Origin of the sequence: Arthrobacter sp. LAR12-1-1.1, assembly GCF_040676555.1 — a bacterium.
Taxonomy (GTDB): domain Bacteria; phylum Actinomycetota; class Actinomycetes; order Actinomycetales; family Micrococcaceae; genus Arthrobacter.
Map to the genome: position 1 here is coordinate 171,530 of NZ_JBEGIG010000056.1, position 55,982 is coordinate 227,511.

At 67.5% G+C, this 55,982-nt stretch carries 56 protein-coding genes (2 of these 56 running past the window's edge); 9 read left to right on the forward strand and 47 right to left on the reverse strand.

Features of this window, described 5'->3' with window-relative positions; translation table 11 throughout:
- The 5 genes from MRBLAR12_RS20710 to MRBLAR12_RS20730 form a co-directional block, all read right to left on the reverse strand.
- Positions 1–1,152, reverse strand: partial view of an SMC family ATPase gene (locus MRBLAR12_RS20710; RefSeq protein WP_364748080.1) — the beginning only. It extends 1,920 nt beyond the left edge of the window; the window shows 1,152 of its 3,072 coding nt (coding positions 1–1,152); it begins with the start codon at positions 1,150–1,152; the stop codon falls past the left edge of the window.
- Positions 1,149–2,330, reverse strand: a complete 1,182-nt coding sequence (locus MRBLAR12_RS20715) for an exonuclease SbcCD subunit D (RefSeq protein WP_229993850.1) — start codon at positions 2,328–2,330, stop codon at positions 1,149–1,151. The genes MRBLAR12_RS20710 and MRBLAR12_RS20715 overlap by 4 nt, the downstream gene beginning before the upstream one ends.
- Before the next feature lie 92 nt (positions 2,331–2,422).
- Positions 2,423–3,448, reverse strand: a complete 1,026-nt coding sequence (locus tag MRBLAR12_RS20720; protein ID WP_229993849.1) for an MIP/aquaporin family protein — start codon at positions 3,446–3,448, stop codon at positions 2,423–2,425.
- 156 nt (positions 3,449–3,604) lie between these two features.
- Complete coding sequence (locus MRBLAR12_RS20725) at positions 3,605–3,946, reverse strand: DUF202 domain-containing protein (RefSeq protein ID WP_229993848.1); 342 nt, start codon at positions 3,944–3,946, stop codon at positions 3,605–3,607.
- Complete coding sequence (locus MRBLAR12_RS20730) at positions 3,943–4,299, reverse strand: YidH family protein (protein ID WP_229993847.1); 357 nt, start codon at positions 4,297–4,299, stop codon at positions 3,943–3,945. Before MRBLAR12_RS20730 ends, MRBLAR12_RS20725 begins: the two co-directional genes overlap by 4 nt.
- Positions 4,300–4,500: 201 nt before the next feature.
- Between MRBLAR12_RS20730 and MRBLAR12_RS20735 the strand changes: the two genes are divergently transcribed.
- Complete coding sequence (locus MRBLAR12_RS20735) at positions 4,501–5,694, forward strand: ADP-ribosylglycohydrolase family protein (RefSeq protein ID WP_229993846.1); 1,194 nt, start codon at positions 4,501–4,503, stop codon at positions 5,692–5,694.
- Positions 5,695–5,705: 11 nt separating this feature from the next.
- On the opposite strand, the gene MRBLAR12_RS20740 is transcribed toward MRBLAR12_RS20735, so the two are convergent.
- Together MRBLAR12_RS20740 and MRBLAR12_RS20745 are read right to left on the reverse strand one after the other, a co-directional pair.
- Positions 5,706–6,257: a DUF4395 domain-containing protein gene (locus MRBLAR12_RS20740; RefSeq protein ID WP_229993845.1), complete on the reverse strand. Its 552-nt coding sequence runs from the start codon at positions 6,255–6,257 to the stop codon at positions 5,706–5,708.
- Positions 6,258–6,380: 123 nt separating this feature from the next.
- On the reverse strand, positions 6,381–7,397 hold the full coding sequence (locus tag MRBLAR12_RS20745; RefSeq protein WP_364748084.1) for an exonuclease domain-containing protein: 1,017 nt from the start codon (positions 7,395–7,397) through the stop codon (positions 6,381–6,383).
- Between the two features lie 102 nt (positions 7,398–7,499).
- Between MRBLAR12_RS20745 and MRBLAR12_RS20750 the strand changes: the two genes are divergently transcribed.
- On the forward strand, positions 7,500–8,267 hold the full coding sequence (locus tag MRBLAR12_RS20750; RefSeq protein WP_229993871.1) for a VTT domain-containing protein: 768 nt from the start codon (positions 7,500–7,502) through the stop codon (positions 8,265–8,267).
- Positions 8,268–8,386: 119 nt separating this feature from the next.
- On the opposite strand, the gene rdgB is transcribed toward MRBLAR12_RS20750, so the two are convergent.
- The 6 genes from rdgB to clpS form a co-directional block, all read right to left on the reverse strand.
- Positions 8,387–9,064 (reverse strand): RdgB/HAM1 family non-canonical purine NTP pyrophosphatase, encoded by a 678-nt coding sequence (rdgB, locus tag MRBLAR12_RS20755; protein ID WP_229993843.1) that lies wholly within the window; start codon positions 9,062–9,064, stop codon positions 8,387–8,389.
- On the reverse strand, positions 9,061–9,819 hold the full coding sequence (gene rph, locus MRBLAR12_RS20760) for a ribonuclease PH (RefSeq protein WP_090581458.1): 759 nt from the start codon (positions 9,817–9,819) through the stop codon (positions 9,061–9,063). The genes rdgB and rph overlap by 4 nt, the downstream gene beginning before the upstream one ends.
- Before the next feature lie 78 nt (positions 9,820–9,897).
- The gene (locus MRBLAR12_RS20765) at positions 9,898–10,695 is read right to left on the reverse strand and encodes an MBL fold metallo-hydrolase (RefSeq protein ID WP_229993842.1); all 798 of its coding nucleotides are present in this window, start codon (positions 10,693–10,695) and stop codon (positions 9,898–9,900) included.
- Positions 10,692–11,729: a glutamate racemase gene (murI, locus tag MRBLAR12_RS20770; protein WP_414645553.1), complete on the reverse strand. Its 1,038-nt coding sequence runs from the start codon at positions 11,727–11,729 to the stop codon at positions 10,692–10,694. The genes MRBLAR12_RS20765 and murI overlap by 4 nt, the downstream gene beginning before the upstream one ends.
- 85 nt (positions 11,730–11,814) lie before the next feature.
- Positions 11,815–12,381 (reverse strand): DUF2017 domain-containing protein, encoded by a 567-nt coding sequence (locus MRBLAR12_RS20775; protein WP_229993841.1) that lies wholly within the window; start codon positions 12,379–12,381, stop codon positions 11,815–11,817.
- On the reverse strand, positions 12,374–12,739 hold the full coding sequence (gene clpS, locus MRBLAR12_RS20780; protein ID WP_091559570.1) for an ATP-dependent Clp protease adapter ClpS: 366 nt from the start codon (positions 12,737–12,739) through the stop codon (positions 12,374–12,376). The genes MRBLAR12_RS20775 and clpS overlap by 8 nt, the downstream gene beginning before the upstream one ends.
- A gap of 37 nt (positions 12,740–12,776) precedes the next feature.
- Here clpS and MRBLAR12_RS20785 point away from each other — a divergent pair, with 37 nt between their 5' ends.
- The 3 genes from MRBLAR12_RS20785 to MRBLAR12_RS20795 all read left to right on the forward strand — a co-directional run bounded on the left by MRBLAR12_RS20785 (position 12,777) and on the right by MRBLAR12_RS20795 (position 15,197).
- On the forward strand, positions 12,777–14,105 hold the full coding sequence (locus MRBLAR12_RS20785; RefSeq protein WP_229993840.1) for a nicotinate phosphoribosyltransferase: 1,329 nt from the start codon (positions 12,777–12,779) through the stop codon (positions 14,103–14,105).
- Entirely contained in the window at positions 14,106–14,765 is a 660-nt protein-coding gene (locus MRBLAR12_RS20790) for an isochorismatase family protein (protein WP_229993839.1), read from the forward strand.
- A gap of 84 nt (positions 14,766–14,849) precedes the next feature.
- Positions 14,850–15,197 (forward strand): hypothetical protein, encoded by a 348-nt coding sequence (locus MRBLAR12_RS20795; protein WP_229993838.1) that lies wholly within the window; start codon positions 14,850–14,852, stop codon positions 15,195–15,197.
- 133 nt (positions 15,198–15,330) lie between these two features.
- Here the strand turns inward: MRBLAR12_RS20795 and MRBLAR12_RS20800 are convergent, their stop codons facing one another.
- The 8 genes from MRBLAR12_RS20800 to MRBLAR12_RS20835 all read right to left on the reverse strand — a co-directional run bounded on the left by MRBLAR12_RS20800 (position 15,331) and on the right by MRBLAR12_RS20835 (position 25,071).
- The gene (locus tag MRBLAR12_RS20800; protein WP_229993837.1) at positions 15,331–17,118 is read right to left on the reverse strand and encodes a DEAD/DEAH box helicase; all 1,788 of its coding nucleotides are present in this window, start codon (positions 17,116–17,118) and stop codon (positions 15,331–15,333) included.
- Positions 17,119–17,367: 249 nt separating this feature from the next.
- On the reverse strand, positions 17,368–17,685 hold the full coding sequence (locus tag MRBLAR12_RS20805) for a DUF3039 domain-containing protein (protein ID WP_377985578.1): 318 nt from the start codon (positions 17,683–17,685) through the stop codon (positions 17,368–17,370).
- A gap of 60 nt (positions 17,686–17,745) precedes the next feature.
- Positions 17,746–18,528, reverse strand: coding sequence for a glucosamine-6-phosphate deaminase (nagB, locus tag MRBLAR12_RS20810; RefSeq protein ID WP_364748091.1), 783 nt, complete (start codon positions 18,526–18,528; stop codon positions 17,746–17,748).
- Between the two features lie 59 nt (positions 18,529–18,587).
- Positions 18,588–20,159 carry a transporter gene (locus MRBLAR12_RS20815; protein ID WP_364748093.1) on the reverse strand — a complete coding sequence of 524 codons (1,572 nt, stop codon included), beginning with the start codon at positions 20,157–20,159 and terminating at the stop codon, positions 18,588–18,590.
- Positions 20,141–20,938, reverse strand: a complete 798-nt coding sequence (locus MRBLAR12_RS20820; RefSeq protein WP_229993833.1) for an ABC transporter ATP-binding protein — start codon at positions 20,936–20,938, stop codon at positions 20,141–20,143. The genes MRBLAR12_RS20815 and MRBLAR12_RS20820 overlap by 19 nt, the downstream gene beginning before the upstream one ends.
- A gap of 88 nt (positions 20,939–21,026) precedes the next feature.
- Entirely contained in the window at positions 21,027–22,127 is a 1,101-nt protein-coding gene (locus tag MRBLAR12_RS20825; RefSeq protein WP_229993832.1) for an NADH:flavin oxidoreductase/NADH oxidase, read from the reverse strand.
- Positions 22,127–23,152: a tetratricopeptide repeat protein gene (locus MRBLAR12_RS20830; protein WP_364748096.1), complete on the reverse strand. Its 1,026-nt coding sequence runs from the start codon at positions 23,150–23,152 to the stop codon at positions 22,127–22,129. The genes MRBLAR12_RS20825 and MRBLAR12_RS20830 overlap by 1 nt, the downstream gene beginning before the upstream one ends.
- Before the next feature lie 56 nt (positions 23,153–23,208).
- Complete coding sequence (locus tag MRBLAR12_RS20835; RefSeq protein ID WP_364748098.1) at positions 23,209–25,071, reverse strand: hypothetical protein; 1,863 nt, start codon at positions 25,069–25,071, stop codon at positions 23,209–23,211.
- Between the two features lie 193 nt (positions 25,072–25,264).
- Here MRBLAR12_RS20835 and MRBLAR12_RS20840 point away from each other — a divergent pair, with 193 nt between their 5' ends.
- Positions 25,265–26,569 carry an AI-2E family transporter gene (locus tag MRBLAR12_RS20840; protein WP_364748100.1) on the forward strand — a complete coding sequence of 435 codons (1,305 nt, stop codon included), beginning with the start codon at positions 25,265–25,267 and terminating at the stop codon, positions 26,567–26,569.
- Positions 26,570–26,702: 133 nt separating this feature from the next.
- On the opposite strand, the gene MRBLAR12_RS20845 is transcribed toward MRBLAR12_RS20840, so the two are convergent.
- Both MRBLAR12_RS20845 and MRBLAR12_RS20850 read right to left on the reverse strand, forming a co-directional pair.
- A complete protein-coding gene (locus MRBLAR12_RS20845; RefSeq protein ID WP_229995287.1) occupies positions 26,703–27,500 on the reverse strand; it encodes an alpha/beta hydrolase in 798 nt (265 codons plus the stop codon).
- Positions 27,501–27,510: 10 nt separating this feature from the next.
- Positions 27,511–27,882 (reverse strand): ATP/GTP-binding protein, encoded by a 372-nt coding sequence (locus MRBLAR12_RS20850; protein ID WP_229995286.1) that lies wholly within the window; start codon positions 27,880–27,882, stop codon positions 27,511–27,513.
- Positions 27,883–28,007: 125 nt separating this feature from the next.
- On the opposite strand from MRBLAR12_RS20850, the gene nucS reads away from it, so the two are divergent.
- Together nucS and MRBLAR12_RS20860 are read left to right on the forward strand one after the other, a co-directional pair.
- A complete protein-coding gene (nucS, locus tag MRBLAR12_RS20855) occupies positions 28,008–28,703 on the forward strand; it encodes an endonuclease NucS (protein WP_026266819.1) in 696 nt (231 codons plus the stop codon).
- A gap of 286 nt (positions 28,704–28,989) precedes the next feature.
- Positions 28,990–29,193, forward strand: coding sequence for a cold-shock protein (locus MRBLAR12_RS20860; protein ID WP_011692441.1), 204 nt, complete (start codon positions 28,990–28,992; stop codon positions 29,191–29,193).
- Positions 29,194–29,432: 239 nt separating this feature from the next.
- On the opposite strand, the gene MRBLAR12_RS20865 is transcribed toward MRBLAR12_RS20860, so the two are convergent.
- From MRBLAR12_RS20865 to MRBLAR12_RS20930, 14 genes are all read right to left on the reverse strand, one after another.
- Entirely contained in the window at positions 29,433–32,093 is a 2,661-nt protein-coding gene (locus MRBLAR12_RS20865) for a bifunctional lysylphosphatidylglycerol flippase/synthetase MprF (RefSeq protein WP_414645554.1), read from the reverse strand.
- Positions 32,090–33,466: an alpha/beta hydrolase gene (locus MRBLAR12_RS20870; RefSeq protein WP_229995285.1), complete on the reverse strand. Its 1,377-nt coding sequence runs from the start codon at positions 33,464–33,466 to the stop codon at positions 32,090–32,092. The genes MRBLAR12_RS20865 and MRBLAR12_RS20870 overlap by 4 nt, the downstream gene beginning before the upstream one ends.
- 5 nt (positions 33,467–33,471) lie before the next feature.
- Positions 33,472–33,903, reverse strand: coding sequence for a DUF2550 domain-containing protein (locus tag MRBLAR12_RS20875; protein WP_229995284.1), 432 nt, complete (start codon positions 33,901–33,903; stop codon positions 33,472–33,474).
- 10 nt (positions 33,904–33,913) lie between these two features.
- On the reverse strand, positions 33,914–34,198 hold the full coding sequence (locus tag MRBLAR12_RS20880) for a F0F1 ATP synthase subunit epsilon (protein WP_090581408.1): 285 nt from the start codon (positions 34,196–34,198) through the stop codon (positions 33,914–33,916).
- A gap of 1 nt (position 34,199) precedes the next feature.
- Positions 34,200–35,654, reverse strand: coding sequence for a F0F1 ATP synthase subunit beta (gene atpD / locus MRBLAR12_RS20885; RefSeq protein ID WP_090581405.1), 1,455 nt, complete (start codon positions 35,652–35,654; stop codon positions 34,200–34,202).
- An 81-nt stretch (positions 35,655–35,735) separates the two neighbouring features.
- Complete coding sequence (locus tag MRBLAR12_RS20890) at positions 35,736–36,629, reverse strand: F0F1 ATP synthase subunit gamma (RefSeq protein ID WP_229995283.1); 894 nt, start codon at positions 36,627–36,629, stop codon at positions 35,736–35,738.
- Positions 36,630–36,705: 76 nt separating this feature from the next.
- Entirely contained in the window at positions 36,706–38,343 is a 1,638-nt protein-coding gene (gene atpA / locus MRBLAR12_RS20895) for a F0F1 ATP synthase subunit alpha (protein WP_229995288.1), read from the reverse strand.
- Positions 38,344–38,432: 89 nt separating this feature from the next.
- On the reverse strand, positions 38,433–39,257 hold the full coding sequence (locus MRBLAR12_RS20900) for a F0F1 ATP synthase subunit delta (RefSeq protein ID WP_229995282.1): 825 nt from the start codon (positions 39,255–39,257) through the stop codon (positions 38,433–38,435).
- Complete coding sequence (locus tag MRBLAR12_RS20905; RefSeq protein WP_028276066.1) at positions 39,257–39,808, reverse strand: F0F1 ATP synthase subunit B; 552 nt, start codon at positions 39,806–39,808, stop codon at positions 39,257–39,259. Before MRBLAR12_RS20905 ends, MRBLAR12_RS20900 begins: the two co-directional genes overlap by 1 nt.
- A gap of 48 nt (positions 39,809–39,856) precedes the next feature.
- On the reverse strand, positions 39,857–40,075 hold the full coding sequence (atpE, locus tag MRBLAR12_RS20910; RefSeq protein WP_028276067.1) for an ATP synthase F0 subunit C: 219 nt from the start codon (positions 40,073–40,075) through the stop codon (positions 39,857–39,859).
- Positions 40,076–40,199: 124 nt separating this feature from the next.
- A complete protein-coding gene (gene atpB / locus MRBLAR12_RS20915; RefSeq protein WP_229995281.1) occupies positions 40,200–41,000 on the reverse strand; it encodes a F0F1 ATP synthase subunit A in 801 nt (266 codons plus the stop codon).
- A 91-nt stretch (positions 41,001–41,091) separates the two neighbouring features.
- A complete protein-coding gene (locus MRBLAR12_RS20920; protein WP_229995280.1) occupies positions 41,092–41,430 on the reverse strand; it encodes a hypothetical protein in 339 nt (112 codons plus the stop codon).
- Complete coding sequence (locus tag MRBLAR12_RS20925) at positions 41,423–41,908, reverse strand: hypothetical protein (protein WP_229995279.1); 486 nt, start codon at positions 41,906–41,908, stop codon at positions 41,423–41,425. Before MRBLAR12_RS20925 ends, MRBLAR12_RS20920 begins: the two co-directional genes overlap by 8 nt.
- Before the next feature lie 125 nt (positions 41,909–42,033).
- Positions 42,034–43,158 carry an MraY family glycosyltransferase gene (locus MRBLAR12_RS20930; RefSeq protein ID WP_229995278.1) on the reverse strand — a complete coding sequence of 375 codons (1,125 nt, stop codon included), beginning with the start codon at positions 43,156–43,158 and terminating at the stop codon, positions 42,034–42,036.
- Between the two features lie 305 nt (positions 43,159–43,463).
- On the opposite strand from MRBLAR12_RS20930, the gene MRBLAR12_RS20935 reads away from it, so the two are divergent.
- On the forward strand, positions 43,464–44,360 hold the full coding sequence (locus tag MRBLAR12_RS20935) for a glycosyltransferase (RefSeq protein WP_229995277.1): 897 nt from the start codon (positions 43,464–43,466) through the stop codon (positions 44,358–44,360).
- 33 nt (positions 44,361–44,393) lie between these two features.
- Here MRBLAR12_RS20935 and MRBLAR12_RS20940 read toward each other — a convergent pair whose 3' ends face one another.
- The 10 genes from MRBLAR12_RS20940 to argS all read right to left on the reverse strand — a co-directional run.
- Positions 44,394–45,161, reverse strand: a complete 768-nt coding sequence (locus MRBLAR12_RS20940; protein WP_229995276.1) for a WecB/TagA/CpsF family glycosyltransferase — start codon at positions 45,159–45,161, stop codon at positions 44,394–44,396.
- The gene (locus MRBLAR12_RS20945) at positions 45,158–45,958 is read right to left on the reverse strand and encodes an L-threonylcarbamoyladenylate synthase (protein ID WP_229995275.1); all 801 of its coding nucleotides are present in this window, start codon (positions 45,956–45,958) and stop codon (positions 45,158–45,160) included. Before MRBLAR12_RS20945 ends, MRBLAR12_RS20940 begins: the two co-directional genes overlap by 4 nt.
- Positions 45,959–46,040: 82 nt before the next feature.
- The gene (gene prmC / locus MRBLAR12_RS20950) at positions 46,041–46,919 is read right to left on the reverse strand and encodes a peptide chain release factor N(5)-glutamine methyltransferase (RefSeq protein WP_229995274.1); all 879 of its coding nucleotides are present in this window, start codon (positions 46,917–46,919) and stop codon (positions 46,041–46,043) included.
- Positions 46,920–46,935: 16 nt separating this feature from the next.
- Entirely contained in the window at positions 46,936–48,009 is a 1,074-nt protein-coding gene (prfA, locus tag MRBLAR12_RS20955) for a peptide chain release factor 1 (RefSeq protein ID WP_229995273.1), read from the reverse strand.
- 329 nt (positions 48,010–48,338) lie between these two features.
- Entirely contained in the window at positions 48,339–50,465 is a 2,127-nt protein-coding gene (gene rho, locus MRBLAR12_RS20960) for a transcription termination factor Rho (RefSeq protein WP_364748113.1), read from the reverse strand.
- A 319-nt stretch (positions 50,466–50,784) separates the two neighbouring features.
- Positions 50,785–51,771, reverse strand: a complete 987-nt coding sequence (gene thrB, locus MRBLAR12_RS20965; RefSeq protein WP_229995588.1) for a homoserine kinase — start codon at positions 51,769–51,771, stop codon at positions 50,785–50,787.
- Positions 51,772–51,773: 2 nt separating this feature from the next.
- A complete protein-coding gene (gene thrC / locus MRBLAR12_RS20970; protein WP_229995589.1) occupies positions 51,774–52,880 on the reverse strand; it encodes a threonine synthase in 1,107 nt (368 codons plus the stop codon).
- Positions 52,881–54,197 (reverse strand): homoserine dehydrogenase, encoded by a 1,317-nt coding sequence (locus MRBLAR12_RS20975; protein WP_229995590.1) that lies wholly within the window; start codon positions 54,195–54,197, stop codon positions 52,881–52,883. It abuts the gene before it with no gap.
- Positions 54,194–55,735: a diaminopimelate decarboxylase gene (gene lysA, locus MRBLAR12_RS20980; RefSeq protein WP_229995591.1), complete on the reverse strand. Its 1,542-nt coding sequence runs from the start codon at positions 55,733–55,735 to the stop codon at positions 54,194–54,196. The genes MRBLAR12_RS20975 and lysA overlap by 4 nt, the downstream gene beginning before the upstream one ends.
- A gap of 5 nt (positions 55,736–55,740) precedes the next feature.
- On the reverse strand, positions 55,741–55,982 hold the 3' end of the coding sequence (gene argS, locus MRBLAR12_RS20985; RefSeq protein WP_229995592.1) for an arginine--tRNA ligase. 1,423 nt of this gene lie beyond the right edge of the window; only the last 242 of its 1,665 coding nucleotides appear in the window; the start codon falls outside the window, past its right edge — the gene reads right to left on this strand; it ends in the stop codon at positions 55,741–55,743.

Below are 55,982 nucleotides of genomic sequence, written 5' to 3' on the forward strand. Positions count from 1 at the left end.
TCGGACGGCCGCGCTGTCCAACGGGGCATGCGGGCCGGCAGCGTCCCCCTCCCCTGCGTCGATGAGATCCTGCCCGGCGAGCTCCGTGTCCGTCAGCGCCGCGGACCGCAGCCGCCGCGCGGCCTCCGCCAGGGCCGTTCCTGCCAGGTCCTCGGCTGCCGCGGCACTTTCGACGGCCCGCAGCTGGCCGCCAAGCACTTCGGCCTGGCGGTGCAGGCCGAGCGTGCCGGCTTGATCCGCCAGGACGGGGGCGGCGGCGTCGGCGTCAATCCGTCGCAGTTCCGCGGCGGCAAGTTTGGCATGGCGGTTTGCCCGCGCGTTGGCGGCCTCCAACAGTGAGGCATGGTCAGCGGCCTGTTTCTCGGCCGTTGCGGCGGCGGTCCGTCGGCCGTCCGCGGCAGTTGCCGCAGCCTCGTCAAGCCAGGCCAAAAGGGCATCGGGCTGGTCCCTGCCGGGGGCGCCGGCGGGGTCGAGTTCGAGCGCCGCGGTTTCGGACTCTGCCTGCGCCAGCAGCAGGTCCAGCTTCGTGTTGAGGCTTGCGACCTCCGCCTTGGCGGCTTGGGCCTGCCGGGATAGTTCCTGTTCCACGGCTTCAAAGCGCTGGGTGCCGAAAAGGCTCTGCAGCAGCTCCAGGCGGTCCGATGCCTTCGAGCGCAGGAACGCCGCGAAGTCGCCCTGCGGGAGCATCACCACGCGCGTGAACTGGTCCCGGTTCATGCCCAGGACGTCGGCGATCTCGGCCCCGGCCTCATCATTCCGGCCGGACTTCTCCACCCACGCGCCGTCGACGCGTTCGCGCAGCAGCGTGTTGGCCTGCTGGAGCGTGAAGCCGTTCTTGCCCCGGGCGCTCGGCTTGTCCCAGGCGGGCGCCCGGGAGACTTCGAAATGCCGGCCCTTGGCCGAGAACTCGCAGGTGACGCGGGGCTCGGCGGCGGCCTCCGCGTGGTCGCTGCGCAGCCGCTTCCCGTCCTGCCGGGCTCCAGGAACCGATCCGTAGAGGGCGAAACAGATGGCGTCCAGGACGCTGGTCTTGCCCGCGCCGGTGGCGCCGTTCAGCAGGAACAGCCCGTGTGCGCTGAGCCGGTCGAAGTCGATCCGTTCCGTGCCGGCAAACGGGCCGAAGGCGGAAATCTCCAGGCGGTGGATCCTCACAGGGAAACCCCTTCCAGGCGAACGGCTTCGAGGGCCTCGGCGAGAACGGCTGCTTCGGCGTCGGAAGCGGGCCGGCCGCGGACGTGATCGAGGAAGCCGCAGCAGACAGAGAGGTCATCGTCAGCTTCGGCAAGCCGGCTGCTGTAGCTGGCCTTCGGCGCCGCGCCGGGGCCGTCGGGATCGAAGCCGAGCACCAGGGTGTCAGGGAACCGGGCCCGCAGGCGGTCCATCGCCTGTGCGGGGCGGGCGGCGTCCGTCAGCGTGATCTGGCAATAGGCGGCCTCGGCCCAGGCAAAGTCCTCCGCTTCGAGGAGATCGTCCAACTTCCCGCGCAGCACGGCCAAGGTCCGGGGCGCGTCCCAGTGCACTTCGCGCACCCCGCCGATTCCCTCGGCGCCGACCTCCACGAGCCAGCTGCCCTTCGTGTGCTTCGCTTCCGAGAAGGAGTAGGCCAGCGGCGAGCCGGAGTAGCGCACCGCCGGGGAGAGCTCCTGCCGGCCATGCAGGTGGCCCAGTGCGGTGTAGCCAAAGCCGTCGAAGAGATCCAGCGGAACCGCTCCGACGCCGCCGATGCTCAGGTCCCGTTCGCTGTCAGAGCTGATGCCTCCGCTGGCGAAGGTGTGCGCCAGGACCACCGAATGGACGGTCCGGGTCTCGCTCCGGTGCCGCACGTCCTCACGGATCCGTTCGGTGGCGGCGCGTGTGACCTCGAAGTGGCTCGCGGTTTCGACGCCCAGCTGCTCGGCGACAAGCCGGGGCTCCAGCCAGGGGATCCCGTAAATGGCCAGCACCGGCGCTGCCTCGTTCTCGGCATCGTCCCCGAGCGGAAAGAGCACGGGCTGGTCCAGTTCGTTCAGCCGCGTGCGCAAATGCACGCCCCCGCGCTCGAGCAGCCGCGACGCGAAGCCCAGCCTGATGGCGGAGTCGTGGTTGCCGCTGGTCAGGACAACTTGGGCGCCGGCGCCGGTGAGGCGGACCAGGGCGTCATCCAGCAGGCCGACGACGTCGACTCCCGGCAGTGCACGGTCGTAGACGTCCCCGGCGATGAGGACAGCGTCCACCTTCTCTTCCCGGACAAAGGTCACGAGCTGGTCGATGAAGGCGCGCTGGGCATCCAGCATGCCGATGCCGTGGAAGGACCGGCCCAAGTGCCAGTCGGAGGTGTGCAATAACCGCATATTCCTACGGTATCGGCTGGCACCGACACTCTTGCGCCACCACCCCGGGAGGGTGACGGAGGTCAACTCAGGGTGATCGTGGCCGAGTGTGGTTATTTTCCGCCCTTGCGGTCGAAGAAGCTGCGGGCTTCGTCGTCCTGGGCGCGGGTGCGGGCGGGCGAAGCGGAGACGGCGGCGGCCTTCCCGTTGCCCAGGTGCCCGGCGCCGCCCGTGTGGGCGTGGTCCACGCCGTCGGCCAGCGCTGGGCCGTTCACTTCGGCGTCGGCCAGCTCGGGGTCGTCGAAGCCGGCGTCGTCCAAGTCGGCGTCGGCGAGCGCCGCGCCGGCCGGGTCAGTGGTCTGGGCAGGCTGAACAGTGGAAAGGTCGAAGCCGCGGAAAACCAGCCCGGCGACGGCCGCACCGACCACCGGTGCCACCCAGAACAGCCACAGCTGCCCGAGCGCATCCGGGCCGCTGAAGATAGCCGACGCCGTGGCCCGGGCCGGGTTGAACGGAACATTGCCCAGCGCCTGGCCCAACTGCAGGAGCATCGCCGTCGTCAGGCCTACCGCGAAGGGTGCAGCCGCCTTGGCGGGATTCCGGCTGCCCGTCGTGGCCAGGAATACGGCCACGAGTATGGCAGTGCCGAGGACTTCCACGAGCAGGACGCCGGCCATGGGTACCTGGATGATCGAGTGCTCGCCGAATCCGGCGGCCACAGTGGCGAATGCGCCCTGGCTGTCGTTGATGGTCGGCACGGTGCGCAGGACGCCGAACAGGGCAACGGCCCCGAGCACCGCGCCCACGAGCTGGGCGCCGATGTGCGCGGCGGCGTCGGTGAGCCGGATCCGGCCGGCGATGGCGTTGCCCACGGTGACGGCGGGATTGAAGTGGCCGCCGGAGACGTAGCCGACGGCCAGCATCGCCGCCGTCAGCGCCAGGCCGGCAGCCAGGGCGGCGGGCAGCGGGTTCGACTGCGGAATGGTGAACAGCGGCACGCCCAGGCCTGCGACCACCACGATCAGGGTCCCCAGCGCCTCGGCGGAGAGCCGGGCCACGAGTCGGGGTCGGGGCGAAACGTCGCTGGCGGCCGGTGGCTGGACGCCAACGGACTCGCGGGCTGGCACAAGCAAGGTCATGGTCGGGATTCCTTTGCTGGTGGCGGCGCGCCCTGGGCTGCAGTTGCGCCGTCGCTGGCCCGCCGCCGGGCGGTGGTCCGGTGCGGCCTCGGCCGCCCGGAGAATAGGTTCGCCAGCAGTCTGCCAGCGGAATCTGGATGTTGGCTGGAATCCGGCTTAGTGCCCCAGGGCCACGGCGGCCACGGCGCTGGCGGCAAGGACCACGACGGCGGCGGCGGCCCAGCGCAGCAGCGCGGCCGGCGGCGCGGCGTTGGACCGCCGGAGCTCCCGCCCGCGGACCAGCACGCACACCCCCACCACGGCCGTCGCGGCCATGGCGGCAAGCGCGCAGACACCAAGGAAATCAATGGGTCCCGTGGCGCCGCCCCGGGACCCCGCGAGCGCCCAGCTGCGCCAGATCAGCAGGTCCGCCACGATGAGGGTCAGCAGCGTCCGGCGCCAAGACAGGGAGGTCCGTTCGGGCTGCAGTCCGGGGTCCCGGGCCGCATGTGGCCTCACCGCGCCACCAGGATCAGTGCGGCGAACACCAGCGCCGCAGCCGAGACGCCGATCGTCATCACCAGCATCACTCCGGAGAACGGCAGCTCCCTGTTGTTCCGCATGGCAGCCTCCATGAGTCCCCACCGGCGGTAGGACAGGGCGGCGAGGCCCGCGCCGAGGAACGCGAGGATGACGCACAGCGCAATGCGCACGGGTCCGGGCGCGATTTCCGGGGCCAGCTGGTCAATGGCCAGGGCGCCGGCAATCAGGGCCAGGGATGTCCGGATCCAGGCCAGAAACGTCCGCTCGTTGGCCAGGGAGAACCTGTAATCGGGAGTGGTCCCGGTCTTCCGCCACGCTGGTTCGCGCATTCGTTTCCTCCACTGCCGGACGGATACGCCGCCGGCGGTTGCTTCGCATGACCGCTGGACGGGTCCTAACAGCACCCTACCGGCGTTCCGCATCCGCCGACGCCCTGCACCAGTCCCCGGCAGTATGTCCCCGGCAGTCAGTCCCCGTAGGGGGTTGGCGGCATTGCAGAGTGCGGGGCAGCGCCGGGTAAATTTGAGGGCATGAGCACCGAGCCCGGGACCAGCCCCGCACCCGCCCCAACACCCGGCCAGCCACACTCCCCCGCGCCGGCCCACGGCTCGCGCATCCACGGCTGCCTGCTGGGCGGTGCGCTCGGTGATTCGCTGGGCTACGCCGTCGAGTTCGACGACATTTCCGCGATCCGCGCCCGGTTCGGGCCCGCGGGCCTCCAGGATTTTTCCGCGCTCGACGCCGGCAGCCCGTTCTCCGACGACACGCAAATGACGCTGTACACCGCGGACGGCCTCCTCGAAGCACTGGAATGGGCCAACGACGGCGTGGCATCGGACATCAACGCGTGCCTGTGGCTCGCGTACCTGCGCTGGCTGGGCACCCAGGGCGTCGCGGTGCCGGCGTCGGCCCCGTTCCAGCCGCCACGCTGGATCGATGCCCAGGATGTCCTGAAGATCCGTCGTTCGCCCGGCAAGGCGTGCCTGAGCGGACTCGCCACGGGCGAGATGGGCACCGTGAAGCGTCCGGTCAATCCGGATTCGAAGGGTTGCGGCACCGTGATGCGCTCGGCGCCGTTCGGCCTGATCCCCCACCTCGAACCCGGTATGGTCTACAAGCTCAGTGCCGATGCCGCATCCCTGACGCACGGGCACCCCGCGGCTCGTCAGAGCGCAGGAGTGTTCAGCCTGGTCATCCATGCCCTGTCCTCCGGCCGCGGTTTGCGCGAAGCGGCGGAATCGGCCCTCGGGCACCTGCGCGGCGGCATCCTGCGCAAGGGCGAAGATCCGGACCCGGACGTTGTGGCACGGCTGGAGGCGGCCCTGCGGCTGGCCGGCAACCTGCCCGGCGGCGGTGGCGCGCTCAGCCCCGAGGACCTGGTCAGCGAACTCGGCGAGGGGTGGGTGGCCGAGGAAGCCCTGGCCGTGGCGCTGTACGCCGTGCTTGCCACCGCCCCGGAAACCGGGACAGAAACGGCGACGGCGGACGCCGGCACTGCGGAGGTCAACACTGCCGAGGCCGATGCCCAGGCGCACTTCCGCGCGGCGATCGCCGTCGCGGTGAACCACAGCGGGGACAGCGACTCGACGGCGTCGATCGTGGGAAACATCCTGGGGGCGTTCTACGGCGAGCGGTGCCTGCCGGCAGACTGGCTCGCGGCGCTCGAGGCGCCGGAGGTCATCCGCGGCATGGCGGCGAGGCTGGCGGCCGTCACCGGCGCGTAGCTTCGGCGGATCTAGGCGCCGCGGAGCGAGATGTTGTTGCAGGCTTCGCAGACATCCGCGGGGATGAGCCCGCGGCGCTGCAGGAAGCCGAAAATGGTGCAGCCGAGGCAGAAGCCGGCAAACGCTTCAAGGGACGCGGCGGCTATCAGCACGGCGAGCAGGACCCACGCCGCAGGCGCGAGGCCCGCAGCCAGCAGCAATGCGGCCGCCGTCGACACGGCGGCACCGATGCCCTGGGCGAATCGCTTTGGCGGACCGGGAACAAGGCGGGTCCGCCCGAGCCAAGGCGTCAGGACCTTGACCGAGAGCTGGGCCAGGGGCGAGATCCGGGGGCCGAACAGCACGCGCAGCCAGAACCCGGCCGCGATGATGGCTAGCCCCCAGCCGAAACCGGTCAGCAGGGTCACCGCGGAAAGCGCCACCACCAGGGCGGCGGTGATCCGGGCTGCGTATTCGTTCACCGGGTTTGGGAACGCGGACACCCTTCGCCAGTCAATGCCGCGGGTCGACGGGACCGATGTCGACGGCACTGCGGGGGCCTGCGCATCCGTGGGTTTGCTCATCCGCCAAGGCTACGAGCGGGCGCGCCGTGGCGGGAATGATTGTTGCGCCATGTGACTGCTTGCTCGGGCAGGGCCGCTCCAGGCAGGACCACTCCAGGCAGGACCAGTTCAGGCGGGACCGGTTCAGGCAGGTGCTGCGGCCAGGTGACCGCCGACCATCTGGAGGAATTCCCCCTCGGACAAGACCTCGATCCGCTGCCCGCGTTCGTGCAGTTCCAGGACGCGGCGCGCCTTGCCGGTGAGCCGGCCCGAGCGCAGGTCCGCGGCCACAAAGCCGTCACCCACCACCAGGACGGTGGTGCGGGCCGTGACCCGGCTTTCAGGTCTGGCGCCGAGTTCGGCGGAGCGGACCTTGGCAACGGGCCGGGGAATCGCCAGTTCGCCGGTGAACACGACGGTCTGGCCGAACAGCGGATGGTCGGGGCTGGCGGCGGCGTTGGGCACCGGGTTGGGGCCTTCCTCCGGCCACCCGGCCACGAACCGGCGGCCAACAGGTGCGCCGGCAGTCCCCTGCGCGAGCGCATCCAATGCGGCCAGGGTGGCCTTGGACAGCGGGTCGTGCCGGGGGTCGAACGCGGGCTGGTGCGACACCGCCATTCCCAGCGACAGATAGAGTTCCGCGATGCTCGCCGCCCCGTTGCGGGCGGCGATGTCGATCAGGATGCCGGCACAGGCACGGGCGTCCTCGGCGGCGTCGTGGTGGTTGACCAGCGGGACGCCGGCTTCCTCGGCGGCGTAGGGCAGGGAATTGGACACCAGGGAGTAGCAGCGCCGGGACAACATCACCGTGCAGACGTAGTCGTAGGCGGGTCCGGCCAGCCCGGACACCTCCAGGCCGGAGCGGATCACGCCGAGATCGAACGCTGCATTGTGGGCCGCCAGCACGTCACCGCCGATGAACGCGCCGATCTCCGGGAACAGTTCCCCGAACCGCGGCAGTCCCGCCACCTGGTCCGGCCGGATGCCGTGGATCCGGACGTTGTGGTGATCGAAGGTGTCATGGTTTTCCGGTGGCCGCATGAGCCAGGAGGCTTCCTCGACGACGACGCCGCCGCGGACCTTGCTCAGGCCAACAGCGCACGGCGAACCGCGAAAGCCGTTCGCGGTCTCAAAGTCGATCGCCGTAAAGTCCAAAGTCACGGCCCAACTTTACCGCCTGCGGGCGGCGGCCCCCGCACCGGGAACGGGCCCCGGGTCCGGCCGGCGGCCGTCAAGTACCCTTAACGGGTGAACGTAATAGCAATGAGCGACCTCGCCGTGTCCGCCCTTGGCGGTGCCGGCCCCGTCCAGCCGCAGCTGGCCTCCTTCCTGCCCGACTGGCTCAACCCGCAGGTTTTCCTGGCGAATCCGGCCTTCGCGCCGTGGGTGGTCCTCCTTATCTGCGGCATCATCTTCGCCGAAACCGGGCTGTTGATCGGCTTCTTCCTGCCCGGGGACTCCATGCTGTTCACGGCCGGGCTGCTTGTGGCCACCGGCACCATCCAGGTCAACATCTGGGTCCTGACCGCGCTCATCATCGTCGCCGCGATTGTCGGCAACCAGGTGGGCTACCTGATTGGGTCCAAGGCGGGTCCTGCCCTGTTCAACAGGCCCAACTCCAAGCTGTTCAAGCGTGAAAACGTGGATAGCGCGCATGCCTTCTTCGAAAAGCACGGCGGCAAGGCCCTGATCCTGGCCCGGTTCGTCCCGATCATCCGCACCTTCGTCCCGGTGATCGTGGGCGTCGCGCAGATGAGCAAGCGCAAATTCTTCACCTACAACGTGATCGGCGCGGTGCTGTGGGGCGGCGGCGTCACGCTCCTCGGCTACCTGCTCGGGGACAAGGTGCCGTGGGTCAAGGACAACCTGGACATCATCTTCATCGCCATCGTGCTGGTCTCCGTGATCCCGATCGCCATTGAGGTCATCCGGGGTGCCATCGCCAAGCGGCAGGCCGAGAAGTACGGCACGGACGTCGTGGAAGAGTTCATCGAAGAGCACGAGCCGGAAGAAGAGCGCCGGACCCCGTAGCCCAGGACTTAGCGCAGTGCCGCAGTAAGCGCAGCTGTGGACACCGCAGTAAACAAGGAAGGCGCCCCACCGTGGGGCGCCTTCCTTCGTTCTGCGCCTGGCGTGGCCACTCCAGCCGGCTACTTCCCGGCCAGGGCCTCGACGATGGCCGGGAGGAGCGCCCGGAACGCATGGCCCCGGTGGCTGATGGCGTTCTTCTCCTCGGAACTGAGCTCGGCGCAGCTGCGGTCCAGCCCGCTCGGCTGCAGGACGGGGTCGTAGCCGAAGCCGCCCTCCCCGCGCGGCTCCCGCAAGATAGTCCCTTCGAGCTGCCCGTACTCCACGACCTCCCGGCCGCCGTCGGGCGAGGACCCGGGCGCCGCGAGCGCCGCGGCACAGACAAACGCGGCACCGCGGTACTCATCCGGCACGTCGGCCAGCTGGGCGAGCAGCAACTGCAGGTTCGCGGCGTCGTCGCCGTGCCGGCCGGACCAGCGGGCCGAGAAGACCCCGGGCGCGCCGCCAAGCACGTCCACGGAAAGTCCGGAGTCGTCGGCGATCGCCACGAGTCCCGTGGCCTCGGCCACGGCCCGCGCCTTCAGCAGCGAGTTTTCGGCGAAGGTTACGCCGGTCTCGGCGACGTCGGGGGCGCCGACGGCGCCAGCGTCCACCACCTGCGTGTCGACGTCGAGCCCGGGCACCTGGCCGCGCAGCAGCTCGCGGAGTTCCCGGAGCTTTCCTTTGTTATGGGTGGCGAGGACGAGCCTCGGGGCCGGGCCGTCAGCTGCCGGCCGGTCCGCGGAGGGAGTCTCCGTCACGGGGCCTCCGCCAGGGTGTCGCGCTGGATGGCGGCGAGCTGCTCGGTGCCCAGCAGCGCCAGGTCCAGCAGCTTGTTCAGCTCGTCGCGGTCGAAGGGCGCGCCCTCGGCGGTGCCCTGGACTTCCACGAACTTTCCGGAGCCGGTCACCACGACGTTCATGTCGGTCTCGGCGCGCACGTCTTCGACGTAGGGCAGGTCGAGCATCGGGACGCCGTCGATGATGCCGACGGACACCGCGGCGATCGTGTCGATGAGGGGCTCGGCGTTGCGGGCGATCATCTTCTTCTCGCGGGCGAACCGGATGGCGTCCGCCAGTGCCACGTACGCGCCGGTGATGGCCGCGGTGCGGGTGCCGCCGTCGGCCTGCAGAACATCGCAGTCCAGCACGATCGTGATCTCGCCGAGGGCCTTGGTGTCGATGATGGAGCGCAGCGAGCGGCCGATCAGCCGGGAGATCTCGTGGGTGCGGCCGCCGATTTTGCCTTTGACGGACTCACGGTCGGACCGGGTGTTCGTGGCCCGGGGCAGCATGGCGTATTCGGCGGTGACCCAGCCGCGGCCCTCGCCCTTGAGCCAGCGCGGCACGCCTTCGGTCAGGGAGGCCGTGCACAGGACCCGGGTGTTGCCGAACTCGATCAGGGCCGAACCCTCGGCCTGCTTGGACCAGCCGCGCGTGATGCTGATCGGACGCAGCTGGTCGGGAGTACGGCCGTCGGCGCGGATGACGGGGACACTGGGAGCTTGGGAAGTCATGCCTTTAGCTTATCGACTCACCCGGTCCCGCCCGCGCCGGCGGTTGGCACGGGAGGCCAGTGCAGGCTTCAACGCCCGCTAGACGGTGTAGTGCACACCCGCAACGGCGACGGCCACGTCCTTGCCGAAGACGTCCTTGGCCTCGGCCATGACGGTCGTGGGGGACGTCCAGACGGGAATGTGCGTCAGCAGCAGTCGGCGCGCCCCGGCGGCGACGGCGGCCTCCCCCGCCCGCTTGCCGGTCAGGTGCACGTCCTTGATCTCGTCGTCGCGGCCTTCCTCGAACGCCGCCTCACAAAGGAAGAGGTCGGCGTCGCGGGCGGCGTCCTCCAGGCCCGCGCAGGAGTCCGTGTCACCGGAGTAGCTCAGGACGCGGGTCACGGGCGTGCCGTCCGTGGCAGGTTCGGTGACCTCCACGCGGAGGGCGTAGGCCTCCTCGACCGGATGGTTCACCGCATAGGGCGTCACCGTGAACGGGCCGACGGTTACGGGCTTGCGCTCGGACCAGTTGCTGAAGTCGAACTCCTCGTGCATGCCCGGATCCAGGTCCAGGCCGTACGCCGTGGCCATCCGGTCGGCCGTGGCGGCAGGCCCCCACACCGGAATCCTGCCCCGTCCCCAGCCGCCCGGCTTCCAGCGCACGGCGACGTGGAGCCCGCACAGGTCCATGCAGTGGTCCGGGTGCAGGTGCGTGAGGAAGATCGCGTCAATGTCCTCCAGGTCCGTGTAGCGCTGGATGGCGCCGAGCGCCCCGCTGCCGAGGTCCAGGACGATCTTCCAGTTCCGCTCGCCGTCGTTGGCGGTCAGCAGATAGCACGACGCCGGCGAGCCCGGCCCCGGGAAGGACCCGGTACAGCCCACGATGGTCAGCTTCACAGCAGTGTTCCCCCGCCTGCGGATCCGCCCACAAAGTTGGAGATTCGCGGCCGTCCCGTGACGGCCTGGGCGGCGGCGATCATCTCGGGGGTGATCCGGGCGAGGCTGCCGGTGGGGTACTGCGCCGCGACGTGGTCCACGTGGCGCACGCTAAGGACCTCGGGGCCGAGGAAGCGCCGGGCGAGGTGCTCGAACTGCGCGGCGTCGCCGGTGGCGATGAAATTGTGCTCGGGAGCCGTGGCGTCAGTGCGCTCGAGGCCCCGGGAGGCCAAAGCCCGGTAGACGTCCTTGGCCGTTTCCTCGGCGCTGGAAACCAGGGTGACGTCCTCGCCCAGGACGAACGAGATCACACCGGTGAGCAGCGGGTAGTGGGTGCAGCCGAGCACCACGGTGTCCACCCCGGCGGCCCTGAGCGGTGCCAGGTACTCGCGGGCGACGGCAAGCAGTTCCGGTCCCGTGGTGATTCCGGCCTCCACGTACGGTACGAACGCCGGGCAGGCCACCGACGTGATCTCCAGGTCCGGGGCCGCGGCAAAGGTGTCCTCGTAGGCGCGGGAGCCCACCGTGGCCGAGGTCCCGATCACGCCCACCCGGCCCGTGCGGGTTGCCGCGACGGCGCGCCGCACGGCTGGCTGGATCACTTCGATCACGGGAATCCCGTACCGGGCGGTGTAGCGTTCGCGGGCATCGCGCAGCACGGCGGCGGACGCGGAGTTGCAGGCGATGGTCAGCAGCTTCACGCCGGAATCCACGAGCTCGTCCATAACGCCGAGGGCGTTTGCCCGGACTTCGGCGATGGGAAGGGGCCCGTAGGGCCCGTGCGCGGTGTCCCCGACATAGAGGATGGATTCGTTAGGCAGCTGGTCGATGATCGACCGGGCCACCGTGAGGCCGCCGACGCCGGAGTCGAAGACGCCAATGGGGCGCGACCCCAGCTCTGATGCCGGTTCGGGGCCCGTGGGGCCGGTTGCGGTGCTGCTCGCTGGGGAGTCCGCAGCAGCCACTGCCGGATCCATACTCGATGCTGAAGTCATGATTATTCGAGGATAGGGCTTCCCCCCGGGGGCGGCCATCACATTGTGGCGTGCAACTCGTGTCTCATGGGTCACACGCCCGCGCTCAGCGCCGGGCATCGAGCGAGTGCACCATGGCCTGGACCAGCGACTCCTGCAGCCACGTGGTGAAGTTGTACACGAGGGCCAGGTAGCTTTCCACGTCCTCGGCCTGGGCCCAGTCCTGCATGAGGTGGACGTTGTCCGCGTCGGCGTCGTCACGGATGTCGAGGCGTTCGGCCAGCACCAGCCGGACATCGTTGAGCGCGGTGGCCCAGTGCCGGGCGTCGTCCGGGGTCAGGACGAGGTCGTCCCGGTCCAGGCTCAGGGCGGCCGCCTTCAGCGCGCCGATCTTGTTTTCGCGCAGCGACCGCTCGGTGTAGCGGCGGAACTCAAGGGAGGCGTCGTCGTCGTTCTTCATCACGTTCGGCAGCAGCCGCCGCATGGCGCGGTCCGAGGGTTCGCGGGCCTCGGTGTCCAGGCCCACCAGGGCGGCCAGCGGGTCCTCGTTGGCGCGCACCTCGGGTTCAAGCATGGAGATCACGTCGTCAAAAAGGCTGCGCAGCAGTTCCCGCTCGGCCGGCTCAAGATAGCCCTTGATGCCCTTGAGCCCGTACTTGAATGCCTTAGCCACGTTTTCCCTTGCCTTTGCCGGAGCCGCCCGCGTTGCCGCCCGTGGCTTTTTCCACCGTCGCCCAGAGGCCGTAGCCATGCATGGCGACGGCGTGCTGCTCCACCTGTTCCTTGCTGCCGTGCGCCACGATCGAGCGGCCCTTCTTGTGGACCTCCATCATGAGCTTGTTGGCCTTGGCCTCCGAGTAGCCGAAATAGCTGCGGAACACGTAGCTCACGTAGCTCATCAGGTTCACGGGATCGTTCCAGATCACGAGGTTCCAGGGGATGTCCGGGGCGGTCAGCACGTCGCCGGACGTCACTGTTCCGGTCTGGGTGCTCTCCCGTGTGTCGGGGCCGAGCGCAACGCTGAGGGTCATCTGTCCATTCTATGGGGATGCACACTAGAGTGAATTTGTGAGTACCTCCGCTGGCTGGGACCGTCCCCGCACGTCCCTGTACACCGACCATTACGAGCTGACCATGCTGCAGGGTGCTCTGCAGTCCGGCGCAGCCCACCGGAAATCGGTCTTCGAGGCCTTTGCCCGGAGGCTGCCGGACGGGCGCCGCTACGGGATCGTGGCAGGCACGGGCCGGCTGCTGGAGGGGATCGCGAACTTCCGCTTCGGCGAGCCTGAACTGGACTACCTGCGCCGGACCAAGGTGGTCAACGACCAGACCCTGGAGTACCTGGCCGATTACAGCTTTTCCGGCGACATCTGGGGCTACCCGGAGGGTGAGGCGTACTTCCCGAACTCCCCCGTGCTGATCGTGGAGTCCACGTTCGCCGAGGCCTGCATCCTTGAGACGTACCTGCTCTCCGTGCTCAACCATGACTGCGCGATCGCCTCGGCCGCCTCCCGGATGATCTCCGCGGCCGGAACCCGTCCGTGCATCGAGATGGGGTCCCGCCGGACGCACGAGGAATCGGCGGCCGCCGCCGCCCGCGCCGCGGTCATTGCCGGGTTCGACAGCACCTCCAATCTGGAGGCCGGATTGCGCTACGGGCTGAAGACGGTGGGCACGGCCGCCCATTCCTTCACCCTCCTCCATGACACCGAGCGTGAGGCCTTCGAGGCCCAGATTGCCGCCTTCGGGCCGGACACTTCCCTCCTGGTGGACACGTACGACGTCGAAACGGCCGTCCGCACCGCCGTCGACCTCGCCGGGGACAAGCTGGGCGCCGTCCGGCTGGACTCCGGCGACCTCGTGGCCCAGGCCCAGTGGGTCCGGCAACTGCTCGACGAACTCGGCAACGACCACACCAAGATCGTGGTGACCTCAGACCTCGACGAATTCGCCATCGCGGCGCTGGCGTCCGCTCCGGTGGACTCCTACGGCGTGGGCACCTCGCTGGTGACCGGTTCCGGTGCACCGACGGCGAGCATGGTGTACAAGCTCGTCAGCCGCACCGACGACGACGGCGATTTCATCTCCGTCGCCAAAGCCGCCAAGAACAAGGCCAGCAAGGGCGGCCGGAAGTACGCGCTGCGCAAGCTCAACGAGCGCGGGACCGCCACCGCTGAAATCGTCGGCGTAGGCCATCACCCGGAGGACGACGGCAACGACCGTCCGCTGCTGGAGCACTTCGTCAAGAACGGCGAGCTCCTGCCCGGGTGGACCGGCCCCGAGGGGGTCCAGCGCGCACGCCGGCGCCACGCGGAGACCATGCGGGAGCTTCCCGCGGTGGTCAACCGGCTGCAGCGCGGCGAGGCGGCAATCCCCACCATCTACGAGGAGGACTAAATGTCCCGCGCCCTGATCATCGTTGACGTCCAAAACGACTTCTGTGAGGGAGGTGCCCTGCCCGTCCCCGGCGGGGCGAACCTCGCCGGGGAGATCAGCGAGTACGTTGACGCACACCATGGCCAGTTTGACCACGTCGTGGCCACCCAGGACTGGCACATCGAACCCGGTGCGCATTTCTCGGAGGAACCTGATTTCGTGGACAGCTGGCCGCCGCACTGCGTGGCCGGCACCCGCGGGGCCGACCTGCATCCCGATCTCGATCCCGAACACATCCAGGCGTACTTCCGCAAAGGCCAGTTCGCCGCGGCATACTCCGGCTTCGAAGGGCTCCTGGCCCCCGAGGACGACGTCCCCACCGGGGACCGCAAGCCCGGTGCCATGCCTGTTTCCGGCACCGGCACCGACACCGACGAAGCATTGAGTCCCTTCGCCGTTGGCGACGATGCGATCGGTCTGGATGACTGGCTGCAGAGCCACGACGTTGAGGACATCGTGGTGGTGGGGATCGCCACGGACTACTGCGTCAAGGCGACCGCCCTGGATGCCGTCCAGGCCGGCTATTCCGTCACGGTGCTGCGCGGTTTGACGGTCGGAATCGGAGAAGACCTGGACGACGCCGTGGCCGAGATGGAGCTCGGCGGCGTCGATGTCCTCTGAGCCCGCCGCCGCAGTAGACTCGAAATCCTTGCCCTATCGCCAGTCTTGCCATAATGACCGACCCGTAGAACCCCGGAGTACACCATGAAGAAAACCCTGACCGTTCTGATTGCCGCCGGAGCGCTGCTCGGCGCGGCCGGCTGCTCGGCCACGCCGCAGCTGACCAACGAGGAAACCTGCGCCCGGGTCAAGACCGTGGTCTCCGCCCAGTCGGCCACGTCGGACAAGGCCGGCATGACCAGAGTTGCCAACCAGCTGCGGCCCATCAAGGCGGCGGCCTCCGAGGACCTGCGGGCACCGCTGCAGACCATCATCGAATACTTTGACGAGTCGGCCAAGCCCGCCCCGGACACCGCCAAGCTCGAGGAAATGAAGGCCGACTACACCGCGGCAGGCCAGACCTACGGCCAGGTCTGCGGCACCGGCCAGTAACGATAGCCCAGTAGCCGAATCGCGCTAAACCGAGCAGGGTAAACAGTAGGGGGACCAGGCCATCGGCCTGGTCCCCCTGCTGTTGCCCTCTGCTTTTGCCTCTTGCTTGTGTGCCGCTGTCTTTTTATTGCGGCTACTTCCGGCCGATGAACCAGTCCTGGAGCTTGCGCAGCCGGGTCTGCAGCTGCTCCTCGTTGGCCTGCGCGACGGCCGGGCCGCCGCAGACGGTGCGGAGTTTTGTGTGGATGACCCCGTGCGGGGTCCCGGTGCGGGCTGACCAGGCCGCGACGTTTTTGGCCAGCTCGGTGCGCAGGTCCATGAGCATCCGGTGGTCCGGCACGGCCGGGGTTGCCGCGGGTAGGGCGTCAGCCTGCGGGGAGCGCTTGTTCTTCCGGTTCAGCTGTTCGTGCTGGCGCTGGCGCAACAGCGTGCCGACCTGTTCAGCGTCGAGCAGGCCGGGGATTCCGAGGAAGTCGAGCTCGTCCTCCGAGCCCACCTCGCCGCCGGTGCCGAACTCGCCGCCGTCGAAGAGGACGCGGTCAAAGGACGCCTGGGAGTCGAGGGCCTCGAACTTGCCCTTCATCAGGGAGTCAGAGGCCTTCTCCTCGCGGTTCGCCTCGTCCATGAGGGAGTCCTCAGGATTGAAGAGGCCGTCGCTGTCTTCCTTCTCCGGGCGGTCCAGGGCGTGGTCGCGTTCGGCCTCCATCGAGTTGGCCAGCGCCATCAGCTGCGGCACCGAGGGCAGGAAGACCGACGCCGTCTCGCCGCGCTTGCGGGCACGCACGAAGCGCCCCACGGCCTGGGCGAAGAACAGCGGAGTGGAGGTCGAGGTGGCATAGACGCCGACCGACAGCCGCGGCACGTCCACGCCTTCGGAAACCATCCGGACGGCCACCATCCAGCGCTTCTCGCTGGCGGTGAATTCCTCGATTTTGCTGGAGGCCTTGGCGTCGTCGGAGAGGATGACGGTGGGCGATTCGCCGGTGATCTTCTTCAACTGGCCGGCGTAGGCGCGGGCGTCCTCGTGGTCGGTGGCAATGACCAGGCCGCCGGCATCCGGGACGCTGCGCCGGACTTCGCTGAGACGTTTGTCCGCGCCGGCAAGGACGGCGGGGATCCATTCGCCGGCCGGGTTCAGCGCGGTGCGCCAGGCCTGCGAGGTGATGTCCTTAGTGACGGCGGATTCTCCAAGCGAGGCCGCCATTTCGTCCCCTGCGCTCGTGCGCCAGCGCATTTGGCCGGAGTACGCCATGAACATGACCGGGCGGACCACATGGTCGCGCAGCGCCTTGCCGTAGCCGTAGGTGTAGTCGGCCTTGGAGCGGCGGATCCCGTCGCGGTCCTCGGCATACTCCACGAACGGGATCGGCGAGGTATCGGAGCGGAACGGGGTACCGGTCAGGGACAGCCGGCGGGCCGCGGGGTCGAACGCCTCGCGCAGGCCGTCGCCCCAGGACAGCGCCTCGCCGCCGTGGTGGATTTCGTCCAGGATCACCAGCGTGCGGGCGGCCTCGGTCTTGGCGCGGTGCAGCATGGGCTTACTGGCCACCTGGGCGTAGGTCACTGCGACGCCGATGAACCCGCGGCCATGCTGGCCGTCGGCGTTCTTGAAGTTCGGGTCGATCGCGATGCCCACCCGGGCCGCGGCGTCGGCCCACTGGCGCTTCAGGTGGTCAGTGGGCGCCACGATGGTCACGCGGTTGACCACACCGGAATCGATGAGCATGGACGCCACGCGCAGGGCGAACGTGGTCTTACCTGCGCCGGGGGTTGCGACAGCAAGGAAATCCTTGGGATGGATGCTGAAGTAGCTGTCCAGCGCCTCCTGCTGCCAGGCGCGCAGCTTGGGGGCGGTGCCCCAGGCAGCCCGCTCGGGATAGGCGGGGGGAAGCGTGGGTCCGCCGAAAAGTGTCTCTGTCATTGAGGCGCCCTCCAACCGCGCATGGCTGCAGCCGACGGAGAAACCCAATTAAGCACAAAAACACCAATCTTTTTCGGATGGACCCGGCGGAATCCCGCACAGGGAAGTACCCGGACAGCATGGACCGGCAAGCAGGAAAACAGCAGAGCAACAGAGCAGGAAATCGGGGCGCGATGGCACGCCGCCATGAAGAAACGCCGTCAGGGACGGCTAACGGAACCTGCTTGTTCCGTTCATTGCCGTGTACCGCTACTTGTCGCCGGAGCCCTTGCCGCCGTCGTTCCCGGGGCGCAGGCCCTCGTAGACTTCCTTGCATTCAGGGCAGACGGGGAACTTCTGCGGGTCCCGGCCCGGTGTCCAGACCTTGCCGCAGAGCGCGATGACCGGGTCACCGGTCAGCGCGGATTCCATGATCTTTTCCTTGCGCACGTAATGCGAGAAGCGCTCCCGGTCACCGGGCTCAACTTCCTGGCGCAGTTCCTCGCGCTCGATCGTGGCCGTAGACGTCCCGGCTCCGGAGAGCTCGCGCATCGGATCGTTTTCGAGAGGATCGGTCATGCTAGTCATGACACCCATCTTAGCCGGTGGAAGTCCGCCGCCGGACCTGCGGGATGCCGGCGTCGGGGCCTAAAGGCCCTGCCAGGCAGGTTTGTGGTCGTAGCTGTGGCGGTAGTAGTCCGCCAGCCGCAGCGACGACGCCGCCGCCTCGTCCAGGAGGACGGTGGCGTGCGGGTGCAGCTGCAGTACGGAGGCCGCACAGATGGCGGCGACGGGGCCCTCCGCGAGATCCCGGACGGCCTGGGCCTTTTGCGCACCGGTGGCGACCAGGATGACGTGGCGGGCATCCAGGATGGTGCCCAGGCCCTGGGTCAGGACGTGGTGCGGCACGGCGGCCAGGCTGCCGAAAAACCGTGCGTTGTCCCGGCGTGTCTGCTCGATCAGGGTCTTGATCCGGGTCCGGGACGCCAGCGACGAGCCCGGTTCATTGAACCCGATGTGGCCGTCCGTTCCGACGCCGAGGAGCTGCAGGTCCACTCCCCCGGCGGCGCGGATGGCGTCTTCATACTCCTGGCAGGCTGCCGGGATGTCCGCCGCGGCGCCGTCGGGCACGTGGACGTTGGCCGGGCTGATGTTCACGCGGGCGGTGAACTCGCGCGCGATCACCTCCCGGTAGGACTCCGGGTGGCCGGCGGGCAGTCCCACGTACTCATCCAGGGCGAAGGCGCGGACCTGGCTGAAGTCCAGGCCGTCGCGCTCGTGCCGTAGGGCCAGCTCGCCGTAGATCGGCAGCGGCGAGGAACCGGTCGCCAGGCCCAGCACGGCGTCGGGCTTGCGGCGAAGAAGGGCCTCCACCGCGTCCGCCCCAAGCGACGCGATCTGCTTGCTGCCGGGAAGGATGACAACTTCCATGATCCTGCCTTTACCTGGCTTGCCTGGCGTTCGAGTCTGGCACTCCCAGCATGCACCCGTCAGCGGTTGACGGCCAGTTGTGCCAGCAGCTCCGGCCCCCGCCGGTCCAGCCATGCTCCGCCGGCCCGCACGCCGGTGGCGAAAAGCGCGAGGCCCAGCACGGGTCCGAGGACAAGCGTGATCCAGCCCGGCACGGGGCTGCCGGTGATGTACTGTGCGGCCACGAGTGCCACTTCGGGCGCCACAAGTACCATCAGCACGGCCATGCCGCCGAACTGCACGGCGAGGGTCTGGGCCACGTTGCCCGGCGGTTTCTTGAACGGGCTGTCTCCCGGCAGCGGGACGCTCACGGTGTAGCGCGCCGAGATCACCGAGGCCAGGCCCAGACCGCTGAAGAGGACGCCGAGCGAGAGGCCAAGGACTGCAGGCAGCTTGTCCCAGTCGCCGGTGAAGAAGAACGGTCCGACGCTGAAGATGAGGGCCACGGGCAGCGCGAAGCTCAGGCACGCCAGCGCCCGGCCAAGGCGGTCGTCGGCGCCGCGCACACCGGTGGCCACGTGCAGGGCGAACGCGGTGCTGTCATAGGAGACGTCCGTGGAAATGGACCAGGCCAGAAGGAAGGCCGTCAGCGGCCCGACGAACTGGAACGGGCCGTAGAACCCGCTCTGACTGCCCTGGAACAGGAACAGCACGGGCAGCAGCGGAACCACCACCAGCGCGCCGGCATAGCGGGGATCCCGCAGCCAGTAGTACAGGGACCTCGCGGCGACGGCGGCGGCCGGTGTCGCCGGGAGCAGCCTGAACAGGCCCGCGCCGCCGGTCCGCCGCTTGGCGGTCCCGGCGTAGGGCGGGGTCACCAGGGCACGCTGCAGCAGGACCTTCCACGCCAGGGCCAGGCCCGCCAGTGTGGCCACGGCGATGAGGAATTTCACGGCCGCGGCCCCGTAGTTGCCGGCGGCGAGGTCGCCGCCGAGCGCGAAGGCCGCCCCGGCCGGCGTCCAGGACAGTGTCCGGGCCAGACTGGTCAGGAAATCGCCCGAACCCGCGATTCCCCTCGCGATGCCCGCCACGATGGGGCCTGTGAGCACGAGCGGGATGAGGAAGGCGACGGCGCTGATGTCCTTGAAGCGCCGGGAGCTTGCCAGGCCGGCGGTGGCCGTGGTCACGACCTTGGAGAGCACGACGCAGCTCAGCACGCCCAGCACGGCACCCACCAGGGCGCCGGACGCGGCCGGCAGGCTGCGGGACCAGGTGCCCACCGTGGCGAGGGCAACCAGCGAGGTTGCCAGGCCCGGAATGCCGATCAGGCCGCCCAGCGCCAGCCCTGCCAGCAGCTGCGGCATGGGCACGGCGAAGGTGGTGAAGCGGGCAGGGTCCAGGGTCATGTCCGCGGCGGAGACCGCGACCGGAACGATGGCCCAGCCCAGCAGGGCCGTCGCGCCGCCCAGGATCACCACGGTCTGCGCGAGCTCGATCTCCTGGCCGCGCAGGACGAACAGCCCGCCCGCAAGCAGAACCACGATTCCCAGGGCATACAGGGTGCCGATCCCGAGGCCCACAAGCTGCCACGGGCTGCGCCGGACGCTGTTGCGCAGCAGGGTCAGCTTGAGCCTCAGAAGGTGCGCAACCATTCCAGCCCTTCCGTATGGTTCCGGCCGCCCACGAGCTGCACGAAGCGGTCCTCGAGGCTGGCCCCGGCGCGGACTTCCTCCACGGTGCCGGCGGCGAGGACCCGGCCGCCGGCGACGACGGCGACGTGGTCGCACATGCGCTGGACCAGATCCATGACGTGGCTGGAGACGATGACCGTACCGCCCGAGGCAACGTAGCGGTCCAGGATGTCGCGGATGTTCGCCGCGGAGATCGGATCCACCGATTCGAACGGCTCGTCGAGGACCAGCAGCCGTGGTGCGTGGATCAGCGCCGAGGCCAGCGCGATCTTCTTGGTCATGCCGGCGGAGTAGTCCACCACCAGCGTGCCGGCGTCATTGCCCAGGTCCAGCGCTGCGAGCAGTTCCGCCACCCGCGACGCCACCATCTCCCGGTCCATCCCGCGCAGCAGGCCGGCGTAGGTGACCAGCTGCTCGCCGCTGAGTCGGTCGAACAGCCGGACGCCGTCGGGCAGGATCCCCATCAGCTTCTTGGCCTCCAGCGGATGCTGCCAGACGTCGACGCCGTGGACCAGCGCGGTGCCGAAATCGGGGCGCAGCAGGCCCGTCGCCATGGACAAGGTGGTGGTCTTGCCGGCGCCGTTGGGGCCGACCACCCCGTAGAAGGATCCGGCCGGGACGTCCAGGCTGATGCCGTCGACGGCGATCTTGTCGCCGAAGCGCTTGGCGAGGCCGCGCAGGGACAGGGCAGGAACCGGCGGCGAGGAAGGCCCGGGCGGCACCGGGGGCTGGAATGTCATGACGCCAGACTAACGCTCCGCCGGCGCGAAAAGGATCGTCCGCAAGGCGTAGGTTTCCGCCGCGCGAACCGCCTCCGCCACCGGCGGTCTAGAACAAATGCCGGGGTATGGCCCGCTCGTACTGCGGCGGCCACGCAAGGTCATGGCCGAGCTCGAACGCGGCGCGCAGCCACCAGTGCGGGTCCCGCAGCGCGGCACGGGCTATGAACACGCCGTCGGCCTGGCCGGTGGCCACCGCGTGCTCGGCCTGCCCGGCTGAGGTCAAAAGTCCCACCGTGCCGGTCCTGACCCCGGCTTCGCGCCGGATCCGGGCGGAGAACCCGGTCTGGTACCCGGGGCCCACGGGAATCTGCTGGTGGGCAACGGCCCCGCCGCTGGAAACGTCCACAAGGTCCACTCCGCGCTCCGCAGCGGCGCTGGCCATCCGGACCGAGGCCTCGGCCTCGATCCCGCCCGGCGCCCAGTCCGAGGCAGAGATCCGCAGCAACAGCGGCATGGAGTCGGGGATGACCGCGCGGACAGCGTCCACCACAGCGAGCGTCAGCCTGTTCCGGCCCGTCTCGTCCCCGCCCCAGCGGTCCGTGCGGTCGTTGATCAGTGGGCTCTGGAACTGGTGCAGCAGGTAGCCGTGGGCGCCATGGATTTCGATCGTGTCGAACCCGGCGTCGACGGCCCGCACGGCGGCAGCGGCGAAGTCGGCGATCACGCCGTCGATCTGCGCTTCCGTCATCGCCGAGGGCGGCGCGTAACCGTCGAACGCGCCGGTACCGGGACCCACAGTGTCCCAGCCGCCCTCGGAGGCCGGCACACTGCCCTTCTTGCCGGAGAACGGCCAGTAGGACGACGCCTTCCGGCCGGCGTGCGCCAGCTGGGTGCCGATCTTGGTCTCAGCGGTGCCGTGGCGGTGCACGAAGGACGTGATGCGTTCCCAGGCCGCGGCCTGGTGGTCGTTGTAGAGGCCGGCGTCGCGGGGGCTGATCCTGCCCGCGGCGTTCACGGAGTTGGCCTCGGTGAGGATGAGGGCCGCTCCCCCGGTGGCAAAGGAGCCCAGGTGCATGAGGTGCCAGTCGGTGGGCACCCCCTCGCCCGTGCCGGGCTCGCAGCTGTACTGGCACATCGGGGACACCCAGCCGCGGTGCTGCAGCCGCAGGGACCTCAGCTCCAGCGGCGCGAAGAGTGCCGATCCCACTAGAACAGCACCCGGGCCAGTCCCTGGCGGGCCTTGGCGACACGCTCGTCACCGGTGCCGACGACGTCGAAGAGTTCCAGCAGCCGGACGCGGGCGGTCTCCCGTTCCGGGCCGAAGTTCCGGCCAATGAACGTCACGATCCGGCCGAGGCCGTCCTCGATGTGGCCGCCGGCGATATCCAAGTCCGCAACGCCGAGCTGGGCCTCGAGGTTGTCCGGCTCGTCGGCGGCGAGCCGGCGGAGGGCATCTGCCTCGGGCCCCGTGAAGGTCTGCAGGCGCGCCATGAGTTCCACCTGCGCCAGGCCCGCCTTGGCCTCGGCGTCGGCCGGCATCTCGTTCAGGGCCTGCCGGTAGGCGGCAGCCGCGGCAGCGTAGTCGCCGGCCTCGATCGCGTCGAACGCTGCCTGGTGCAGCGGCGGCAGCGGCGGGGCCTCCGGTTCCCCGCCGCCGGGACCGCCGGTGCCAATCTGTCCGGTCACGCCGTTGGCGGCCGCGACCTTGAGGAGTTCGTCGAACAGGCTGCGTACCTGCTGTTCGTCCGCGCCGCCCTGGAAGAGCGGAACGGGCTGGCCCTTCACGACCGCGACGGCGGTCGGCACGGCCTGGACCTGGAAGGCCTGGGCAAGTTCCGGGAAGACGTCGATGTCCGCGGCCCCGAGGACCAGCCGGCCATCGTAGCTCTCGACGATGTCTTCGAGGACCTCCACCAGCTGGCCGGAGCCTGGCGAGTAGGAGGCCCAGAGGGCGATCACCACTGGCACCTGGGCCGAGAGCTCCACGAGCTCCTGGAAGTTGCCCTCGGTCACGTCCACGCGCAGCGGGCGGCCGGAGTGGTCGGCGGCGCCGGCTGCCGGTGCGGGACCTGCGGCAGAACCGGCCGGGCTGGCGGCCGCAGGACCGGGCGCGGCCGGTGCCGGAGAGACCGGGGCCTGCCGCTGTTTCAAGGCGGAGAGATCGACGGCGCCGCGCAGGTTCAGCGGGCTGGCGGCAACGGGCGGGACCGGGCGGGAAGCTGGCGTAGTCATAGCTCCACTCTAGCCATTGAAGTCCTGCCCGGCGCCACCGCGCCCGCCGGCGAGGGCTACTTGAAAGCGGCCCCGACCAGGCCCCGGGTGGCGGCCACGAGCTTCATCGGATCCTTGGAACCGGCCGGCGGAACATAGACAGCCACTGACTCGGCGAAGTTCAGCACCATGCCGGTGCTGGTCTCCTTGCCGCCGGCCAGGGCGGCCGCGTCGTCGCCGATTGTGAGCTTGTCGCCGTCGGCCTTCGGAGTGCCGTCGAAGGAGAAGTTCAGGCGTCCCAGGACCAGTGCCCCGCCATCGGCGGTGCGGAACACGACAGTGTTCTCGGGGGCCACCTTGTGCGTGAAGGCAAAGGTGCCGTTGACGCCTGAACTGACGACGTCGGCCTGGTAGGCGAGGGTGTCCGCGATGTACGGGGAGGACTGGCCCTCGACGAGCTTGTCCTTGAAGGCGGAGTCTGCCTTGCTCAGGCGGTCACCCAGCCCCGCGAGGGCTTCGTCGCCGCTGTACAGGAGTCCGGACTTGTCCGTGGATGCCAGCGTCTCCGTGCCGGCCCGCCCGATCGCCGGGAAGGTGGCACCGGGCTGCAGCGGCGTACTGCTGACCAGCTTGTAGTTCTCCCGGGGGGAGGCCTGGGTCAGGGTCAGCAGCTGCGGGACGACGTTGCCCTCGCCCTGCGTCACGGCCATGACGGAGCGGGGCCAGCTGCGCTTGTTGGTGACCACCGTGGTCAGCAGCTTCATGGAGCGGACAGGCATGCGGGCCTCGTAGGAGCCGACCTGCGAACGGACCTTGTAGTTCTGCGTGCGCACCTCGAGCTCGGACTTAGCCACGCGCGGCGCCAGCTTGGCGGCGTCCTTGGCAGCGTCTCCTGCATCGACAGCACCGGCAACCTGTTCCAGGACGCGGCGGAACTGGGCGTCCAGCAGCACCGGCGCATCGCCGGTCTGGTCCTCATTGGGAGTGCCCGGGGCCGCGCTGTTGGAGGCCGGGGCAGCGGGTGTGGCGGCCGGTGCGCTCGGCGACGGCGCGGGCGTCTGGCTGGCCTGAGCGGCCACCGACGTTCCGGCGACGGCGGCGGCCGTCAGCACGGCCACCACGATGCCGGAACGGCGCGCCGTGCCGGGGCCCTTCTTCTGCTCGGATGCTGTCTTCTCGGGCGCTGAAGCGTCGGGTGCCGTCGAACCCTGTCCCGCGCGGCGTGCCGCGGCCTTGGCCTGCGCGCGGCGGACGAACGCGCTGCCGTCCCCGCCTCCGCCAGTCGGGTTGCCGCCGGTCGGGTTGCCGCCGGTCGGGTTGCCGGTCCGGTTGCGTGACTTCGGCTTGAGGACCAGCAGCGCCGCGCCGGCGATGATCAGCAGGCCGCCGAGCACCATGAGCGGAATGGCCCAGGGCGTCGAGGTGTCGTTCGGGAACGTCATCGTGATGGAACTCGGGGCGGGCTTGGTGCCGTCCGCCGCGAGGAGGAGGGACCAGTCGCCGTCGGCCGGCGCGTTCCACGAGTAGTCCATTTCACCGCTGGCGTTCTCGGTGGCGACCCAAAGGTCCGATCCGGCCGGAGACGGCGCGGCGGCGTCGCCGTCGGTATGCGTCAGCTGCAGCGACTTGCCGTCCTCCGAGACGCCGGCGACGGTGTTGTGCGCCGTCTTGCCCACCCAGGCGTCGACGTCGTCGGGCCGCCCGGCGGCCAGCAGGAAGGCACCCTCGCCCTTGACTTGGATCTTCACGGTCCCGGGGTGCAGCGTCCTCAGCTTCTCATCGAAGACGGTCAGCGGCGCGGCCGTACCCGTCGGAGCGGTGGCCGTAATCGTCTCCGGGGGAGCCCAAAACGTCTTCTGGCCAATACCGGCCAGCAGGGTCAGGAGGCCAAGCAGCATCAGGGCGACTGCAGTCTTGAAACGCAAAATACTACCAATCATCAGCGGACAGTTAGCTTCAATAGTAACCATTTTGTTACCCGCGAGTCAGATCGGCGCCCGGGCACACCCCCGCCCGCGGCTCCCGCGCCGGGTCCCCGCCCGTGAGCTGACAAGCCTGCTGATAGTGTTTGCGGTGATCATCACACCAGCGCCGCCTCAGTGGCGCCGCAGAGAATTAAGGGCATTCAACGCAGTGACTGAACATACGGATTCGTCCTCCGCCGGACAAGAAGAAGCCCAGGAATCCGACAGCCCGGAACGCGGCCCCGAGCAAACCGCCTCCACCCCCCGGCCCGCAACCTCCCGCCCCCGGGTTGCCGCGGCGAATGTCCTTTTGTCCGCGGCCCGGCGCCTGCGCCAGCCCCTGCCGGGAGCCCAGCCGAGAATCCGCTTCGAGATGCCGCCGGAGCATGAGGCCGAGGCCGGGACCGAGGCCCGCTTCGGCAGTCCCGGTCCGCGCATGTCGGCCCAGCACCCCCTGTATATGGGCTTCATGGGTACGGTCGGCGTCGGCTTCGCCCTCCTGGTCTACTGGATCGGGTCAAATACGACGCAGCTGCTCTTGTGGATCATCACGGCGCTCTTCATCACCCTGGGGCTGGACCCGGTGGTTCGCTGGCTCGAACGCCGAAATGTCCCCCGGGCCGCCGGCATCCTCCTGTCCGTATCCACCCTGGCGCTTGGAGTCGCCGCATTTTTTGCCACCCTGATCCCCACGATCGTGCAGCAGGTGACGCAAATCGTGCAGCAGGCGCCCAAGTGGGTCCAGGATTTCATTGACTCGGAATTCTTCCGGAGCGTTGACAGCCAGTTCGGCATCCGGGACCGCATCAGCCAGGAGCTGGAGAAGTTCGTCAACAACCCGGACGCCATGGGCGGCATCTTCGGCGGCGTTGTGGGCTTCGGCTCCACCGTGGCAAACGGACTGTTCGGCGCACTGATCGTGCTGGTCCTGAGCCTGTACTTCCTCGGCGCCCTTCCCGCGATGAAGAAATGGGGCTACCGGCTCGCGCCGCGCTCGCGCCGGGCCCGGGTTGAAGCCCTGTCCGAGGAAATCACCGGTTCGGTGGGCAACTACGTGATCGGCCAGGCCGCCGTCGCACTGCTGAACGCCACGTTCGCGTTCATTGTGATGTCGATCATCGGCGTACCGTTCGCCACGCTACTGGCGTTCGTCGTGGCCCTGCTGGCGTTCATCCCGCTGGTGGGCGGCATGATTGCCGGGTTCCTGGTGACGCTCGTTGCCCTGACCGCCGGCTGGCAGACCGCGCTTGTCTTCGCCATCTGCTATTTCGCCTACCTCCAGTTCGAGGCTTACTTCATCTCGCCGCGGATCATGCAGAAAGCCGTGGCGGTGCCGGGCGCCGTGGCCGTCATCTCGGTCATCGCCGGCGGCAGTCTGCTGGGCGTCCTCGGAGCCCTGATCGCCATTCCCACCGCGGCGGCCATCATGCTGCTGGTCAAAGAAATCCTCATCGCGCGCCAGGACAGCCGCTGACAGTTCCCCCTGGCAGCCGGTTTTCGCGCCGAAAAAGGACAGCCGCACCGTGGATCCCCGGTGCGGCTGTCCTTTTTCGGCGCGGAATTCCCTTTTCGGCGCGGTTCTCCCCTTTCGGGCAGGCGCTGGCGGCTCAGGAGTGCGCCGTGGCGACCGGTCCGTCCCATTCCTGCGGAAGCACTGTTCCGGCGCTGCCGGGGATGACCTGGTCCACGATCTCGTTGAGCACACGCCCGGCATACTTCTCCCCCACCCACAGGTGCTTGGCGCCGTCGACCCCTAGCACCTGCGCCTGCGGTACCAGCGCGAACCTCGCGGCGGCATCAGCCGGCTGCAGGTAGTCGTCGTGTTCGGGGACCAGCACCTTCAGCGGCTTGCCCGTCCGGGCCCATTCCTTCAAGTGCACGTCCGTGGCCCGGTGCAGCGGGGGCGAGAGCAGGACAGCCCCCTCGATCTCCGAGGCGACGGGCTCAGCGGCGCCGTACATGAGGGCAAGCTCAGTGCCGAAGGACCAGCCCACGAGCCACCGGTTTGGCAGGCCCCGGTCCACGGCGAACTGCACGGCGGCCTCGACGTCCAGACGCTCGCCGATGCCTTCCTCGAAGGCTCCTCCGCTGGTCCCCCGCGGCGAAGACGTGCCACGGGTGTTGAAGCGCAGTACGGCGATTCCGGCGAGGGCCGGCAGCCGGTAGGAGGCCTTGCGGTAGACGTGCGAATCCATGAAGCCGCCGTGCGTCGGCAGCGGGTGCAGCGTAATGAGTGTTGCCTTGATCTCGCCGGATTCCGGGAGGGCGAGCTCGCCCACCAGCCGGTGTCCGTCCGAGGTACGGAGTTCGACGTTCTCGCGGTGGGCCGGAAGGACGGTGGACGCGCGGATGGCAGTCGGCTCTGACGGCTGGGTGAAGACGTACGACGCGGGATCAAAAGTCATGCTGACCAGCTTAGCGATACCGATAGCTCCGTGAGGTCCAGCAGTTGGTATGCCAGTGGCGGCGCTCGGCGAGACCCGCGGCGGCGCCAAAGAGGTGGTCCTCGGACCAGACCACCAGGTGGGCGATCCCCGGCAGTACGGCGGTGGAGCAGCCCGGGCAGATGTAGGTCTTCTCGGCGCGGCTGGCGGTGATGGGGCGGACCATCCATTCACCGTCCGGCGCGCTTTCCCGCCGGGCGAAACCTGAGCGGGCGCGCTCCAGATCGAGCTCCGGCGCCGGGCCGTGTTTGGCCCCGGGGGCTTTGCCCTTTCCCGGCGCTGCGCTCTTGCCGGAGCCTGTCTTTGCAGAACTGGCGCGGCGGGGTCGGTTGGAACGGGGCATGCCTCCATTCTGCCCCAGACCGGCTGCCAGTCTTTGCGTCACCGCCGCGGCGCCGGTTGAGCTGCAGCCCCGCCGTCCCGCCGCCCCAGCCCGGGGACCCCCGCGCAGACGGTAGAGTGGACCGGGTGCGTTTAGTCATAGCCCGCTGCTCCGTTGATTACGTCGGCCGCCTCAAAGCCCACCTCCCGCTGGCCACCAGGCTGTTGCTGGTCAAGGCCGATGGCTCGGTCCTGGTCCATTCCGACGGCGGATCCTACAAGCCCCTGAACTGGATGAGCCCTCCTGCGTCTTTGCGCGTCTCCACCCCGGATGAGGTCGACGTCGAAGTTGGCGTCGTCGAGCAGTGGACGGTCCAGTCGGCCAAGACCGATGACCGGCTCATTATCAATATTCATGAGCAGCTGCACGACACGTCCCACGAACTGGGCCAGGACCCTGGCCTGATCAAGGACGGCGTCGAGGCGGACCTCCAGCGGCTCCTGGCCGCCCAGATCGAATTGCTTGGCACCGGGTTCTCGCTGATCCGCCGCGAGTACTTCACGGCGATCGGCCCCGTGGACATCCTGGCCCGGGACGCGGATGGGGCCACCGTGGCCATTGAGCTCAAGCGGCGCGGCGACATCGACGGCGTCGAGCAGCTCACCCGGTACCTGGAACTGCTGAATCGGGACCCGCTGCTGGCTCCGGTCCGGGGAATCTTCGCTGCCCAGCAGATCAAGCCGCAGGCCAAAGTCCTCGCCAAGGACCGCGGAATTGACTGCGTGACCCTTGACTACGACGCCATGCGCGGCGTTGACGACAGCGAATCCAGGCTCTTCTAAGCGCCCTGCGGCAGTCTTTCCGCGGCGGCGATTCGCGTTAAGCGGTTCTTTGCACAAAATTTATGCATTTCTCCCGCTCGCCCGTTGACCTGACGCAAGTGTCATGAAATTCTTATACAAGTCTTTGTGTAGGTGTTATTCATGCTCGCAAGACATGTTGCGAGCGTGAAGCTCCTGCAGCCACGGTTCGGGAATCCGGTCCGTTGCCAAAGGTTCTTCTCGCAGAGTGACCAAGTGCGGTGTGAAGTGCGCCGGACTTATTCAGATCCACAATGAGGAGAAACAAATGGCACAGGGAACCGTCAAGTGGTTCAACGCAGAAAAGGGCTTCGGCTTCATCACCCCGGATGACTCCGATGGCGATGTCTTCGTTCACTACTCCGAGATCCAGACCGGTGGCTTCAAGACCCTCGACGAGAACCAGCGTGTTCAGTTCGAGATCGGCCAGGGCGCCAAGGGCCCCCAGGCTACCGGCGTAACGCTGGTCTAGTCTCCCGTCAGGAAGTGCTTTAGGGCATTTCCGGCACCAAAAATGATCCCCGGCATTTGTGCCGGGGATCATTTTTTTGTGCATTGTTGGCCGCGGCGTTTCAGGTCTTCGCCTTTTGGCCACGCCTCTATTGGTCAAGCGATATTGTTCATCCGAATTGCACGGCCGCGCGAATGCGTTTACGGCAGGGCCCGGATCCGCGCCAGGCGCGCCGGGCAATAACCGCCGGACCCGGCCGGCTAACGCACCAGGGTGCGCAGCAGACGTGCACTCTGCCGGACGGACAGCCCGGGAAGATACGCGCGGCTCAGGGCCCGGCCCATCGCGGGCAATTGCAGCGGATCCTGGTAATAGAGGTAAAGCGTGCGGTAGTCCGGTTTGAAGCGCGACTTGAACGTTGCCAGCGAGCGGAAGCCATAGATGGGTTCCAGGGCCCGGCCCACCACGTCCAGGATCCCGGCCAGTCCCTCAGGCCCGGCATCGCCGCCCCCGGCAGCGGCTCCGGCAGGACTCTCGGCAGTGTCTCCAGCGGGATCCACAGCAGCGTCCCCGGCGTCGCTGCGCCGGGCCGCGTCGTCTGCGGCACGGTCCTTCGCCAGCGGCGAGCCGGAAAGGGAGATGACCTCGACCGTGCGCTTGAGTTCCAGCACGGCGGAGGCAATGAGGAACTCCATGACGCCAGGGAACGCGTCTCCGCGCCGGCGCATGAAGTCCAGGGTCCAGCTCACCAGCTGTCCGTCCTGGTACACCGGCAGCCAGCTCGTGACACCCTGCACGTGTCCGGCGGCGTCCACCGCCAGGCAGCACAGCACTTCGTCGTCGTCGAGCTCGTCGATGCCGCCGAGCGTGAAGCCCATCTCCGGCACGTGCTTTTGCGCCGCCCATTCCTCGGAGACCCCGCTCAGCTGGGCCCGCAGCGGGGCCGGGAATTCGCTGTAGCGCCCCCACACGGCTTCGACGCCGGTCTTCGCGGCACGGTTCAGCGCGGTGCGGACGTTCTGCCATTCCTTGCCCTTGAACTCGAGTTCCCGCACGGCGAGCCTGGTTTCCTGGGCCACGGCCACCCGGCGGAACCCGCGGGCCCGGAGCATCGGCCACAGGTCGGCCGTGCAGGAGTAGAAACACGGGATCAGGGCGTGCTCGGCGCAATAGCGCATGAAACCCGCCGCGGTCTCCTCATGGAGGGCAGCGGGTCCGAAGGGGCCCGCCAGCGTCAGGGCCACGTTGCCGTGTTGCTGGTAGGCCACCCCGCCGCGACGGTCCGGCGTGAACCAGTATTTGTTCGGTTCCCAGAGCGCCATCCAGGACAGCGAGTCTCCGCCCTGGCGGATGAGGTCACGGGCCGTGTCCCGGTCCCCGAAGCCGACGTCGGTACTGTTCATCCCGGTACCGTGCAGCCGCCGCCGCAGGACCAGCCAGACCGCGGCCAGGGCCACTCCCCAGAAGATGATGCCGGCATAGGCGAACAGAAAGGACTCGACGGCGTACCGGTTCTGGAAGAGCCTGCTGTAGGCGCCGGGAATGGGCAGCGGCAGGTACTGCCGGGCGAGTTCCGCGGCGAGGCCCAGCACTCCCCCGTCGCGGTCCATCCCGCCGGCCGCCAGCCACGCGACCGCGTAGGCTCCGGCGAGCCCCAGCCACGTCCCGCCTACCACGATGCCCAGGATCCCCCGGGCCCGCGGTGCCGTCTCCACCCGGAACTGCCGGCGGTTCAGCCAGAGCAGCACAACGAGCAGCAGCGGAACGGCCACGAGCGGAAGGACGTGGACGAAGCCGGAGCCCATCACGGCCGTGTGCGGCCGGTTGGGATAGTGCGGAATGCGGGCGAACAGGGCGAGGTACACGGCGGCCAGGGCTGTAACGCCGAGCTGGACGATGATGGCGATCCGCAGGGCCAGGCGGCGGCCGTGCCGCATGCCGTCCGCGCAGATCAACAGCAGGACCACCGGGACCACCGCCAGCGCGAGGCCCAGCGGACCGGCGAATCCGGCCCGGCCGGCCTCCAGGCAGCTGACATCAACCGTCCCGCCGCAGTTTTCCTCCAGCTGGCTCAGTGTGGGCAGCGGGTTCAGCACGACGTCGCGCAACAAGGCCAGGGGCCCGGTGGGGCTGCTGACAGCTGCCGTGAGGATCGGTCCCACCGCGAAGATGGCGACCGTGAGCGCCAACAGGTTGCGCGTTTCGCGGCCCGTCGAACGGTGGCGGTGCAGGGTCCCCCGGTCGCCCTGGATCCACCAGCCAGCGGCCAGGCCGGCGAGGGCACCGGCGAGCCCCACCACCGTCTCCGGATGCCCGACGTAGAGCACCAGCAGCAGCGACGCGGACACGACGGCGGTCCGCAGCCGCCGTTGCCACAAAGTGGGCAGCAGCCCGCTGGCGGCCAGGGCCACGGCAAGGACGGCGGCGTAGGGGCCGATCAGCCGGGCATTGACCATGAGGCCGAGCCAGCCGTCGCCGATATACCGGGCCAGCTGGGTGATCAGCAGGAACACGGTCACAGCCGCGAACTGGCCCGCAAAGAAGAATACGGCTGTCCGCAGCGTCCCCAGATGCCGTTCAGCGAGGCCCAGAAGCAGGAGGATCATCAGTGATGCGGCGAGGTAGGCCAGCAGATTGGTGGCGAAGAACAGTGACGTGAACAGGGACCACCAGTGACCCGCCCTCAGCCCCGGAGCGTTGACGGAGGCGATGGGCAGCAGGGCGTTCGGCGGCCCGGACAGGAAGCTGCCCGTGACGGCACCGACGGCCAGGAAGGTCGCGAGGACCGCCAGGGTGAACGGTACGGCGCGGAAGTGCGCCAGCGTCTGGCGCATCCCCTGCCGCCAGACGTCCAGCAACGGCGGGCCTTCCGGGCCCGGGCCCGCCGCGGTCCGCGTGCTGCCGTTTTTGGTCTGGCTCATGGCGAGATCCCCCAGCGCCGGGCCAGGAAGTCCAGGCCGCCGGGCAGGCCGTTGGATGCTGTGTCCCAGGAGTGCCCCGCGTTGGCGATCCGGTGTGTTTCGACCGTGAACCCGGCGCGGCGTGCCGCGTCGGAGAGCACGTCCATGTAGCCGGTGAACTCCGGGTCGTGGTCTCCTGCGGCGAAGTACACGCCGTGGCCGTCGAAGCGGTTTTCCGCCATGACGCGGAGCGGGGTCAGCCGGTCGAAGGCCTCGGCGTCGCCGCCGAAGGAGGCCTCGATGGTCTTGGCGCGCTCCTTCGCGAGGGCCGGCTCGTCCTCGCTGGAGAAGGCCAGCGCCGCGCCGTAGACGTCGGGATGCCGCGTCACCATCTGCATGGCACAGGTGCCGCCGAACGAGAAGCCGCCCGCGGCCCACTGCCGGGGGTTCGGGTCGACGTCGAGCGTGCGGTTGATCCAGTCCGGCACATCCCGCGCCAGGAAGGTGTCCGCCTGGGCAATCCGGCTGTCGAGGCACAGTGTGTTTGCCGTCGGCGAGCCGTTGGGATCGACCACCACCGCCACGGGCGCCACCCCGCCGTGCTGCGCAGCGAACCGGTCCAGCCGGATCCGGAGCGCGCCGCCGGTCAGCCAGTCGGCGGGGCTGCCCGGCTGGCCGGAAAAAAGGACCAGCACCGGCAACGCGGGCCGGGGGGAACTCTGGTAGGCCGGCGGGAGATAGACGTAGGCGTCCCGGCTCTGGAAGCCGGAGATCCTGCCGGGGATGACCGCCTTGCGGATGACGCCGTCGGGAAGGTGGGCAGGTGCCTGCCAGTGGGCGAGCCCGGTGGAGGCCGGGCCGCCGGCCGCGCGCGTCAGGCCGGCCTCGAGCGGCTTGATCCGGGCTACTGCCGTTCCGGTGAGATCGCCGACGGTGTGGTTCAGGCCGAAGTAGATGTTGATCTGTACAGCGGCAAGCGCGAGGACGGCCAGAAAGGCGGCCGTGGCTGCGGCGCCTGAACGCCAAGGTTTGGTGCGGCTGCGTCCGCGGACCCGGAGACCGAACAGGCACATGATCCACAGGAGCAGGGCGCCGACGCCAACTTGGGACCAGACGAGGGTCTCCCCAGGCAGTTCGGCGGGGAAGACCGTGATGGCGTAGATCAGGAACCAGTGCACGGCCGCGACGAGCAATGCGGCGAGCAGGGTCACGGCAGCGACGACGACGGCCGCACCGGGCAGGCGACGCCTGATGTGCCCAGAAGCGGTGTGCCGGAAACCCGGATACCGGAAGGCGGCGTGCCAGAGGAGGTAGGCCAGGCCTGCCGCACCGGCGGCCCACGCAAGCCACACCACCGGGCCGTCGACCAGGCGGAGGCTGTCAAGGTAGTCCACCGGGGCTAGCGCCAGGTGCCGACGCCGATGACCGGTCCGGCCTCAAGCCAGGATGACAACCCTGTGTAGGCATCGAAGCGCATCGCGAGAAGAACCTGCCGCCCCTCGTAGCGGAGCTCCACGATCACGGCGTCGGGCTGGACCTTGAGGAGCTCGGATTCGGTGGGCTTGCGCCGGCCAAGGAGCTCCAGCGAGCTGCGCCGGAAGGTGTGCTTGGGACGGACGCTGAGTGAGACCAGGCGGAACCACTCGAGGTCGTTGTCCTGATAACGACAAACCCCCATCTGCCAGCTTTTTCCAGCCGTGCAGATGGAGGCGTCCACCGTGCCGAGGGCGCGCCGCAGATTGAAGCGGCGCACCCCCATGAGGCACAGTGCAAATACCAGCAACGCAAACGCAGTTGCCAGGACGATGAACGGCAAACCAATACTGTTCATCAAGGTCGTGCTAGCGGATCCCCGCAGTAGCCGCTTCGCCCATTTGGGCGTTGTCAGCAACAATGACCACCCTGTTGTTGTCAACGGAGAAGAATCCCCCGTCGACGGCTACAGAGATGCGGTCACCGGACACCGGCTCGATTGCCAGCTCACCTTCGGCCAGAATCGCCAGCAGGGGCGAGTGGCCGGGCAGGATTCCGATTTCACCATCGCTGGTGCGGGCCTTGACCATCTTGGCCGCTCCGGACCACACGAAGTGATCCGCTGCGACAATCTCAACCTCAAGCTCAGCCATATTACTTGGTCTGTTCCTGGATCTTGGCCCACTGGCGCTCGACGTCGTCCAGGCCGCCGACGTTGAAGAACGCCTGCTCTGCAACGTGGTCAAGTTCGCCGTCGCAGATCGCGGTGAAGCCTTCAACAGTGTCCTTGATGGATACTGTGGAGCCCTCGACGCCGGTGAACTGCTTGGCGGTGTAGGTGTTCTGCGAGAGGAACTGCTGGATGCGGCGTGCACGCGACACGACGATCTTGTCTTCTTCAGAGAGTTCGTCAACGCCGAGGATGGCGATGATGTCCTGAAGTTCCTTGTTCTTCTGCAGGATCTGCTTGACGCGAACGGCCGTGTTGTAGTGGGCCTGTCCGATGTACTGCGGATCCAGGATCCGGGAGGTCGACGTCAGCGGGTCAACGGCCGGGTACAGACCACGGGAGGCGATTTCACGGGAAAGTTCCGTGGTCGCGTCGAGGTGTGCGAAGGTCGTGGCCGGAGCCGGGTCGGTGTAGTCATCTGCGGGAACGTAGATGGCCTGCATCGAGGTGATGGAGTGGCCCTTGGTGGACGTGATGCGCTCCTGGAGGAGACCCATCTCGTCGGCCAGGTTGGGCTGGTAGCCCACAGCCGACGGCATGCGGCCGAGGAGGGTGGAAACCTCGGAGCCTGCCTGGGTGAAGCGGAAGATGTTGTCGATGAAGAGCAGCACGTCCTGGTTCTGCACATCGCGGAAGTACTCCGCCATGGTCAGGGCGGACAGTGCCACGCGCAGACGCGTTCCCGGCGGCTCATCCATCTGGCCGAATACAAGGGCGGTGTCCTTCAGGACGCCGGCCTCTTCCATTTCGACCCAGAGGTCGTTACCTTCACGGGTACGCTCGCCGACACCGGCGAACACCGAGGTGCCACCGAAGTTGCGGGCAACACGGGTGATCATTTCCTGGATCAGCACGGTCTTGCCGACGCCGGCACCACCGAACAGACCGATCTTGCCACCCTTGATGTACGGGGTGAGGAGGTCGATCACCTTGATGCCGGTCTCCAGCATCTCGGTGGAGCCTTCCAGGGTCGCGAAGGCGGGAGCCTTGCGGTGGATCGGCCAGTAGTCGGAAGCCTGGATCTCGGACTCGTCGACGTCCAGCGGCTTGCCCAGCACGTTGAAGATGTGACCCTTGACGCCGTCGCCCACGGGCACGGTGATCGGGCCGCCGGTGTCTACAACGTTGGTACCGCGGACAAGTCCGTCGGTGGCCTGGAGGGAGATAGCACGGATGAGGTTGTCGCCCAGGTGCAGGGCAACCTCGAACGTGACGGTTCGGGTCTCACCGTTGAGAGTGATCTCGGTGGTGAGTGCGTTGTAAATCGAGGGGATTGCGTCAGCCGGGAATTCGACGTCGACAACCGGGCCAATAACACGTGCAATACGACCGGTAGCACCGGACGTTGCGGCTACGTGATCGGTAGCAGTGGCAGTCATCTCTCTCACTTCACTCAGTAGATGGCGTGGGGTTAAGTTTATTCTTTGGTGCAGGTACAGCTGGATCCGGGCTCGTGCTGGCTAGGACGCGGACAACGCGTCGGCACCGGCAACGATTTCGGAAAGCTCCTGCGTAATTTCAGCCTGGCGGGCAGTGTTGCGCAGACGCGTGTACTTCTTGATGAGATCCGTCGCGTTGTCGCCGGCGGACTTCATCGCGCGCTGGCGGGCTGCGAGCTCGGAAGCTGCTGCCTGCAACATGGCGGCGAAGATACGTGATTCGATGTAGCGCGGCAGCAGGGCATCGAGGACCTGCTCCGTTTCCGGCTCGAATTCGTAGAGGGGAAGCAGGTCCGATTCGGACGCGGCTTTCTCTTCGACGACCTCGAGCGGCAGCAGACGAACGACCGTCGGCTCCTGGGTCACCATCGACTTGAAGCGGGTGTAAACGACGTGGATTTCGTCGACGCCGCCCTCTTCGTAGGCGGTAGCGAAATCAGCCAGCAATGCTTCGCTGACTTCCCGCGCGGTCGCAAACTCCGGTGCATCCGTGTTGCCGGTCCATACGCGAGCGTATTCACGGTTCCGGAAGTCGAAGTACGCCTGCGCCTTGCGGCCGACCAGGAACGTCTTGACTTCCTTGCCTTCCGCGTGGAGCAGCTCATTGAGGCCTTCGGCCTGCTTGAGGATGCTCGCCGAGTAAGACCCCGCGAGGCCACGGTCCGAGGTGATAACCAGGACGGCGGCCCGGCGGATCTGCGCCGGCTCGGTGACCAGGGGGTGGTCGATTTCGCTCTGGCTTGCGACAGCAGAAACGGCACGCGTGATCGCGTTCGCGTAAGGCAGTGAAGCTGCTACGCGTGCGCGGGCCTTGCCGATGCGCGAGGTAGCGATCAGTTCCATCGCCTTGAAGATCTTGCGCATCGACGTCGTCGAGCTGATCTTCTGGCGGTAGACCCGGATCTGGGCTCCCATACTTATCCTTTCCTAAGATCCCGATGGCCGGGACTGCCGAAACCCGTGCGGGTCCCGGCAGTCCCTGCCAGCGAAACTAGCGCTTCTGCTTGACGATTTTTTCCTGGTCGACCTGATCCTCGCCGATGGGGGCGTGCTCCTCGTGCCCCGCACCGACCAGGAGGTTGTCTCCCTCGCCGAAGAAGCCCTTCTTGAAGTCCACGATTGCGGTCTTCAGCGCTTCAGCGGTGTCATCGTCCATGACGTTGGTCTGGGCCAGCGTCGTCAGGATGGAGGACTTGTGCTTGAGGTGCTCCAGGAACTCGGTCTCGAAGCGGTTGATGTCTTCAACCGGAACCTCGTCGAGGTGGCCGTTGGTGCCGGCCCAGATGGAGACAACCTGGTTCTCGATCGGGAACGGCGAGTACTGGCCCTGCTTGAGCAGTTCCATCAGGCGTGCACCACGGGTCAGCTGCTGGCGCGATGCGGCGTCGAGGTCCGAGGCAAACATGGCGAAGGCCTGCATGTCGCGGTACTGGGCCAGTTCCAGCTTCAAGGTACCGGAGACCTTCTTCATGGACTTGACCTGGGCGGCGCCACCAACACGGGAGACGGACACACCGACGTCCACAGCGGGGCGCTGGTTGGCGTTGAAGAGGTCCGACTGCAGGAAGATCTGGCCATCGGTGATGGAGATGACGTTGGTCGGGATGTAGGCGGACACGTCGTTCGCCTTGGTCTCGATCAGCGGCAGGCCGGTCATCGAGCCTGCACCGAGCTCATCGGAGAGCTTGGCACAACGCTCCAGCAGGCGGGAGTGCAAGTAGAAGACGTCGCCCGGGTAGGCTTCGCGTCCCGGCGGGCGGCGGAGCAGCAGTGACACTGCACGGTAGGCCTCGGCCTGCTTCGACAGGTCATCGAACACGATAAGGACGTGCTTGCCGCCGTACATCCAGTGCTGGCCGATAGCCGAGCCGGCGTACGGTGCCAGGTACTTGAAGCCTGCGGGGTCAGACGCGGGGGAAGCCACGATCGTGGTGTATTCCAGTGCGCCGTTGTCTTCCAGGGTCTGGCGGACAGCCGCGATCGTGGATGCCTTCTGGCCGATGGCTACATAGATGCAGCGCACCTGCTTGGTGACATCGCCGGAAGCCCAGTTGGCCTTCTGGTTGATGATCGTGTCGATGGCAATGGCGGACTTGCCGGTCTGGCGGTCACCGATGATCAGCTGACGCTGGCCGCGGCCGATCGGGATCATGGCGTCGATAGCCTTGAGTCCGGTCTGCATCGGCTCGTGAACCGACTTACGCTGGGTCACGCCGGGTGCCTGAAGTTCCAGGGCACGGGTGGTCTCGGCCTTGATCTCGCCGAGGTCATCGATGGGCTGGCCCAGCGGGTCAACCACGCGGCCGAGGAAGGCGTCGCCAACCGGCACGGACAGAACCTGTCCGGTGCGGTGGACTTCCTGGCCTTCTTCGATTCCGGTGAAGTCACCGAGGATGATGACGCCGATCTCGCGGACGTCGAGGTTCTGGGCCAGGCCCAGGGTGCCGTCTTCGAAGCGAAGCAGCTCGTTCGCCATGACCGAGGGAAGGCCCTCAACACGACAGATGCCGTCACCTGCGGTTGTTACACGGCCGACCTCTACGCGCTCTGCGTTTCCGGGTTCGTAGGACGCCGCGAACTCGTTCAACGCATTACGGACGTCGTCGGCGTTGATGGTCAATTCGGCCATCTGCAGTCCCTGCTCTCCTGTTTTCGTGATCATCGTTGCTCACGATGACCGGGGTTTCTTGTCGTTAGGTTTGTGCTTGTCCGGCTTAGCTAAGCAAGCTGACGCTGGAGCTGGCCCAGGCGGCCGGCGACCGAAGCGTCAACCACTTCGTCACCTACCTGGATCCGGATGCCACCGATCAGTGCCGGGTCAACGTTCATGTTGATCTTGAGCTCGCGCCCGTAAAGGGCGTTCAGCCCGGTCTGCAGACGGCTGGTCTGTGTCTCCGACAGCGGACGGGTGACGTTGACCGTTGCAATCCAGCGCTGCTGGCGCTTGGCGGCAAGCTCGGCGAAACGGCGAACCAGCCTGGTGACCTTGAGCCCGCGCGGAGCCGTGACGGCCTGTCCGATCAGGACTTTCGCTTCCTCGCTCGCACCAGGTACGAGCTTCTCGGCGAGGGTCACCTTGGCGGCCGGGCTGGCCTGCGGCTCGGACAGAGCACGCTGGACCTCGTGGCTGGACTCAACGGCCTGGTTGAAGGAGAACAGATCGTTCTCCAGCGATTCAAGTCCGGTGAGCCCGGAGGCAGAGACGGCCGACTTGTTCTCGGCAACAGCGATGACCACCGAAGCGGCAAGAGTCTCGAGTGCATCGCCGATATCCCGTGCCGATGCCCAGCGGGAGCTGGCCAGTCCGGCCGCGATTTCAACAGCGTCAGCGGATACTTTCCCGCTGAAGAGCTGCTTGACCAGCGCCGACTTTTCGTCACCGCTGCGGGACGGGTCAGTCAGGGCGCGGCGCAAGCCTGCCGAGCTGTCCACCGTTCCCAGGATTCCGAAGAGTTCCTTTGCCAACTGCAGCGACGCGGTGGGAAGCTTGGCCTCCAGTGCCGCCAGCGCAGCGGCCAGCGATTCGCTCGATACACCTGCCATTACTTAGCTACACCCGCGTTCTGGTTCTCCAGATCTGCCAGGAAGCGGTCCACCACTCGGGCCGACCGTGCATCGTCGCTCAGAGCCTCGCCGACAATGCGGCTCGCCAGCGTCGTGGCCAGCGTGCCGACCTCCGCGCGGAGCGACACAACGGCCGCCTGGCGCTCGGATTCGATCTGCGTGTGGGCCTGCGCGGTGATGCGGGCAGACTCGGCAGCCGCCTTCTCCTTCAGCTCTGCAAGGATCTGGGCGCCTTCGGCGCGTGCTTCCTCGCGGATGCGGTTGGCTTCGGTGCGGGCTTCCGTGAGCTGCTGCTTGTACTCTTCGAGTGCTGCGGAGGCTTCGGCCTGGGCCTTTTCGGCCTTGGCGATGCCGCCCTCAATGGCCTCGGCCCGCTCTGCAAAGGTCTTCTCGAACATCGGGACAACGTACTTGACCACGATGAACATGAGGAGAGCAAAGCCGGCGAAGACGACAAGCATCTCCCAAGGATTGGGAACGAGGGGGTTAGTACCGCCTTCGGTGGCGGCTGAGATGATCGCTTGATTCATATTTCACCCGTCCTTATCTACTCGGTTCTGGATTTTCGGTTGTTCTGTTTACTTGAGAACGAACGCGAAGACCAGGCCAAGGATGGCGAGGGCTTCAGTCAGCGCAAGGCCGAGGAATGCGATCGGCTGCAGGACGCGCTGGGCTTCCGGCTGACGTGCCACGCCGTTGATGTAGGCAGCGAACACGAGACCCACACCGATACCACCGCCGATGGCGGAGAGGCCGTAGCCGACGAGGTTGAGGGAGCCGTTGATGGAGCCTTCCATTTTTTGTTCCTTTCAAGATGCCACCCATGTGGCAGGTTGTTTGGTTTGCTTCATCCCCTAGAGGGGAAGACTATGTTGTGCCTTTGGCGTTGTGCCCCTGGCGCAGCGCCTTTTGGCGTTGTGCCTAGTGGCTGTCGGCGTGGAGCGCGCCCTCGATGTAAATCGCGGTCAGCAGCGTGAACACGTAGGCCTGCAGCACCATGATCAGTGCTTCGAGCATGTACATGGCGATGGCGCCGCCAAGGACGAGTACGGACGCGCCCTTGAGGAGAACGCTTTCCTGCATCACGAGGAATTCGATGCCCGCACCGGAGATCATCACGATCAAGTGGCCGGCCAGCATGGTGGCGAACAGACGGAGGCTGTGCGTGACCGGGCGGACCAGGAAGTTGGAGATGATCTCGATCGGGACGACGATCGGGAGGATGTAGAACGGCACACCGGAAGGAACCGTCGCGAGCTTGAAGTACTTCAGGCCGTTCCGCTTGATGCCGATGCCGATCCAGGTGACATACACGATCGCTGCCATCACGTAGGCTCCGCCGACGTGCGAGAAGGTCGGAAGCTGGATCAGCGGGATTGCACCGTAGATGTTGTTCACGAGGATGAAGAAGAACAGGCTGAACAGCAGCGGGACATACTTCATGAAGTCCCGGCCGCCGATAATGTCCTTGGCGATGCCGTTGCGGACGAAGCTATAGGCGGCCTCGCCTGCGAACTGCAGCTTGCCGGGAACGAGCTGCTGCTTCCGCGCAGCGATCACAAAGAATGTAGCGATAATGACAACCGACAGGATTACCAGCAGCATCTGCTTGGAAAATCCTTCGGCCGCACCCCAGGGGATGATAGCCGGCAGGTGAAGTTCTTCAATTCCAGGAGGCGTGAAGGTTCCTGAATCTTGGGCCGGGAGCGCAAGCGCGATCAACGCGTTTCCTCTCTGCAGTGTCCATCATTGGGCGTTGGGCGGGGACCGGCGACATTGGTGCCCGCCTCTCCCCCTGTAAAATTATTTGGCATTACTGTTCCTCGTCCTGGGACGGGCCACGTGCAGCATTGCCGTCACCAGCTGAAGTTCTGTTACTGGTGAGGCCGTGCATATGAGAAAGATAGAACCCTCCCGCAGCTCCAAGCAGAGCGCCTGCGAGCACAATCCAGCGGGTTCCCCACAGATTATCCAGTCCCCACCCTATCAAACTCCAGACGATGATTCCGCCAACAATGTAGCTGAAGACGGCGATCCCGGCGTTGTATCCGCCGTCGCTGCCATCCGTCGATACACCGGGGGCACCGGCTGTAGTTTTAGGTGTTTTGACTGACTTGTTATTTGGTATGCGTCCGGCTTTGCGGCTAAACATCGGTGCCGTCTTTTCGGGTTTCGGGGTCGTTGTAAATCTGGAGCCTCGCCTTGCTGAAACCGTAAATTTCGGCAGCCTGCCAAAGCACCACGGTCACGACGGCGCCGATCAGGAACCAGCGGCCGTGCAGCCAGGCCGGAGCCCCGATGACGAAGAGGACCACGGCAAAGCCGACAACCTTGACGAAGTACGTCGCGACGAACAGTCCGATCGCTCCGGAGGGGTTGTTGCGGCCGACAAAGTGGCCCACCGCCAGGCTGATGGCGAAGAACGCCATCACCAGCGCTCCCCCGAAGAGGGCGGACCAGAACCCCAGGGCGCCGTTGAAGATGAATGCGGCGATGCCGGTCAGCACCAGGGCGGCGGCGGAGACTGCGGAGCTCATGGCCAGCAGTCTGAGCCACAGGGATTTTGTGGGGCCAGAGACGCCAACGGGTCCGTTGCCGGAAGCGGGTCCCGGTTCGGCGTTGGAGGTCATGAGATCCCAATCGTCGCTGGCGTGAGGCTGGTCAAGGTGGGCGGCGAAGCACCGCCACTGAATTCTACATTAGATAGAAATTATTCGGTAAAGCGCGTCAGAGCAGGATCCTCCTGCATGCCGGGCTACTCGGGAGTGCGGGCCATCTGCCGCGGTCCCCGCTGGCGCAGGTACGGCCAGGCAGTCACCACGGCCATGATCGCCGCGGCGGCCAGATCGACGGCGAGGACTATGTGCCAGGGGAAAATCGCGAAGGCGAGCCCGCCGAAGGCAAGGATGCAGGTCCACAAGTACATCAGCACGACGGCGCCGCGGTGCGAGTATCCGATGTCCAGGAGTTTGTGGTGCAGGTGTCCGCGGTCCGCAGACCACGGCGAACGGCCCAGTGCGGTTCGCCGCACAACCGCCAGGCCCAGGTCCAGCAGCGGCAGGAACAGTACTGCGAACGGCAACAGGATGGGGATGACGGTGGGGATACCGTTGGCCCGGTCGTAGAGGCCGGAGCTGATCTGGCCGGTGGAGACGACGCCGGCCGAGGCCATCAGCAGGCCGATCAGCATGGCCCCGGAATCGCCCATGAAGATCTTCGAGGGAAACCAGTTGTGCGGCAGGAAGCCGACGCAGCTGCCGACCACCACGGCGGTCAGGAGTGTGGCCAGGTCCGAGCGGTCGAGCAAGACGGCCGTGCGGTGGACCCAGTAGGCCGTGAGGAAGAACGCCGCTCCCCCGATAATCGCCACGCCTGCGGCGAGGCCGTCCAGGCCATCGATGAAGTTGAAAGCGTTCATCGTGGTCACGATCAGCCCGGCGGTCAGCACGATGCTCACGGCTTCGTTCTCAATCACGAACGGCTCCGGGATGAACGGGATGACCGTCATCCGGACTCCCCAGATGGCCACGACCAGCGCGGCGGCGCTTTGGCCAATCAGTTTGACCCACCACCGAAGATCCAGCAGGTCGTCCGCCATGCCAACCAGCACGATCACGGCGGCCCCAGCCAGGATTCCCCACGGTGCCGTGTTGTTCCGGAAGATGTCCTTGACGAAGAACGAATTGCTCGCCATGACCAAGGCCACCAGGACCCCCGCGAAGATGCCCAGGCCGCCGAGCCGGGAGATCGGGGTGGAATGCATGTCGCGGCTGCGGATCGGGGAATACAACTCGAGCTTGTTGCCCACCAGACGGGCACCCCAAGTCGCCGTGTAGCTCACGATCGCTGCCGTCAGCATCATGAGCAGGTACATGATCACGGGAAGACCACCAACCCGGTACCGTCAGTACCGTCAGCGCAGGCAACCCACGCCGGCACGTTCCGCAGCAGCGGACACACCAGTGAGTTGCGGAAATGGGGTGGATTCAATTGCCGTGGAACTGTCTTTCGAAAAATGAAACTTCTCCGTCGCCGTGCGCAGGGCAGGCAGTGCGTAGTGCCTGACAGGGCTGTATTACAGTGGACTCTAGTCAAGATACTAATGCCAACGGCCACCTGTCTTCGCGTCACACGGCCCTCCGCCGGCGGGAAAACCACTGACGGTCGTGATGAAAGGACCCCGCGATGACCCCCTCGGTTGCAGTCGCTGCCGTGACGTTTGACCGTCCCAGGGAGCTGGCGGTCCTGATGGACGCCATCAACAACCAGACCGCTCCGGTGCGGTCCATTTGCCTCGTCGACAGCGGCACCGTGCCTTCGAAGGAAGTTGCCGAGCGGCACGCCAACGTGGACTATGTCCGGTCCGAGGCGAACCTTGGCGGTGCCGGCGGGTTCTCGCTGGCCATCCTCAAGGCCGTGGCCAGCGGGGCTGACTGGATCTGGATGATGGACGACGACGCCGAGCCGGCAGACCCCGAATGCCTTGCCACGCTGCTGCGCGAGGCGCAGGAACGCGGCCTGGACGCCGTGGTCCCGCTCGTGGTGGCCCCCGGCCACCCCGACCAGCTGTCCTTTTTCTTCCGGCTCAATGGCAAGGTCACGCATGAGCGTGCGGAGGTGGAAAAGGTCGGGTTCCTGCCCGACGACGGACACTTCTTTAACGGCGCCCTGATCCGTTCCGATGTCTTCTTCAAAGTCGGCCTGCCGGACATGCGCCTGTTCATCCGCGGCGACGAGGTGGACTTCACGCTGAGGCTCAGGAAGGCCGGGATCCGTTTCGGCACCGTCACCACTGCCGCCATCACGCACCCGCACGCGTTCGCCGAAACCAAGCACGTCTTCGGTGCGCGGTGGCATGTGATCGTTCCGGATTCGGCCTTCAAGCGCTACTTCTACTACCGGAACCGCGGCTACATGATCCGCCGGCACTTCCGGGTCAAGTCATTCATCGCGGATGTGGGCGGCTACCTCGGCTACTTCCTGCGCAGCGGCGACTTCCGCGGGCTCGCGGACTGGTTCCGCGCCTTTTCCGCCGGGCTCCGCGGGAAGGGCTTCGGTCCGCTGGAGGACCAGAAGTTCTAGCCCGCCGCGCCGCAGGCGCTAGGGGTGCTGCCCCTAGGGCTGCCGGCGCAGGCGTCGGCGCAGCAGCAGCCCCAGCAGCACCCAGGGCTCGCCGAACACCCGGTAGGCCACCCGCTGCGGGTGGAGCATAAGCCGCCAGGCCCACTCAAGCCCGAGCCGGCCGATCCAGCGCGGTGCCAGCTTCTGCACCCCGGCAATCTGCTCGATTGCGCCGCCGACGGCGCAGTAGATGGCCGGCGGGAGCGCGGCAAGCCGGCGGGCCAGGACCTGTTCCTGCAGCGGCATCCCAAGGCCCAGGAGCACAAGCTGCGGGCGCAGCCCGTTAAGCCATTCGACCGCTGTTTCCTCAACATCCCTGTTCCAGCCTTCGCCGGGCATGCCGTCGACTCTGGCCCCGGGGACGATCTCGCGCAGCTTTGCCACGGCGCCGGCGTTGGCCACGGCGCCTGCGCCGATGACCGCGATGCGCTCCAAGCCCGCGACATTTCCCAGCGCCGGAATCCAATCGGTCGACCCCAGCCGGTAATCCATCACCGGTTCCCTGCCGTCGTGCTCTTCGCCGGTCTTGGCCCAGAGCCAGAGCACCGGCGCGCCATCGATCAGCACCACGTCGCTGCGGTCGTAGAAAGACCGGAACGCCGGATCGGAGTGCAGCAGCGTCACGCTGTGCAGGTTGTGCCCCACCACGATCCGGGTGCGGCCGTCGGCCACGAAGGTGCTGAGGACCGCGGTCAGCTCGGACACCGTCACGGGGGTCGCTTCGACGTCGAGGAACGGGACGTGCTGGCGCTGAAGCGTCATGCGGAACCGGGCTCAGGCGCGGCGGGCTCCGGCGCAGCGGACCCGGGCACAGCATCACCCTTGGGCGCGGCGTCGCCCTCGGGCGCAGCGTCGTTATCCGGAGCAACGTCAGCAGCGTCCACGGCATCGGGGGCGTTGCCGTCGACGTCGAGCAGCCCGGGAACCACACCGCGGAGGCGTTCGAGGCTGATTGCACCCTGTCGAACTACGCGCAACGGCAGGGCCGTCGCGTCCACAATGGTCGAGGAGAGGGCCTCGGCACCCTCGGCGGGCCGGGGTCCGCCCTCAAGGTAGACCTCCACGGATTCCGCCAGCTGGGCCTCGGCGTCCGCGGCGGTCTGCGCCGCTGCGTGCCCGGTGCGGTTCGCGGAGGACACAGCAAGGGGCCCGGTGAGCGTCAGCAGGTCCTGGGCGATCTCGTCGGCCGGGATCCGCAGGGCGACAGTCCCCTTGGTCTCGCCAAGGTCCCAGTCCAGTGACGGCTGGGCGTGCAGGATCAGGGTCAGGCCACCGGGCCAGAACGTCTCGGCCAGCTGACGCGCCTCGGCCGGAACGTCCGTGGCGAGGCCATCGAGGGCGTTCAGCCTGGGGATCAGCACGGGCGGCGGCATCTTCCGGCTCCGGCCCTTGGACGCGAGCAGCAGGGTCACGGCAAGGGGTGAAAAGGCGTCGGCGGCAATGCCGTAGACCGTGTCCGTGGGGAAAACCACGCACTTGTTCTCCCGGATGGCCCGTTGGGCGTGTTCAAGTCCCGCGGCGCGCTGCTCAGCTGCCGTGCAATCGTAGCTAGTCGTCACTGGCCTATTCTTTCATCACTTGTGACACGAAATTTTTGAGGCGTCAGGTCTGGCAGTGTCTGCTCTGACGCGTCTGCTTTGACTATGTCAGTTCTGACGGTGTCAGGACGGCGCTGGTGGCACGGTCCTTGCCGTTGAGGTCGCGGTGCGTGCTCACCTCGGAGAACACCCCGGTGCGGTTGAGCATCGCGGCGATCCATTCCGACTGGACTTCGGCGTGCTCCATCACGAAGTAGCCGCCGGGGACAAGCAGCCGGGCAGCCGAGGCGGCCGCCGCCGTCGGAAGTTCCATCCCGTCCGCTCCCCCGCCGTAGAGCGCCTCGGGCGGGTCGTGCAGCGCCACTTCGGGTTCGTTCGGGATCGCTTCGGCCGGAATGTAGGGCGGGTTGGAGACGACGACGTCGAAGGTGCCATTATGTTCGCCCAGTGCGTCGCGCAGATCGCCGCGGATGAGGTGGACGCCCAGGGAAGCCAGGTTTTTCGCCGCCCAGGCGTGTGCGAATTCGCTGTACTCCACCGCGTGCACTTCCGCGCCGGGAACCTCGTATGCGATCGATCCTGCGATCGCGCCGGATCCGGTGCCCAGGTCCACCACTTTCGGGTGCGCCAACCCGTCCCTGTCCTTGAGCCAGTCCAGCACCAGCTGCACCACGGATTCGGTTTCCGGCCGCGGGATGAACACGCCGGGGCCGACGGCGAGTTCGAGGTAGCGGAAGTGCGCCACGCCGGTGATGTGCTGCAGCGGGATCCGCTGCGCCCGCTCGGCCACGAGGTCGGCATAGCCCTCCGGCGCCGGCGAGTCGCCGAGCATCAACGCGCGCAGCCGGCCGAGCCCGACGCCGAGCAGGTGCTCGGCCAGGAGCTCGGCATCCACGCGCGGGCTGGGCACGCCGGCCGCCGCGAGAACCGCCGTCGCCTCGCTGACGGCCTCCGCGAGGCTCGGACCATCGCCTGCTGTCATCACGAGTGACCCGCGCCTATTCGCCGATTGCGTCGAGCCGGGACTGCTCGTCCAGTTCGATGGCCGACTGGATCACCGGTTCCAGGTCGCCGTTCATGACCTGGTCCAGGTTGTAGGCCTTGTAACCGGTGCGGTGGTCCGCGATCCGGTTTTCCGGGTAGTTGTAGGTGCGGATGCGCTCGGAGCGGTCCATGGTGCGGATCTGCGACTTGCGCTGCGCCGAGTTTTCGGCGTCGATCAGCTCCTGCTGGTGTGCCAGGATGCGGGCACGCAGCACGCGCATGCCGGCCTCACGGTTCTGCAGCTGCGACTTCTCGTTCTGCATGGCGACGACGATTCCGGTGGGAAGGTGGGTGATGCGCACAGCGGAGTCGGTGGTGTTGACCGACTGCCCGCCGGGACCTGAGGAGCGGTAGACGTCGATCTTGAGATCGTTCTGGTTGATCTCTAGTTCCTCGGGCTCGTCCACTTCGGGCAGCACCAGCACACCGGCGGCCGAAGTGTGGATGCGGCCCTGGGATTCGGTGACGGGGACACGCTGCACCCGGTGCACGCCGCCCTCGAACTTGAGGCGGGCGTACACGCCCTCGGCCGGATCGTTCGAGTTGCCCTTGACGGCCATCTGGACGTCCTTGTAGCCGCCAAGGTCCGATTCGGTGGCGGAGATGATCTCGGTCTTCCAGCCGCGGGATTCCGCATAACGGCTGTACATCCGCAGGAGGTCCGCGGCGAACAGCGCAGCCTCGTCGCCGCCTTCGCCGCCCTTGACCTCGAGGATCACGTTGCGGGCATCGTCAGGGTCGCGCGGGATCAGCAGCCGGCGCAGCCTGGCCGCCGCCGTCTCCAGCGCAGCCTCCAGCTCGGGTACCTCGGCCGCGAACTCGGGGTCCTCGTCCGCCATTTCCTTGGCAGCCGCCAGGTCGTCGCTGATGGCTTCCCAGCGGTGGTAAGCCTCCACAATGCCGTTCAGCTGGGCAGAACGCCGCCCCAACTTGCGGGCCAGCCGCTGGTCGGCGTAGACAGCAGGATCCCCCAGCTGGGCCTGGATGGAGTCGTGCTCATCCAGCAGGCCCTGTACGGACTCAAACATTTTCAAACCTCTTTCGACTCTCTCAAGTCTAGTAACGCGATAGAGAAGGTGTGCAAGCAGCGAAGCCGTTCGGTTTTCTGCCGCCCCGGGAGTGCGATCGATGACTCCCAACCTTCGCAAGCTCAGGTCGGGGCCCTCGTCATCTCCCTTTCGGGCCTGCTGGCGTAGCGATGCATTCGCCGCGCGGGTTTTCCGCCCCGGGAGTGGCATCGGGCCTGCCGGAGCGTGGAGGCGCCGATCCGTCAGGATCGAGCCTCCACGCGAAGGGGCGGGGGCGGAAAACCCGCGCGGCGAACCACGCGAGGAATCCGCTCCCCGCCCCTACTTAGCTACTTGTCGTTATCGGACTTCGCACCAAGCGTCGTCTTCTGCACCTGCATGAGGAACTCGACGTTGCTCTGGGTCTCCCGGATCTTGTTGGTCAGCAGCTCAAGGCTCTGCTGCGTTTCGAGTCCGGACAGGACGCGGCGCAGCTTCCACATGATCTTGACTTCCTCGGGGGAAAGCAGGTTTTCCTCACGGCGGGTACCGGACGCGTTGACGTCCACGGCCGGGAAGATGCGCTTGTCCGCGAGCTGGCGGGACAGGCGCAGTTCCATGTTGCCGGTGCCCTTGAACTCTTCGAAGATGACCTCGTCCATCTTGGAGCCGGTCTCGACGAGCGCGGTGGCCAGGATGGTCAGCGAGCCGCCGTTTTCGATGTTGCGGGCTGCACCGAAGAAGCGCTTCGGCGGGTACAGCGCGGCGGAGTCCACACCACCGGACAGGATGCGGCCTGAAGCCGGGGCTGCCAGGTTGTAGGCACGGCCCAGGCGGGTCATGGAGTCCAGGAGCACCACAACGTCCATACCCATTTCCACGAGGCGCTTGGCGCGTTCGATGGAGAGCTCGGCCACGGTCGTGTGGTCGTCGGCGGGACGGTCGAAGGTGGAGGCAATGACCTCGCCCTTGACGGTGCGCTGCATGTCCGTGACTTCTTCGGGACGTTCGTCAACAAGCACCATCATGAGGTGGACCTCAGGATTGTTGGTGGTGATGGCGTTGGCGATGGACTGCAGGATGAGCGTCTTGCCGGCCTTCGGCGGCGAAACGATCAGGCCGCGCTGGCCCTTGCCGATCGGGGCCACGAGGTCGATGACGCGGGGGCCGATCTTCTTCGGGTCCGTCTCGAGGCGCAGGCGCTCGGAGGGGTACAGCGGGACGAGCTTCGCGAATTCGACGCGGTCCTTGAGTTCTTCCGGCGTCTTGCCGTTCACCGAGGTGACGCGGACCAGGGCGTTGAACTTCTGGCGGGCGGACTGCTGGCTGCGGTCCTCACCTTCGCGGGGTGCACGGATGGCACCGACACAGGCGTCGCCCTTGCGCAGGTTGTACTTCTTGACCTGGGCGAGCGAGACGTAGACGTCGTTCGGGCCCGGCAGGTAACCGGAAGTGCGGATGAACGCGTAGTTCTCCAGCACGTCGAGGATACCGGCGACCGGCAGGAGGACATCGTCCTCGGTGACCTCGACGTCGTCGACATCCGGTCCCTGCTGACGTCCGCGGCGGCGGTCGTTGCGGTCGCGGAAGCGGTCGTTGCGCGAGGAGTTGTCGCGGCTGTCCTGCTGGCCGCCCTGGCGGTCACCGCGGTCGTTGCGGTCACGACGGTTGCGGCGGTTCCGGCGGCTTCCGCCGTCGATATCATCGCTGTCGCGGGTGTTGTCGCGGCTGCCGGCGGTTTCGTCGCGGCCGCCACGGGTGCGGGTGTCGCGGCGCTGGCCGTCTTCGCTGGCCGGCTCGCGCTGTTCGCGCTGGTCAGTGCGCTGTTCTGTGCGCTGCTCGCGCTGTTCAGTGCGCTGTTCTGTGCGCTGTTCACGCTGCTCGGCGGCGGGCTGTTCGGCCTGGGCCTCGACGGCGTTCTGCCCACCGGCCTCGGTGGCCTGGGCTGCGGCTTCGCCGCGGCGGCGGTTGCGGGTGCGCGGCTGCCTCGTGCGGTCGCCGGATTCCGTCCCGGAAACGGCCGTGCCGGAGTCGGTGGAAACCGCGGGGGCTTCTACCGGGGCAGCGGCGGGTGCCTCAGCGGCGGGCGCGGTGACGACTCCGTCGCTGCCTGCACGGCGGCTGCGGCCGCGGCGGGCGCGGGGGCTTTCCTGGGCCGGGGCCTCCTCGGCGGCTGGCGCCGTGGCGGGCGCAGCTACCGGGGCGGCTGCGTGGGCAACGGTGCCGTTGTCACTCGCCTTTTCGGCAGCGCGGGCCGGAGCCTTGCTTACCGGGGTGCCTGCGCGGTGAGCGGAAATGGCCGTAACCAGATCGCCCTTGCGCATGCGGGAACCGCCGGAGATGCCCAGCTGGCTGGCGAGGGCCTGGAGTTGGGCGAGCTTGAGGCCTGCAAGGCCGCTGCTCTTGGCGGGTGCTGCCGTTGATTCGGCAGCAGAAGATGTATCCACAGCCGGAGACAGCTCAGTGGTTTCGGTCACGAAGGATCCTTCCCCCTCGACGGCGTCCAGGCTAAGAGCTGGACGCGGTGATTTGATCTGGGCTGCAGTTCAGATCTGCAGCCGGGATTTCGGCCTTGCCGGATGGATTTCGGCCAGCAGGGCCGGATACTGCTTCACCATGCACGATCCGAGAAATGAGGAACGGCGGGCTGAGTTTCAGGGGGCAGAACAATTCTGCTGATTCCTGCGTCAGACCGAAAGCAGGTGGCACCGGAAAATATCGCGCAGTGAAAGATGAGAGAGGCTACGTGGCCAACATCGCGGTCTTACAACGGTTACAAATTTACCGCCTGCGTATTTACCGCCGGTGCACTTCCACTTTAGCACCTTCGACGTCCACGGCCAGCTTCATCACACGCCAGCCCACTTCCGGCGTGTTGCCCGCAGTGTGGGCGCCGATGAAGTCCACCACCTCACGGGCTTCCGCTTCCCCGTTGGCCAGGACCAGCACGGTGGGTCCGGCGCCGGATACGACGGCGGCGTGCCCTGCCCGGCGCAGCGCGCTAATCAGCTCCGCGCTGGGCCGCATGGCCTGGGCGCGGTAGCTCTGGTGCAGGTAGTCCTCGGTGCCGGGCAGCAGGAACTGCGGGTTGGCGGTCAGGGCATGGATCAGCAGGGCGGCGCGGCCGGAGTTCATGGCCGCGGCATGGTGGCCCACCGACGCCGGCAAGAGTGCCCGGGCGGCCTCGGTGGAAAGCTCGTAGTCCGGCACGGCGACAACGGGAATCACCGAGGCGGCCACGGACGCACACGTGCTGCTGTACTGGTCACTGTCCTGCCATGACAGCGCCAGTCCGCCGAAAATCGCGGGTGCCACGTTGTCCGGGTGGCCTTCCATTTCGCTTGTGAGCTGCAGGATCCAATCCCGGCCCCGCCGGGAGGCCTCCGGAACCAGGGCATTCGCGGCGCTGACGGCTGCCACCACGGCCGACGCCGAGGAACCCAGGCCCCGCCCGTGCGGGTTGACGTTGTCCGCCGTGATTCGCAGGCCTTCGTGCCGGAATCCGAGGCGGTGCAGTGCCTCGGTGAGGGCCTTGACCACGAGGTGCGTCGCATCGCGGGGCAGGGACTCGGCGCCCTCGCCACTGAGCTCGAATTCAAGTTCACCGCTGGCCAGGGTTTCCACGGTGAGCGTGTCATGCAGCGTGAGGGCCAGGCCGAGGCTGTCGTAGCCGGGGCCCAGGTTGGCGCTCGTGGCCGGCACGCGCACGGTGACCAGCTGGCCCGCCGGTACGGCCGGGGAGCCGGCAGCTGATTCGGCCGGGACGGTGAGGGTTGTTTCCAACGTTATCTTTCTTCCAGTCCCAGTGCTGCGGCGACGGTGACGACGTCGTTGGAGACCTTGACCGGCTGCACGTCGCTGCCGTCCTCGGTGCGCAGGGCCCACTGCGGGTCCTTGAGGCCGTGACCGGTCACCGTGATCACGATCGTCTTGCCGGTCGGCACTTCCCCGGCTGCGTGCTTCTTGATCAGTCCGGCGACCCCGGCAGCGGAGCCGGGCTCCACGAAGACGCCTTCCCGGGCGGAGAGCCAGCGGTGCGCGGACAGGATTTCCTCGTCCGTGACGGCCTCGATCACGCCGCCGGATTCATCCCGGGCCGCCACGGCGGTGTCCCAGGAGGCCGGGTTGCCGATCCGGATGGCGGTGGCAATGGTGTCGGGCTCGGTGATGGGGTGGCCGGCCACGAAGGGCGCCGCCCCTGCGGCCTGGAAGCCCCACATGACAGGGGTCTTGGTGGAAACGGCAGGCAGCGGCCCGGCAGTAGGCGACTCAAAGGCCGCGGCGTACTCCTTGTAGCCCTTCCAGTACGCGCTGATGTTGCCGGCGTTGCCCACCGGAAGCACGTGGAAATCGGGGGCGTCGCCGAGCGAATCCACCACCTCGAAGGCACCGGTCTTCTGGCCTTCGATCCGGGCCGGGTTGACGGAGTTGACCAGGAAGACCGGGTAGGACTCGCCGAGCTTGCGGGCGATGTCGAGGCAGTCATCGAAGTTGCCGTCCACCTGCAGCAGCGTGGCCCCGTGCGCGACTGCCTGGCTGAGCTTGCCCATGGAGATCTTGCCCTCGGGGACCAGCACCGCACACTGCAGCCCGGCCGCCGTCGCGTAGGCCGCGGCGGACGCAGAGGTGTTGCCGGTGGAGGCGCAGACCACGGCCTTGGCGCCGGCGGCCACCGCTGCCGTCATGGCCATGGTCATGCCGCGGTCCTTGAAGGAACCGGTCGGGTTCATGCCTTCGACCTTGAGGTAGACGGTGCTGCCGGTCAGCTCGGAGAGGTGGCGGGCGTGCACGAGCGGGGTGCCGCCCTCGCCCAGGCTAATGACCTTGGTGGCTTCCGTGACAGGAAGACGATCAGCGTATTCGCGGATGACACCGCGCCATTGGTGAGCCACTTAGACTCCTTCTACCCGGAGTACGGATGTGACGGAATTGATGACGTCCAGGCGCCTGACGGCCTCGACGGTTGCTGCAAGTGCGGCTTCGCGTGCACGGTGTGTCACGATCCGCAGCTCGGCCGACTCCACGTTGGAGTCGGCGTCGCGGTGGATGGTCTGCCGCATGATTTCAATGGACACGCCGTGCTCCGCGAAGAGCTGCGCGATCCGGGCCAGGACGCCGGGTTGGTCCGCGACGTCGAGTCCGATGTAGTAGCTCGTGACGGCTGCGTCGATGGGCAGCGGGGGCACGTACCCCGTGGTGGTTTCGGTCCGGCCGGGACCGCCCAGGACAATGCGGCGGGCCGCGGAGACGAGGTCGCCCAGCACGGCGGACGCCGTCGGGGTGCCGCCGGCGCCCTGGCCGTAGAACATGAGCTCGCCGGCGTTCTCGGCTTCGATGAAGACGGCGTTGAACGCACCGCGGACGGCGGCGAGGGGGTGTTCGCGGGGCAGCAGCGTGGGGTGGACGCGGACCGAGACGCCGGTTTTGCCGTCCTCGTCATCCAGTTTCTCGGCAATCGCGAGCAGCTTGATGACAAAGCCGGCCTCCTTGGCGGCAGCGATGTCCGCCGCGGTGACCGACGTGATGCCCTCGCACGAGACGTCTTCCAGCGCGAACCGCGTGTGGAAGGACAGCGAGGCCAGGATCGCGGCCTTGGCCGCGGCGTCGTAGCCTTCGATGTCGGCCGTGGGATCGGCTTCCGCGTAGCCCAGGCGCTGGGCCTCGGCCAGCGCATCGGCGAACTGCGCGCCGGTGGAGTCCATCTGGTCGAGGATGAAGTTGGTGGTGCCGTTGACAATCCCGAGCACCCGGGTGATCCGGTCGCCGGACAGGCTGTCACGGATGGACCGCAGGATGGGGATGGCGCCGGCCACGGCTGCCTCGTAGGAGAGCTGCACACCGGCCTTGTCCGCTTCCTCGTACAGCGTGGGACCGTCCTGGGCCAGGAGCGCCTTGTTGCCGCTGACAACACAGGCACCGTGCCGCATGGCGGTCAGGATCAGGGTCCGGGCCGGCTCAATCCCGCCCATGAGCTCGATGACGACGTCGGCGTCCTTGACGAGGACTTCGGCGTCAGTCGTGAACAGCTCGTGCGGCAGCTCGACGTCGCGCTCGGCATCGAGGTTGCGCACCGCGATGCCCTGCAGTTCCAGGCGGGCTCCCGTGCGCGCGGCGAGGGCGTCGGCGTCGTCAATGAGAATCCGCGCAACCTGGGCCCCAACGTTGCCACAGCCCAGCAGGGCCACTTTCAGGGTTCGCAATTCAGTCATTCAGAGACTCCCATGTCGCGGTTGAGCAAATCTTCTTCGGTTTCCCCGCGGACAATGAGCCGGGCAGATCCGTCGCTGACAGCGATAACGCCCGGCCGGGCCAGATAGTTGTAGTTGCTTGACAGGGCCCAGCAGTAGGCGCCGGTACCCGGTACAGCAAGCAGATCACCGGCTGCCACGTCCTCGGGCAGATATACATCTCTAACAACTATGTCGCCGCTCTCGCAATGTTTGCCCACTACTCGGGACAGCTGCGGCGCCGCATCGGAACTCCGCGAGGCGAGAATTGCCGAATAATCCGCGTCGTACAGCACCGGCCGGGGGTTGTCGCTCATCCCGCCGTCCACCGACACATACCGGCGGGGGTACGTAACGTCCTCGCCGGCATTCTGGCCGGCCGCCGCGCCAACGCTGGCCCCGGAGGACGGGGAATCCACGCGGACGGTCTTGAGCGTGCCGACCTCATACAGCGTGAAGGTGGTGCTTCCGACGATCGCGCGGCCCGGTTCGATCGAGATCCGGGGGGCGGCAATGCCCAGCGCAGCGCACTTGGAACGGACGACGGCGGCCATCGCCTGCGCGATTTCGGCGGCCGGGCGCGGGGTGTCCACGGGGGTGTAGGCGATGCCGTAGCCGCCGCCGAGGTCGAGTTCGGGCAGCACGATGGAGTACTTCGACTGCATCGCTGCCAGGAAGTCCAGGAGCCTCTCCGCGGCGAGGGCGAAGCCGTCCGGTTCGAAGATCTGGGAGCCGATGTGGCAGTGCAGACCCAGCAACTCGATGCTTGCGTGCCCAGTCGCCGCGGCCACGGCTTCCTCTGCGGCGGACAGTCCGGCCCGGTCAGTCGAGTCCCCGGCCATGGAGAGGCCGAACTTCTGGTCCTCGTGGGCGGTGGCGATGAATTCGTGGGTGTGGGCGTGCACTCCGGGAGTCAGCCGCAGCATGACCTTGGCGGTGTCACCCCGGTTGGCGGCGATCGCCGCGACGCGTTCGAGCTCATCGAGGCTGTCCACCACGATCCGGCCCAGCTGCATGTCCAGGGCCCGGTGGATTTCGCCGTCGGACTTGTTGTTCCCGTGCAGGGCGACGTCGGCGCCGGGGATGCCGGCGCGGAAAGCCACGGCGAGTTCGCCGCCGGACGCCGTGTCCAGGCGCAGCCCCTCTTCCTCGACCCACCGGACCACGGACGTGCACAGGAAGGACTTGCCGGCATAGTAGACGTCCACTCCCCCGCAGATATCGGCGAAGGCATCGTTGAATGCGTCGCTGAACGCCCGGGCCCGGGCCCGGAAGTCGGTCTCGCTCAGCACGAACAGCGGCGTACCGTACTGGCGCTGCAGCTCGCTGACCGTCAGCCCCTCGATGGCGAGCTCGCCGTCCTCGTTCCGCGTGACACCGCCCGCCCACAGTGGTTCGTGGAGGGCGTTGAGGTCGGCGGGGACCTCGAGCCAGCCCGGCGCGAGCGGTGAGCCTGCACTTCCGGTGTTGCGTGCGTCAGGCTGTCCTGTGTTTGCGGGCTGTCCTGATTTCGAGGGCATGGCGGTTACATCCGTTCCGGCGCCGAGACGCCCAGCAGTTCCAGTCCGTTGGCCAGCACCTGGCTGGTGGCGTCGTTGAGCCACAGCCTGGTGCGGTTGGTGTCCGTAATGGGTTCCTCGCCCTGGGGTGCCACGCGGCAGGCGTCGTACCAGCGGTGGTAGGCGCCGGCGATGACTTCGAGGTGGCGTGCCACGCGGTGGGGCTCGCGCAACTCGGCGGCCTTCGCCACGATCGAGGGATAGCTGC

Coding starts and splice junctions, on each gene's coding strand:
- MRBLAR12_RS20715 (WP_229993850.1), bottom strand. CDS start 2,330: ATGCGGTTATTGCACACCTCCGACTGGCACTTGGGCCGGTCCTTCCAC.
- MRBLAR12_RS20720 (WP_229993849.1), bottom strand. CDS start 3,448: ATGACCTTGCTTGTGCCAGCCCGCGAGTCCGTTGGCGTCCAGCCACCG.
- MRBLAR12_RS20730 (WP_229993847.1), bottom strand. CDS start 4,299: ATGCGCGAACCAGCGTGGCGGAAGACCGGGACCACTCCCGATTACAGG.
- MRBLAR12_RS20735 (WP_229993846.1), top strand. CDS start 4,501: ATGAGCACCGAGCCCGGGACCAGCCCCGCACCCGCCCCAACACCCGGC.
- MRBLAR12_RS20740 (WP_229993845.1), bottom strand. CDS start 6,257: ATGAGCAAACCCACGGATGCGCAGGCCCCCGCAGTGCCGTCGACATCG.
- MRBLAR12_RS20750 (WP_229993871.1), top strand. CDS start 7,500: ATGAGCGACCTCGCCGTGTCCGCCCTTGGCGGTGCCGGCCCCGTCCAG.
- rph (WP_090581458.1), bottom strand. CDS start 9,819: ATGACTTCCCAAGCTCCCAGTGTCCCCGTCATCCGCGCCGACGGCCGT.
- murI (WP_414645553.1), bottom strand. CDS start 11,729: ATGACTTCAGCATCGAGTATGGATCCGGCAGTGGCTGCTGCGGACTCC.
- clpS (WP_091559570.1), bottom strand. CDS start 12,739: ATGACCCTCAGCGTTGCGCTCGGCCCCGACACACGGGAGAGCACCCAG.
- MRBLAR12_RS20790 (WP_229993839.1), top strand. CDS start 14,106: ATGTCCCGCGCCCTGATCATCGTTGACGTCCAAAACGACTTCTGTGAG.
- MRBLAR12_RS20795 (WP_229993838.1), top strand. CDS start 14,850: ATGAAGAAAACCCTGACCGTTCTGATTGCCGCCGGAGCGCTGCTCGGC.
- MRBLAR12_RS20800 (WP_229993837.1), bottom strand. CDS start 17,118: ATGACAGAGACACTTTTCGGCGGACCCACGCTTCCCCCCGCCTATCCC.
- MRBLAR12_RS20805 (WP_377985578.1), bottom strand. CDS start 17,685: ATGACTAGCATGACCGATCCTCTCGAAAACGATCCGATGCGCGAGCTC.
- nagB (WP_364748091.1), bottom strand. CDS start 18,528: ATGGAAGTTGTCATCCTTCCCGGCAGCAAGCAGATCGCGTCGCTTGGG.
- MRBLAR12_RS20815 (WP_364748093.1), bottom strand. CDS start 20,159: ATGGTTGCGCACCTTCTGAGGCTCAAGCTGACCCTGCTGCGCAACAGC.
- MRBLAR12_RS20820 (WP_229993833.1), bottom strand. CDS start 20,938: ATGACATTCCAGCCCCCGGTGCCGCCCGGGCCTTCCTCGCCGCCGGTT.
- MRBLAR12_RS20830 (WP_364748096.1), bottom strand. CDS start 23,152: ATGACTACGCCAGCTTCCCGCCCGGTCCCGCCCGTTGCCGCCAGCCCG.
- MRBLAR12_RS20835 (WP_364748098.1), bottom strand. CDS start 25,071: ATGATTGGTAGTATTTTGCGTTTCAAGACTGCAGTCGCCCTGATGCTG.
- MRBLAR12_RS20845 (WP_229995287.1), bottom strand. CDS start 27,500: ATGACTTTTGATCCCGCGTCGTACGTCTTCACCCAGCCGTCAGAGCCG.
- MRBLAR12_RS20850 (WP_229995286.1), bottom strand. CDS start 27,882: ATGCCCCGTTCCAACCGACCCCGCCGCGCCAGTTCTGCAAAGACAGGC.
- MRBLAR12_RS20860 (WP_011692441.1), top strand. CDS start 28,990: ATGGCACAGGGAACCGTCAAGTGGTTCAACGCAGAAAAGGGCTTCGGC.
- MRBLAR12_RS20865 (WP_414645554.1), bottom strand. CDS start 32,093: ATGAGCCAGACCAAAAACGGCAGCACGCGGACCGCGGCGGGCCCGGGC.
- MRBLAR12_RS20875 (WP_229995284.1), bottom strand. CDS start 33,903: ATGAACAGTATTGGTTTGCCGTTCATCGTCCTGGCAACTGCGTTTGCG.
- MRBLAR12_RS20880 (WP_090581408.1), bottom strand. CDS start 34,198: ATGGCTGAGCTTGAGGTTGAGATTGTCGCAGCGGATCACTTCGTGTGG.
- atpD (WP_090581405.1), bottom strand. CDS start 35,654: ATGACTGCCACTGCTACCGATCACGTAGCCGCAACGTCCGGTGCTACC.
- MRBLAR12_RS20890 (WP_229995283.1), bottom strand. CDS start 36,629: ATGGGAGCCCAGATCCGGGTCTACCGCCAGAAGATCAGCTCGACGACG.
- atpA (WP_229995288.1), bottom strand. CDS start 38,343: ATGGCCGAATTGACCATCAACGCCGACGACGTCCGTAATGCGTTGAAC.
- MRBLAR12_RS20900 (WP_229995282.1), bottom strand. CDS start 39,257: ATGGCAGGTGTATCGAGCGAATCGCTGGCCGCTGCGCTGGCGGCACTG.
- MRBLAR12_RS20905 (WP_028276066.1), bottom strand. CDS start 39,808: ATGAATCAAGCGATCATCTCAGCCGCCACCGAAGGCGGTACTAACCCC.
- atpE (WP_028276067.1), bottom strand. CDS start 40,075: ATGGAAGGCTCCATCAACGGCTCCCTCAACCTCGTCGGCTACGGCCTC.
- MRBLAR12_RS20920 (WP_229995280.1), bottom strand. CDS start 41,430: ATGTTTAGCCGCAAAGCCGGACGCATACCAAATAACAAGTCAGTCAAA.
- MRBLAR12_RS20925 (WP_229995279.1), bottom strand. CDS start 41,908: ATGACCTCCAACGCCGAACCGGGACCCGCTTCCGGCAACGGACCCGTT.
- MRBLAR12_RS20935 (WP_229995277.1), top strand. CDS start 43,464: ATGACCCCCTCGGTTGCAGTCGCTGCCGTGACGTTTGACCGTCCCAGG.
- MRBLAR12_RS20940 (WP_229995276.1), bottom strand. CDS start 45,161: ATGACGCTTCAGCGCCAGCACGTCCCGTTCCTCGACGTCGAAGCGACC.
- prmC (WP_229995274.1), bottom strand. CDS start 46,919: ATGACAGCAGGCGATGGTCCGAGCCTCGCGGAGGCCGTCAGCGAGGCG.
- prfA (WP_229995273.1), bottom strand. CDS start 48,009: ATGTTTGAGTCCGTACAGGGCCTGCTGGATGAGCACGACTCCATCCAG.
- MRBLAR12_RS20975 (WP_229995590.1), bottom strand. CDS start 54,197: ATGACTGAATTGCGAACCCTGAAAGTGGCCCTGCTGGGCTGTGGCAAC.
- lysA (WP_229995591.1), bottom strand. CDS start 55,735: ATGCCCTCGAAATCAGGACAGCCCGCAAACACAGGACAGCCTGACGCA.